At 34.1% G+C, this 56266-nt stretch carries 69 protein-coding genes, 1 tRNA gene and 1 pseudogene (1 of these 71 cut by a window edge); 37 read left to right on the forward strand and 34 right to left on the reverse strand.

The genetic code is table 11. From position 1 onward, the window contains the following. A partial coding sequence (locus BHU68_RS16270) for an AAA family ATPase (RefSeq protein ID WP_171900386.1) occupies positions 1-127 on the reverse strand: 127 nt, incomplete at its 3' end. Positions 128-457: 330 nt separating this feature from the next. Here BHU68_RS16270 and BHU68_RS04630 point away from each other — a divergent pair. The 3 genes from BHU68_RS04630 to ygfZ all read left to right on the forward strand — a co-directional run bounded on the left by BHU68_RS04630 (position 458) and on the right by ygfZ (position 1804). Further along, a complete protein-coding gene (locus BHU68_RS04630; RefSeq protein ID WP_069470215.1) occupies positions 458-742 on the forward strand; it encodes a nucleotidyltransferase domain-containing protein in 285 nt (94 codons plus the stop codon). A 61-nt stretch (positions 743-803) separates the two neighbouring features. Next, a complete protein-coding gene (locus BHU68_RS04635) occupies positions 804-1025 on the forward strand; it encodes a hypothetical protein (RefSeq protein WP_141698831.1) in 222 nt (73 codons plus the stop codon). Next, complete coding sequence (ygfZ, locus tag BHU68_RS04640) at positions 1022-1804, forward strand: CAF17-like 4Fe-4S cluster assembly/insertion protein YgfZ (protein WP_069470213.1); 783 nt, start codon at positions 1022-1024, stop codon at positions 1802-1804. Before BHU68_RS04635 ends, ygfZ begins: the two co-directional genes overlap by 4 nt. Here the strand turns inward: ygfZ and BHU68_RS04645 are convergent. After that, positions 1779-2705, reverse strand: coding sequence for a VWA domain-containing protein (locus BHU68_RS04645; RefSeq protein WP_069470212.1), 927 nt, complete (start codon positions 2703-2705; stop codon positions 1779-1781). The genes ygfZ and BHU68_RS04645 overlap by 26 nt on opposite strands. Then, on the reverse strand, positions 2702-3163 hold the full coding sequence (locus tag BHU68_RS04650; RefSeq protein WP_069470211.1) for a DUF4381 domain-containing protein: 462 nt from the start codon (positions 3161-3163) through the stop codon (positions 2702-2704). Before BHU68_RS04650 ends, BHU68_RS04645 begins: the two co-directional genes overlap by 4 nt. A gap of 279 nt (positions 3164-3442) precedes the next feature. On the opposite strand from BHU68_RS04650, the gene BHU68_RS04655 reads away from it, so the two are divergent. From BHU68_RS04655 to BHU68_RS04705, 12 genes are all read left to right on the forward strand, one after another. Continuing rightward, positions 3443-4534: a radical SAM/SPASM domain-containing protein gene (locus BHU68_RS04655; RefSeq protein WP_069470210.1), complete on the forward strand. Its 1092-nt coding sequence runs from the start codon at positions 3443-3445 to the stop codon at positions 4532-4534. A gap of 16 nt (positions 4535-4550) precedes the next feature. Continuing rightward, on the forward strand, positions 4551-5225 hold the full coding sequence (locus tag BHU68_RS04660) for a methyltransferase domain-containing protein (protein WP_069470209.1): 675 nt from the start codon (positions 4551-4553) through the stop codon (positions 5223-5225). 20 nt (positions 5226-5245) lie between these two features. Further along, on the forward strand, positions 5246-5455 hold the full coding sequence (locus tag BHU68_RS04665; protein ID WP_069470208.1) for a hypothetical protein: 210 nt from the start codon (positions 5246-5248) through the stop codon (positions 5453-5455). Continuing rightward, entirely contained in the window at positions 5397-5582 is a 186-nt protein-coding gene (locus BHU68_RS18260) for a DUF4143 domain-containing protein (RefSeq protein WP_445082165.1), read from the forward strand. The genes BHU68_RS04665 and BHU68_RS18260 overlap by 59 nt, the downstream gene beginning before the upstream one ends. Before the next feature lie 108 nt (positions 5583-5690). Further along, positions 5691-5765 (forward strand) — tRNA-Val (locus BHU68_RS04670). A 55-nt stretch (positions 5766-5820) separates the two neighbouring features. Continuing rightward, positions 5821-7722, forward strand: coding sequence for a threonine--tRNA ligase (gene thrS / locus BHU68_RS04675; RefSeq protein WP_069470207.1), 1902 nt, complete (start codon positions 5821-5823; stop codon positions 7720-7722). Between the two features lie 23 nt (positions 7723-7745). After that, on the forward strand, positions 7746-8273 hold the full coding sequence (gene infC / locus BHU68_RS04680; protein ID WP_069470206.1) for a translation initiation factor IF-3: 528 nt from the start codon (positions 7746-7748) through the stop codon (positions 8271-8273). Between the two features lie 48 nt (positions 8274-8321). Then, positions 8322-8516, forward strand: coding sequence for a 50S ribosomal protein L35 (gene rpmI / locus BHU68_RS04685; RefSeq protein ID WP_069470205.1), 195 nt, complete (start codon positions 8322-8324; stop codon positions 8514-8516). 17 nt (positions 8517-8533) lie between these two features. Next, entirely contained in the window at positions 8534-8890 is a 357-nt protein-coding gene (gene rplT, locus BHU68_RS04690) for a 50S ribosomal protein L20 (RefSeq protein ID WP_069470204.1), read from the forward strand. A 117-nt stretch (positions 8891-9007) separates the two neighbouring features. Next, positions 9008-10012: a phenylalanine--tRNA ligase subunit alpha gene (gene pheS, locus BHU68_RS04695; RefSeq protein WP_069470203.1), complete on the forward strand. Its 1005-nt coding sequence runs from the start codon at positions 9008-9010 to the stop codon at positions 10010-10012. 18 nt (positions 10013-10030) lie between these two features. Further along, a complete protein-coding gene (locus BHU68_RS04700) occupies positions 10031-11095 on the forward strand; it encodes an SEL1-like repeat protein (protein ID WP_069470202.1) in 1065 nt (354 codons plus the stop codon). Beyond that, positions 11085-11939 carry a prephenate dehydrogenase gene (locus BHU68_RS04705; protein WP_069470201.1) on the forward strand — a complete coding sequence of 285 codons (855 nt, stop codon included), beginning with the start codon at positions 11085-11087 and terminating at the stop codon, positions 11937-11939. The genes BHU68_RS04700 and BHU68_RS04705 overlap by 11 nt, the downstream gene beginning before the upstream one ends. Before the next feature lie 54 nt (positions 11940-11993). Here the strand turns inward: BHU68_RS04705 and BHU68_RS04710 are convergent, their stop codons facing one another. From BHU68_RS04710 to lptG, 3 genes are all read right to left on the reverse strand, one after another. Then, positions 11994-13205, reverse strand: a complete 1212-nt coding sequence (locus tag BHU68_RS04710) for a metallophosphoesterase family protein (RefSeq protein ID WP_069470200.1) — start codon at positions 13203-13205, stop codon at positions 11994-11996. Positions 13206-13272: 67 nt separating this feature from the next. Continuing rightward, complete coding sequence (locus BHU68_RS04715; RefSeq protein WP_069470199.1) at positions 13273-14469, reverse strand: type II secretion system F family protein; 1197 nt, start codon at positions 14467-14469, stop codon at positions 13273-13275. A gap of 6 nt (positions 14470-14475) precedes the next feature. Further along, entirely contained in the window at positions 14476-15552 is a 1077-nt protein-coding gene (gene lptG / locus BHU68_RS04720) for an LPS export ABC transporter permease LptG (protein ID WP_069470198.1), read from the reverse strand. A gap of 351 nt (positions 15553-15903) precedes the next feature. Between lptG and BHU68_RS18265 the strand changes: the two are divergent. After that, positions 15904-16239, forward strand: a pseudogene (locus BHU68_RS18265) (hypothetical protein); the annotation flags it as partial. Between the two features lie 78 nt (positions 16240-16317). Further along, on the forward strand, positions 16318-18240 hold the full coding sequence (locus BHU68_RS04725; protein ID WP_069470197.1) for a flavin monoamine oxidase family protein: 1923 nt from the start codon (positions 16318-16320) through the stop codon (positions 18238-18240). Between the two features lie 224 nt (positions 18241-18464). Here the strand turns inward: BHU68_RS04725 and BHU68_RS04730 are convergent, their stop codons facing one another. The 8 genes from BHU68_RS04730 to BHU68_RS04755 all read right to left on the reverse strand — a co-directional run bounded on the left by BHU68_RS04730 (position 18465) and on the right by BHU68_RS04755 (position 22208). Continuing rightward, positions 18465-18713 carry a hypothetical protein gene (locus tag BHU68_RS04730; protein ID WP_069470196.1) on the reverse strand — a complete coding sequence of 83 codons (249 nt, stop codon included), beginning with the start codon at positions 18711-18713 and terminating at the stop codon, positions 18465-18467. Beyond that, on the reverse strand, positions 18700-18864 hold the full coding sequence (locus tag BHU68_RS17130; RefSeq protein WP_171900387.1) for a hypothetical protein: 165 nt from the start codon (positions 18862-18864) through the stop codon (positions 18700-18702). Before BHU68_RS17130 ends, BHU68_RS04730 begins: the two co-directional genes overlap by 14 nt. Before the next feature lie 34 nt (positions 18865-18898). Then, positions 18899-20689 (reverse strand): LamG domain-containing protein, encoded by a 1791-nt coding sequence (locus BHU68_RS04735; RefSeq protein WP_069470195.1) that lies wholly within the window; start codon positions 20687-20689, stop codon positions 18899-18901. Beyond that, positions 20623-20982, reverse strand: a complete 360-nt coding sequence (locus BHU68_RS04740; protein ID WP_141699461.1) for a hypothetical protein — start codon at positions 20980-20982, stop codon at positions 20623-20625. Before BHU68_RS04740 ends, BHU68_RS04735 begins: the two co-directional genes overlap by 67 nt. Before the next feature lie 26 nt (positions 20983-21008). Further along, entirely contained in the window at positions 21009-21362 is a 354-nt protein-coding gene (locus BHU68_RS04745) for a type II toxin-antitoxin system HicB family antitoxin (RefSeq protein ID WP_069470193.1), read from the reverse strand. Continuing rightward, complete coding sequence (locus BHU68_RS04750; RefSeq protein WP_069470192.1) at positions 21359-21613, reverse strand: type II toxin-antitoxin system HicA family toxin; 255 nt, start codon at positions 21611-21613, stop codon at positions 21359-21361. The genes BHU68_RS04745 and BHU68_RS04750 overlap by 4 nt, the downstream gene beginning before the upstream one ends. A gap of 228 nt (positions 21614-21841) precedes the next feature. After that, positions 21842-21973, reverse strand: coding sequence for a hypothetical protein (locus tag BHU68_RS18000; protein WP_256359173.1), 132 nt, complete (start codon positions 21971-21973; stop codon positions 21842-21844). Then, entirely contained in the window at positions 21966-22208 is a 243-nt protein-coding gene (locus tag BHU68_RS04755; protein WP_069473002.1) for a hypothetical protein, read from the reverse strand. Before BHU68_RS04755 ends, BHU68_RS18000 begins: the two co-directional genes overlap by 8 nt. Positions 22209-22511: 303 nt before the next feature. Here BHU68_RS04755 and BHU68_RS04760 point away from each other — a divergent pair, with 303 nt between their 5' ends. Both BHU68_RS04760 and BHU68_RS04765 read left to right on the forward strand, forming a co-directional pair. After that, a complete protein-coding gene (locus BHU68_RS04760) occupies positions 22512-22850 on the forward strand; it encodes a hypothetical protein (RefSeq protein WP_069470190.1) in 339 nt (112 codons plus the stop codon). Beyond that, positions 22844-23026, forward strand: a complete 183-nt coding sequence (locus tag BHU68_RS04765; RefSeq protein ID WP_069470189.1) for a type II toxin-antitoxin system RelE family toxin — start codon at positions 22844-22846, stop codon at positions 23024-23026. Before BHU68_RS04760 ends, BHU68_RS04765 begins: the two co-directional genes overlap by 7 nt. Before the next feature lie 183 nt (positions 23027-23209). Here BHU68_RS04765 and BHU68_RS04770 read toward each other — a convergent pair whose 3' ends face one another. The 3 genes from BHU68_RS04770 to BHU68_RS04780 are packed head-to-tail and all read right to left on the reverse strand — an operon-like array spanning position 23210 to position 24766. Next, positions 23210-24202, reverse strand: a complete 993-nt coding sequence (locus BHU68_RS04770; protein ID WP_069470188.1) for a LamG domain-containing protein — start codon at positions 24200-24202, stop codon at positions 23210-23212. Beyond that, positions 24126-24599 carry a hypothetical protein gene (locus tag BHU68_RS04775; protein WP_141700046.1) on the reverse strand — a complete coding sequence of 158 codons (474 nt, stop codon included), beginning with the start codon at positions 24597-24599 and terminating at the stop codon, positions 24126-24128. The genes BHU68_RS04770 and BHU68_RS04775 overlap by 77 nt, the downstream gene beginning before the upstream one ends. Further along, positions 24542-24766 (reverse strand): hypothetical protein, encoded by a 225-nt coding sequence (locus BHU68_RS04780; protein ID WP_069470186.1) that lies wholly within the window; start codon positions 24764-24766, stop codon positions 24542-24544. Before BHU68_RS04780 ends, BHU68_RS04775 begins: the two co-directional genes overlap by 58 nt. Before the next feature lie 181 nt (positions 24767-24947). Between BHU68_RS04780 and BHU68_RS04790 the strand changes: the two genes are divergently transcribed. From BHU68_RS04790 to ubiM, 3 genes are all read left to right on the forward strand, one after another. Next, positions 24948-25469, forward strand: a complete 522-nt coding sequence (locus BHU68_RS04790) for an AAA family ATPase (protein WP_069470184.1) — start codon at positions 24948-24950, stop codon at positions 25467-25469. Beyond that, positions 25447-25740, forward strand: a complete 294-nt coding sequence (locus BHU68_RS04795) for an AAA family ATPase (protein ID WP_069470183.1) — start codon at positions 25447-25449, stop codon at positions 25738-25740. The genes BHU68_RS04790 and BHU68_RS04795 overlap by 23 nt, the downstream gene beginning before the upstream one ends. A 129-nt stretch (positions 25741-25869) precedes the next feature. Beyond that, a complete protein-coding gene (gene ubiM, locus BHU68_RS04800) occupies positions 25870-27060 on the forward strand; it encodes a 5-demethoxyubiquinol-8 5-hydroxylase UbiM (protein ID WP_069470182.1) in 1191 nt (396 codons plus the stop codon). Positions 27061-27147: 87 nt separating this feature from the next. On the opposite strand, the gene BHU68_RS04805 is transcribed toward ubiM, so the two are convergent. From BHU68_RS04805 to BHU68_RS04825, 5 genes are all read right to left on the reverse strand, one after another. Continuing rightward, positions 27148-29508: a nitric oxide reductase activation protein NorD gene (locus tag BHU68_RS04805; RefSeq protein WP_069470181.1), complete on the reverse strand. Its 2361-nt coding sequence runs from the start codon at positions 29506-29508 to the stop codon at positions 27148-27150. Between the two features lie 4 nt (positions 29509-29512). Continuing rightward, positions 29513-30319 (reverse strand): CbbQ/NirQ/NorQ/GpvN family protein, encoded by an 807-nt coding sequence (locus BHU68_RS04810; protein WP_069470180.1) that lies wholly within the window; start codon positions 30317-30319, stop codon positions 29513-29515. 18 nt (positions 30320-30337) lie between these two features. Further along, on the reverse strand, positions 30338-30649 hold the full coding sequence (locus BHU68_RS04815; RefSeq protein ID WP_069470179.1) for a hypothetical protein: 312 nt from the start codon (positions 30647-30649) through the stop codon (positions 30338-30340). 68 nt (positions 30650-30717) lie between these two features. Beyond that, positions 30718-31065, reverse strand: coding sequence for a ribulose bisphosphate carboxylase small subunit (locus tag BHU68_RS04820; RefSeq protein WP_216092687.1), 348 nt, complete (start codon positions 31063-31065; stop codon positions 30718-30720). Positions 31066-31076: 11 nt separating this feature from the next. Next, entirely contained in the window at positions 31077-32495 is a 1419-nt protein-coding gene (locus tag BHU68_RS04825) for a form I ribulose bisphosphate carboxylase large subunit (RefSeq protein ID WP_069470177.1), read from the reverse strand. 269 nt (positions 32496-32764) lie between these two features. Between BHU68_RS04825 and BHU68_RS04830 the strand changes: the two genes are divergently transcribed. After that, positions 32765-33484 carry a tRNA 2-thiocytidine biosynthesis TtcA family protein gene (locus BHU68_RS04830; protein WP_253180922.1) on the forward strand — a complete coding sequence of 240 codons (720 nt, stop codon included), beginning with the start codon at positions 32765-32767 and terminating at the stop codon, positions 33482-33484. Between the two features lie 52 nt (positions 33485-33536). Beyond that, the gene (locus BHU68_RS04835) at positions 33537-34523 is read left to right on the forward strand and encodes a PstS family phosphate ABC transporter substrate-binding protein (protein WP_275505128.1); all 987 of its coding nucleotides are present in this window, start codon (positions 33537-33539) and stop codon (positions 34521-34523) included. 49 nt (positions 34524-34572) lie between these two features. On the opposite strand, the gene gshA is transcribed toward BHU68_RS04835, so the two are convergent. Then, positions 34573-35817, reverse strand: coding sequence for a glutamate--cysteine ligase (gene gshA / locus BHU68_RS04840; RefSeq protein WP_069470175.1), 1245 nt, complete (start codon positions 35815-35817; stop codon positions 34573-34575). A gap of 101 nt (positions 35818-35918) precedes the next feature. Between gshA and BHU68_RS04845 the strand changes: the two genes are divergently transcribed. Genes BHU68_RS04845 through BHU68_RS04875 form a run of 7 tightly spaced genes read left to right on the forward strand, consistent with a single transcriptional unit; the run spans position 35919 to position 43757 of the window. Next, positions 35919-36314, forward strand: coding sequence for a response regulator (locus BHU68_RS04845; RefSeq protein ID WP_069470174.1), 396 nt, complete (start codon positions 35919-35921; stop codon positions 36312-36314). 2 nt (positions 36315-36316) lie between these two features. Beyond that, entirely contained in the window at positions 36317-36679 is a 363-nt protein-coding gene (locus BHU68_RS04850; RefSeq protein WP_069470173.1) for a response regulator, read from the forward strand. Further along, positions 36667-37209, forward strand: coding sequence for a chemotaxis protein CheW (locus BHU68_RS04855; protein WP_069470172.1), 543 nt, complete (start codon positions 36667-36669; stop codon positions 37207-37209). The genes BHU68_RS04850 and BHU68_RS04855 overlap by 13 nt, the downstream gene beginning before the upstream one ends. Before the next feature lie 18 nt (positions 37210-37227). Beyond that, positions 37228-38862 (forward strand): methyl-accepting chemotaxis protein, encoded by a 1635-nt coding sequence (locus tag BHU68_RS18130; RefSeq protein ID WP_083234166.1) that lies wholly within the window; start codon positions 37228-37230, stop codon positions 38860-38862. A 2-nt stretch (positions 38863-38864) separates the two neighbouring features. Continuing rightward, entirely contained in the window at positions 38865-40196 is a 1332-nt protein-coding gene (locus BHU68_RS04865; protein ID WP_069470170.1) for a hypothetical protein, read from the forward strand. Next, positions 40183-43329, forward strand: coding sequence for a hybrid sensor histidine kinase/response regulator (locus BHU68_RS04870; RefSeq protein ID WP_069470169.1), 3147 nt, complete (start codon positions 40183-40185; stop codon positions 43327-43329). The genes BHU68_RS04865 and BHU68_RS04870 overlap by 14 nt, the downstream gene beginning before the upstream one ends. Next, the gene (locus tag BHU68_RS04875) at positions 43326-43757 is read left to right on the forward strand and encodes a chemotaxis protein CheW (protein WP_069470168.1); all 432 of its coding nucleotides are present in this window, start codon (positions 43326-43328) and stop codon (positions 43755-43757) included. The genes BHU68_RS04870 and BHU68_RS04875 overlap by 4 nt, the downstream gene beginning before the upstream one ends. 33 nt (positions 43758-43790) lie before the next feature. Here BHU68_RS04875 and BHU68_RS04880 read toward each other — a convergent pair whose 3' ends face one another. Next, positions 43791-44708 (reverse strand): homoserine kinase, encoded by a 918-nt coding sequence (locus BHU68_RS04880; protein ID WP_069470167.1) that lies wholly within the window; start codon positions 44706-44708, stop codon positions 43791-43793. 82 nt (positions 44709-44790) lie between these two features. Between BHU68_RS04880 and BHU68_RS04885 the strand changes: the two genes are divergently transcribed. Next, positions 44791-45222 (forward strand): DUF29 domain-containing protein, encoded by a 432-nt coding sequence (locus BHU68_RS04885; RefSeq protein WP_069470166.1) that lies wholly within the window; start codon positions 44791-44793, stop codon positions 45220-45222. Here the strand turns inward: BHU68_RS04885 and BHU68_RS04890 are convergent. Genes BHU68_RS04890 through BHU68_RS04905 form a run of 4 tightly spaced genes read right to left on the reverse strand, consistent with a single transcriptional unit; the run spans position 45189 to position 47711 of the window. Then, positions 45189-45791, reverse strand: a complete 603-nt coding sequence (locus BHU68_RS04890) for a TIGR04282 family arsenosugar biosynthesis glycosyltransferase (RefSeq protein ID WP_171899489.1) — start codon at positions 45789-45791, stop codon at positions 45189-45191. The genes BHU68_RS04885 and BHU68_RS04890 overlap by 34 nt on opposite strands. Next, positions 45788-46465, reverse strand: coding sequence for a TIGR04283 family arsenosugar biosynthesis glycosyltransferase (locus tag BHU68_RS04895; RefSeq protein ID WP_216092587.1), 678 nt, complete (start codon positions 46463-46465; stop codon positions 45788-45790). The genes BHU68_RS04890 and BHU68_RS04895 overlap by 4 nt, the downstream gene beginning before the upstream one ends. Continuing rightward, complete coding sequence (gene arsS / locus BHU68_RS04900; protein WP_069470164.1) at positions 46462-47415, reverse strand: arsenosugar biosynthesis radical SAM (seleno)protein ArsS; 954 nt, start codon at positions 47413-47415, stop codon at positions 46462-46464. Before arsS ends, BHU68_RS04895 begins: the two co-directional genes overlap by 4 nt. 5 nt (positions 47416-47420) lie before the next feature. After that, positions 47421-47711, reverse strand: coding sequence for a hypothetical protein (locus BHU68_RS04905; protein WP_069470163.1), 291 nt, complete (start codon positions 47709-47711; stop codon positions 47421-47423). Positions 47712-47722: 11 nt separating this feature from the next. Between BHU68_RS04905 and BHU68_RS04910 the strand changes: the two genes are divergently transcribed. After that, positions 47723-48553 (forward strand): SDR family oxidoreductase, encoded by an 831-nt coding sequence (locus tag BHU68_RS04910; RefSeq protein WP_069470162.1) that lies wholly within the window; start codon positions 47723-47725, stop codon positions 48551-48553. On the opposite strand, the gene prmA is transcribed toward BHU68_RS04910, so the two are convergent. From prmA to BHU68_RS04935, 5 genes are all read right to left on the reverse strand, one after another. Next, positions 48536-49384 carry a 50S ribosomal protein L11 methyltransferase gene (prmA, locus tag BHU68_RS04915; RefSeq protein ID WP_069470161.1) on the reverse strand — a complete coding sequence of 283 codons (849 nt, stop codon included), beginning with the start codon at positions 49382-49384 and terminating at the stop codon, positions 48536-48538. The two genes, BHU68_RS04910 and prmA, sit on opposite strands and share 18 nt — an antisense overlap. A 2-nt stretch (positions 49385-49386) precedes the next feature. After that, on the reverse strand, positions 49387-49803 hold the full coding sequence (locus tag BHU68_RS04920) for an MbcA/ParS/Xre antitoxin family protein (RefSeq protein ID WP_069472762.1): 417 nt from the start codon (positions 49801-49803) through the stop codon (positions 49387-49389). Positions 49804-49879: 76 nt separating this feature from the next. Then, entirely contained in the window at positions 49880-50845 is a 966-nt protein-coding gene (gene epmB / locus BHU68_RS04925; protein WP_069470159.1) for an EF-P beta-lysylation protein EpmB, read from the reverse strand. Between the two features lie 22 nt (positions 50846-50867). Further along, positions 50868-52115 (reverse strand): PilN domain-containing protein, encoded by a 1248-nt coding sequence (locus BHU68_RS04930; protein ID WP_069470158.1) that lies wholly within the window; start codon positions 52113-52115, stop codon positions 50868-50870. Then, complete coding sequence (locus BHU68_RS04935; protein WP_069470157.1) at positions 52108-53358, reverse strand: dicarboxylate/amino acid:cation symporter; 1251 nt, start codon at positions 53356-53358, stop codon at positions 52108-52110. The genes BHU68_RS04930 and BHU68_RS04935 overlap by 8 nt, the downstream gene beginning before the upstream one ends. A 63-nt stretch (positions 53359-53421) precedes the next feature. On the opposite strand from BHU68_RS04935, the gene BHU68_RS04940 reads away from it, so the two are divergent. The 4 genes from BHU68_RS04940 to BHU68_RS04955 all read left to right on the forward strand — a co-directional run bounded on the left by BHU68_RS04940 (position 53422) and on the right by BHU68_RS04955 (position 56042). Further along, entirely contained in the window at positions 53422-53604 is a 183-nt protein-coding gene (locus tag BHU68_RS04940) for a sulfur relay protein DsrC (protein WP_069470156.1), read from the forward strand. Between the two features lie 12 nt (positions 53605-53616). After that, on the forward strand, positions 53617-54297 hold the full coding sequence (gene cas6, locus BHU68_RS04945) for a type I-MYXAN CRISPR-associated protein Cas6/Cmx6 (protein ID WP_069470155.1): 681 nt from the start codon (positions 53617-53619) through the stop codon (positions 54295-54297). Between the two features lie 66 nt (positions 54298-54363). Further along, complete coding sequence (locus BHU68_RS04950; RefSeq protein ID WP_069470154.1) at positions 54364-55404, forward strand: AAA family ATPase; 1041 nt, start codon at positions 54364-54366, stop codon at positions 55402-55404. Then, on the forward strand, positions 55401-56042 hold the full coding sequence (locus BHU68_RS04955; protein WP_069470153.1) for a retron system putative HNH endonuclease: 642 nt from the start codon (positions 55401-55403) through the stop codon (positions 56040-56042). Before BHU68_RS04950 ends, BHU68_RS04955 begins: the two co-directional genes overlap by 4 nt. Positions 56043-56052: 10 nt before the next feature. Here the strand turns inward: BHU68_RS04955 and rapZ are convergent, their stop codons facing one another. Next, positions 56053-56266: the 3' portion of an RNase adapter RapZ gene (gene rapZ / locus BHU68_RS04960; protein ID WP_069470152.1), read on the reverse strand. 659 nt of this gene lie beyond the right edge of the window; only the last 214 of its 873 coding nucleotides appear in the window; its start codon lies beyond the right edge, outside the window; its stop codon occupies positions 56053-56055.

Here is a 56266-nt window from a genome sequence, read left to right on the forward strand (position 1 = left end):
GGCGAGATAGAAATAAATATTTACCTCCTTGCAATAATTCAGTAATTTCTTTAGTCTTATCTACATATAAATAATCTTCTGTGATTATTTCTGAAAATGTTTGAATGCCTATGGGTAATTTTTTCATATTTTCAATTTGGTTTTCTCGAAAATATATATTTTACAGTTAATCTAACATTTTTACAATCAGTAATTGTTTCAACTTTTAGTGCCTTGTTTTACTAAATAATCTAATTTCATATGGTGCTGGATAAAAAATTTGTTCACGTATCTATTTAATTTTATTGTTCCATCTCCAGTGCCAGTATTAACTGTTATAATGTAAGTAGATTTGAATTTCAAAAAACCATGCTAGAAAAAGGTGCTGATGAATTGGTTTGTTTGGGAGCTATTGTTATTATTGAAATCAATAATGGTAATTTTATCAAACATTTTCACAATAAATTAGAGTATAATTATGCGATTAAGTAAATTTGAACAACAAACAATTAAGCAAAACATTTATGCACTGGATGCTAATGCCAAAGTTGTTCTATTTGGCTCACGCACCGATGATGCAGCACGAGGTGGAGATATTGATTTATTAATTATTTCTAATGATCTCAAACGCCATCAGCTTGGAAAAATACGATGGCAATTATGGGAACAGTTAGGAGAGCAGAAAATTGATCTTCTACTGTCAGATACACAATTATCAAATACTTTTGCAAGGGCAGTTTTTAATAAGGGAATTATATTGTGAAAGAAGTACTGAAAGAAAATCAAGTGGCTATGCCAGAGCTATTGATCTCATTGTACGCAAAGTGTTAAGAACAATTGATACTGTCAATCGTGCTGAAAAACGAGGTTTAATAGACAGTGTCGAATCATTACGGGAAATGACTGACTTACGAAATGAAATTTTTCATGATTATATTAAGGCTGAATTGATTGAAACTTTTGAAGAGACGCTAAAGCAAACTGTGAATGTCATTACACTTGCTAAAGGTATTGAAAAATATATTAAATATGTAATTAAATTATGAAAAATATAACGAAATTAGAATCTTTTGCTGTTATAAAAGTTAGTGGCAATGACGCTGAAACTTTTTTGCAGGGGCAATTTACTAATGATGTGCGTCAAGTTACTGCTGAGCAAAGTCAGTTAAGTGCTTGGTGTAGTTCTAAAGGGCGTATTATTGTTAATTTTCGCTTATTTATGCGCGATAATGCTTATTATATAATATTACCAGATGATAGTATAGCTTTTATGCTTAAACGTTTGCAAATGTATGTTTTGCGGGCTGATGTTAAGTTAGAGGATGTTAGCGATAAGTTAAGTTGTTTAGCTGTAGTTGGTGATGCTCCTGAAAATAATTTTGCAGTGTTGCAAGTGGAAACAGGGCGTTATTTGGTGGTAGTTGAAGCTGATGTAGATACTTATGATGTAGATACAGGCAAATGGGAATTATTAAATATTCTTGCTGGTTTGCCTCAAATTGTAGCAGCTACTGCTGAGGCTTTTGTACCGCAAATGGTGAATTTTAATGCCATTGGCGGTGTAAGTTTTAAAAAGGGTTGTTATACGGGGCAAGAGGTTGTGGCACGAATGCACTATCTTGGAACTGTAAAACGTCGTATGTTTTTAGTTAAGTTAGATACTGCAAAGCTGCCACAACCGGGAGATGAGTTAAATGGTATTGGTAAAATTGTTAATGCTCAAGCTCATCCGGATGGTGGAGTTGTAGTTTTAGCAGTTCTTAAAATTAAAGAAGCTGAGAATGATAAAGCTTTGCAACTTATGGAGTTGCCTTATAAACTTTGATTATAAGTACAAGTAAAGATAATAAAAAGGCTAAGCTTAATAGCCATATATAAAGTTCTTTTTTTGGACGAAAAGTTTTTGTTTCTACAATTTGTTGTTCTATTTTATCAAGTTGTTGATAAATTTTATTTAAGCTTAAACTATCTTGAGCTTTAAAATATTGTCCATTTGTGATTTTAGCAATGTTTTGTAAAGTTTTTTCATCTTTTTCTTTAATAGCAAAACCTATTGTATAGATACGAATTCCTGTTTCAGCAGCCCATTCTGCTGCTTGAATAGGATTTGCAACTCCTGCGTTATTACTACCATCTGTAATTAGAATTAGCACGCGATTTTTGGTCTGACGTTTGCGTAAACGTTTTATAGATAATCCTATAGCGTCACCAATAGCGGTAGAACGTCCAGCAAAACCTATTTTTGCTTGATCTAACATGATTTTGACGGTGCGACGATCAAAAGTTAAGGGTGTTTGTACATAGGCTTTTTCAGCAAATAAAATTAATCCAATCCGATCAGCTTTTCTAGCTCCAATAAAGTCACCTATAACTTGCTTTACAACTTTTAGGCGAGTTTGTCCATCTGGTAATTTTTCTTTCATGCTATCTGAGAGATCAACCGCAACTAATAAATCACGTCCAGTTACTGGTAATTCAATTGCTGTGCCTAATAGCTGGGGTCTGGCAGCGGCAGAGATTAATAATATCCAAGTAATCCATAGCAAAATATACAATAACAGATTATTTTTATTGACATTGACAGTATTTTCTTGAGTATGAATTCGTTCAAAAAAAGGAACTCTCAAGGCATTTTGAACTTGATGAGCCGCTGGGGGAAAAAAGCGGCGCACTAGCCAAGGTAGGGGTAAAAGTATAAATAGCCAAGACCATGCAAATTGTATCATTGTTGTTTAATCCATTTTTCTATTAAAAGCATTAATCTGTCAATTTCTATCTGTGGTGATTTTTGATAGGGTGCTACAGATAATGCTTGCCCTGAACCTTGAGTAAATTCCTTGGTATTACCAGTTTTATCTAAAAATTGTAGCCATGTATTGCCATTTAGTTTGGCTACTTGATGCTGTGGAAATTTTGCTAATGCTACGCGCCGTATTAAAATTGATAAATCAATAACTAATTGATTTTGATTCTGATAATGCAATTGTTGTAGTTGTTTAAATTTTTTTAAAGCTGCTCGTCTAATTTTATGCGTGATAAAATAATACTTATAATAGTAGCATGCAGTTGTAAGTATAATTAATAATGCTATTATCCACCATCCAATTGCTGGTGGCCATAATGGTATGGGTGGTGGACTGTGGATGTCGTTTAGTTTTTTTATTAGTTCTATTGATTGATTCATAAGTATATATTTATACCATAGGGTATTCGGAAAATTATATAAAAAATATGATGCCGTTTATAAGTAGTTTGTCAAGCAATTTAAACAGAATATGATAAATAATTTTATAGACCTGTCAGGTCTGAGAGTTTTTCTTTTTCTGAAAAGCTATAGGGTCGGTGATAACCGACCTTAGAAATAATGTGTAAATATATTTTTTGACCATGTAAAGAATTTTGGGTATTTTTTTGCATAAATACTAACTATTAATTATTATATATATCATAGGTTATTACTAAAATGCAATTAAAAAAACTTACAAATTTGGGAACACGCTACCTAATTCATCGCGCCAGTGAAGAACTTTATCTAAAAACTGGTATAGATACCACCAAACCATTCTCTATTAATATAGAAATCAGTAATCGCTGTAATTATAAATGTCAATATTGTGATCATTGGCGATCAAATCATTATCCTGATGAATTAACTATCCCAGAATGGAAACAAGCATTGTTAAGCTTAAAAAAGTTTGTGGGACCTTATACAGTACAATTTTCCGGCGGAGAAGTGTTTGTAAAAAAAGGCTTTATTGATTTATTGCAATTTTGTCATCAGGAAGGAATCGAATGGGGATTGATTACCAATGGTTCTGCTTTTATCAATCATGGGGTGGTAAAAAAAGTTGTAGCTGCTAAACCTATGAATATAGATATATCTATTGATGGTGCAAACCCTGAAGTTCATGATTTGGTACGGGGAGTACCAAATTCATTAAATAATATTATTAAAGGCATCGGTATTCTAAAACAAGAAATGCAGAAGCAGAAAGTAAAGTTTCCAATTAGAATTAAACCAACAGTTAATTTTTATAACTTTCATAGTTTGCCAAAAATAGTTGATTTATTTACTGATATGGGAGCAACTACTATTGATTTTAGCCCAGTTCGCCCTTTGACAAGTGAAGTCAAGGAGAATTTATGGCTATCAAAATCATCAGATATAGAAAAATTACAAGAAGTTGTAGAAACATTAATTACAATGAAAAAAAATGGATCACCTATAGAAACTAGTGAAGAAAAACTCCGTAGTTTTCCTGATCATTTTTTAGGTAAAGCTGTCAATCAAGGTATATCACCTTGTCACATTGGCTTGCGGGAATATTATATGAATCCAAATGGTGATGTGAATTTATGTTGGCTTCATCCAGTTATTGGTAATGTAAAAACGCAAACTGCTCGTGAAATATGGTATGGCGAATTAGCAAAGAAAAATAGAATTCAAACAGTTAAATGTCAAAAATTTGGTTCAGTCGATTGCGCGAACTCATGTATGACTAAAAGATCATTTAAACAAGAAATTAAAAGAGGTTTATTATTTTTTAATAAATAATAATAAATATATAAATATGAAAAATATAGCACAAATTATAGGTTCAAAATGTAGAGCTAAACGCATTGCCCCGCTAAGAGAAATGATTAAAAAAATATATAAAAAATATGGTAAAGTTTCAATAATTGATGTTGGAGGTACAAAAGTTTATTGGAATTTTATAGGCGAGCAATTTCTTAATGAAAAAAATGTTAAAATAACTTTAGTTAATTTACCGGGCACATTTATTAATCCTAAAGACGATAAAATATTTATTTATATTGAAGCAGATGCTTGTGATTTATCTCAATTTAATGATAATTCATTCAATATTGCTCATTCAAATTCAGTTATAGAACATGTGGGATCTTGGGAACAAATGCAACAATGTGCTAAAGAAATTCGTAGAGTTGGAGAAAATTACTTTGTGCAAGCCCCTTATTTTTGGTTCCCTATTGAACCTCATTATATGGTACCGTTTATTCATTGGTTTTCTGAACAAATACGAATTAGCTTAGTAATGAAATTTTCAATAGGGCATATTGAAAAAGCTAAAAATTTAAATGAAGCGGTAAATGAAGTAATTCACATGAATTTGCCAAATCAAACAATGTTTAATCAGCTGTTTCAAGATGCTAAAATCAGAAAAGAAAAAGTTTTTGGTTTAACAAAATCCTTAGTTGCTATCAAGAATGTGGCTTATAATGTTTAAATATTGTTGGTAATATTGATTTGCCATCTTGTCAATTTGAATTAGAACAAATATTAGCGTTTATCATTAGAGGAGGCTATCCTGAAATTTTACAAATAGATAATAAAACAGTAGCTGCTTATATAGAAATATTAGAAGCTATGTACATTATAAAAATCATACCTTCGTATTTTGTCAATCTATCACTTAGTAAGCAGCCTATTAAATTTAAACATAAAAAATCTATTTGAAAATAAAAATGGAATATATGGCAGCATCATTGAAAATTATGTATATACAGAATTATTAAAATTCAGCACATACTCAAAACAAAGCATAAATATCTATCATTTTAGAGATTTAAAAAAAATGAAGTAGATTTAGTCTTAGAAAACAGAGATGGGCGTTTCCAATTGGAAATTTATAATAAAAAGCACTTGCACAATTCAAAATTAAATGTTATATTATTCAGGATTGATTCAATATAGGCGCGTAGCTCAGTGGTAGAGCACTACCTTGACATGGTAGTGGTCGGTGGTTCGATCCCACTCGCGCCTACCAATTTGTTTTTTCCTTCCCCCTCCTTTATAAATCGTTTTATCCAATTTGTGATTTTATGCCTATTATAAGTTTACCTGATGGTAGCCATCGGGAATTTGAGCATCCTGTAACTGTTGCTGAAGTAGCCGCTAGTATTGGCGCTGGTTTAGCTAAAGCGGCTATAGCTGCTAAAATTGATGGTAATTTAATAGATACATCATCTATTATTGATCATGATGTTTCATTAGCTATTATTACTGATCGTGATCCAGAAGCCTTGGAAATTATACGTCATTCTTGCGCCCATTTAATGGCTCAAGCCGTTAAAGCCTTATTTCCAACTGCGCAAGTGACCATTGGTCCAGTTATAGATAATGGTTTCTATTATGATTTTGCCTACGAAAAAAGTTTTACACCTGAAGATTTAGCCAAAATTGAAGCCAAAATGGCTAAATTAGCTTCAGAGAATTTAACTGTTACACGTTCGCTGATGCCACGTGATGAGGCTACTGAATTTTTTAGAGCGCAAAATGAGGAATATAAAGCTCAAATTATTGAGTCTATTCCTAGTGATCAAGATTTGTCATTGTATAAACAAGGTGAATTTATTGATTTATGCAGAGGACCACATGTACCTAATACTGGCAAAATAAAAGCCTTTAAACTCATGAAGGTAGCTGGTGCATATTGGCGCGGTGATTCTAATAATGAAATGTTGCAGCGTATTTATGGCACCGCTTGGGCGAATAAAAAAGATTTAAAAACCTATTTGCACCGCCTTGAAGAGGCTGAAAAGCGCGATCATCGTAAATTAGCTAAGCGTCTAAACTTGTTTCATGTTCAAGATGAAGCACCGGGCATGGTGTTCTGGCATGATAAAGGTTGGACAATTTACTTACTAATACAAGAATATATTCGTAATTTATTACGTAAGAACGATTATCAAGAAATAAATACTCCACAACTAGTGGATCGTTCTTTATGGGAAAAATCTGGACATTGGGATAAATTTGGTAAGGAAATGTTCACCACCCATTCAGAAAATCGTGATTATGCAATTAAACCTATGAATTGCCCTTGTCACGTTCAAGTATTTAATCAAGGATTAAAAAGTTATCGCGACTTGCCGCTACGTTTAGCAGAATTTGGCTCATGCCATCGTAATGAACCATCTGGAACTTTGCATGGTTTAATGCGTATTCGTAATTTTGTTCAAGATGATGCTCATATTTTTTGTACTGAAGATCAAATACAAACTGAGGTTTCTGATTTCATTGATTTAGTCTTTAAAGTGTATAATGATTTCGGCTTTAAAGATATAATCATTAAATTATCTACTCGCCCCGAACAAAGAGTTGGTAGTGATGAAGAATGGGATAAAGCAGAACAAGCCTTAGAATTGTCATTAAATAATAAACAATTAGACTGGGATTTACAACCCGGCGAAGGGGCTTTTTATGGTCCGAAAATCGAATTTTCTCTTAAAGATAGCTTAGATCGTATTTGGCAATGTGGTACTATTCAAGTTGATTTTTCAATGCCCGGACGTTTAGGAGCAGAATATGTAACCGCCGATAGTAGTCGTAAAGTTCCAGTAATGTTACATCGAGCCATTTTAGGTTCCTTGGAACGTTTTATTGGCATATTAATTGAAGAATATGCAGGAGCTTTACCAGTATGGTTAGCTCCTGTACAAGCAGTAATACTTAATATTACCGATGATCAGGCTGAGTATGCTAAAATGATTGAAACTCATTTATTAAAGCATGGTTTTCGTGTCACAACAGACTTGAGAAATGAAAAGATAGGATTTAAAATTCGTGAACATACTTTACAGAAAGTACCTTATCTTTTAGTAGTCGGTGAACGAGAAGTTACAAATCAAGAAATTGCCGTGCGTCTGCGAACTGGTGAAAATAAAGGTAGTCTATCATTAGACGCTTTTATTGAACAATTAAACGCAGATGTTAGGATTTAAAGTTATTTTGGAGGATATTTAATATCGTTTTTGATAAACGCACACGTCTAAATAGTGCAATTACAGTACCTAATGTACGATTAATAGACGCTGAAGGTAATCAAGTTGGTATTGTTTCTAATACTGAAGCATTAGAACAAGCCAAAAAAGCAGAATTGGATTTAGTCGAGATTGTACCTAATGCTAAACCACCTGTATGCCGAATCATGGATTACGGTAAGTTTTTGTTTGAACAAAAACGTAAACAACGTGAATCTAAGAAAAAGCAAAAACAGGTGCAAATCAAAGAGGCAAAATTTCGACCAAATACCGATCAAGGGGATTATCAGGTCAAGCTACGCAACCTGATACGTTTCCTAGAGAGCGGAGATAAAGCTAAAGTCACACTACGGTTTCGCGGTAGAGAAATGGCTCACCAAAATTTGGGTCGTGATTTACTGAAACGTGTAGAAGTAGATTTGGCTGACTATGGAACAGTTGAACAACGTCCAAAAATGGAAGGGCGACAAATGGTGATGATACTGGCTCCAATCAAACAAATTAAAAAATAATATTCGCAACCCTCTATTTATAGAGGGTTATTTAACATAGGAATTATTATGCCTAAAATGAAAACAAATCGCGGAGCAGCAAAACGTTTTAAAGCTACAAGTAAGGGCTTTAAACGCGCTCAAAGCCACCGCAGACATATTCTCACGAAAAAAAGTACCAAACGTAAACGTCACTTACGTTCAACTTTAATGATAAATAAAGCTGATGTTGCCGCCGTTAAAAAATTATTACCTTATGCTTAAAGTGAGAATTATAAAAAATGCCTAGAGTCAAACGTGGTGTTACCGCACACGCCAAACATAAAAAGATTTTAAAAGCCGCGAAAGGTTATCGTGGTGCCCGTCGTAATGTATTACGTGTGGCTAAACAAGCAGTTACTAAAGCCGGACAATACGCTTATCGTGATCGCCGACAACGTAAACGTCAATTTAGAGCTTTATGGATTGCACGAATTAATGCCGCAGCACGTGAATGTGGTTTATCTTATAGCCGCTTAATTGACGGTTTAAAGAAAGCAGAGATTGAAGTAGATCGCAAGATCTTAGCCGATTTAGCAGTTTATAATAAAGATGCGTTTGCAGCTATAGCTGATAAAGCTAAAGCTAGTTTAGCTTAATTTATTCTCATTTTTATTTTGACTGGTTAAGTATTGATGTAGGGTGGGTAGAGCGATAGCGAAACCCACCACATAAGCCATGATAATAATAACAAAAAAAATTTCCCTTCAAAGAAAATGTCAGATCTTCCACAATTATTAATCCAAGTTGAAAAAGCCCCTGATTTAAGCATTCTTGATCAATTACGTGTCCAATTTCTCGGTAAAAAAGGTGTTCTAACTGAGCAACTTAAACAACTAGGTAGTTTACCGGTTGATGAACGTAAAAAAGTTGGTCAAGAAATTAATCGGACAAAAAAAACTTTACAAGCAGCTATTCAAGCGCGTCGTGAGTTTTTACAAGCTGCACAGTTAGAAGCGCAATTGGCGCAAGAACGTATTGATGTAACATTGCCCGGGCGTGGGCAAGCTAGCGGTGGTTTGCATCCAATTACTCAAATCTTACAAAAGATAGAAAATCTATTTACTCAAATTGGTTTTCAAGTCAAGGAAGGTCCTGAAATTGAAGATAATTATCACAATTTCGAGGCTTTAAATATTCCAGCTCATCATCCAGCGCGTGCTATGCACGATACTTTTTATTTTGATGCTAATACTTTATTAAGAACTCATACTTCACCAGTACAAGTTCGTGTCATGAAAAATGAGCAGCCGCCGCTCAAAATTATTGCACCCGGGCGGGTTTATCGTTGTGATTCTGATTTAACTCATACGCCAATGTTTCATCAAATCGAAGGTTTGATGGTTGATACTGATGTCAATTTTGCCGATTTGAAGGGTATTTTAGATGATTTTCTAAAAAACTTTTTTGGAGCAGATTTGCAGGTACGTTTTCGCCCTTCTTATTTTCCTTTTACTGAGCCTTCTGCGGAAGTAGATGTGCAATGCGTCAGTTGTGGTGGTAAGGGTTGTCGTGTTTGTAAACAAAGCGGTTGGTTAGAAGTTTTAGGTTGTGGCATGGTGCATCCTAATGTGTTTGCTTCGGTTGGAATTGACAATGAAAAATACACTGGTTTTGCTTTTGGTATGGGTGTTGAACGTTTAGCTATGTTATATTATGGTGTGAATGACTTACGGTTATTCTTTGACAATGATTTGCGTTTTTTACGTCAATTTAACTAATATTATAGGTACTCATTTATGTTTAAAATACACATATCCTTATTGCTTTTTGCATTTATTTTCTTATCAGGGTGTGGTAGCAGCCCTACAAAAACTACAGGTACATTTGAAGGTAAAGATACAAAACAAGTTCTGGTTGCTTCTAACGATTTACATAAGAAAGGTGATTATACAACTGCTGTTGAAGGTTATAAACAGGCTACTACTCAAGATCCATCTAAACAAAAAGAAACTGCGGTTGCAAATAATAATTTAGCCGTGATGTATTATGAAGGCAAAGGGGTTGCTCAAAATTTATCTAAAGCTTATCAACTATTTAGTAAAGCGGCAGCAACAGGTTTAGCAAATGCTCAATATAATCTTGGTCAAATGTATCATACTGGTAAAGGAGTGCCACGCAATTTAAATAAGGCAAAATCATGGTACAAAAAAGCCGCAGCACAAGGTGATAATCAGTCAATATATACATTAGGTTTAATGGCATATAAGAAACAAAATTTCATTAAAGCCAAAAAACTGTTTCAACAAGCGGCAGCAAAGGGCAATCCTAATGCAAAAATTCATATTGGTAAAATGTATTTTGCTGGTAAAGGATTTGGTAGAAATTATCAACAAGCAGCAAAATGGTTTTTAAAAGCGTCAAATGAGGATAAATCTGCTGAAGCACAATATTTATTAGGATTTATGCTGTATAAAAATCGTAAAAATTTTAAGGAAGCCAAAAAATGGTTTACTAAAGCGGCTAAGCAAAAATATGCTCCAGCAGAAGCGGGTTTAGGACAATTATATTATAGGGGTCAAGGAGTTAGAAGAAGTTTAGGCAAGGCTGTTAAATGGACAACTAAGGCAGCAGAGCAAGGTTTTGCTGATGCACAAAATAATCTTGGTATGATGTATTTTAAAGGTGAAGGTGTAAAAAAGGATTTGGTTACAGCTTATAAATGGGTATCTCTTGCTTCTAAAGGTGGTAATAAGCAAGCTCGTGATGGGCGTACTTTTTTAGTTAAACAATTATCAGTGAAAGATATTACTAAAGGTGAACGCTTAGCCAAAAAGTGGCAATTGCAACATAATGCTCGTTAAACGTCTTACAATTATTGGTGTTGGGTTGATAGGTGGTTCAATCGCTCGCGCCTTAAAAAGAATTAATGCTTGTGACGAGATTATAGGTTGTGGGCGTAATGTAGCTAATTTGGAAACTGCCATTGAATTGGGTGTAATTGATAAGTATGAAACTCAAATTGATCGCGCAGTTGCAAATTCTGATTTGATAATTGTTGCAGTACCTTTAAGATCAATTGCTGGTATTTTTAAGACTATCAGCAAGGAAATATCACCAGACACTATTATTACTGATGTTGGTAGTGCTAAAGCGAGTGTGATTGCTGATGCTAAACAATATTTAGGTCAACATTTTCCACAATTTGTACCGGGTCATCCGATTGCTGGCACTGAAAAAAGTGGAGTTGCAGCTTCATTTGCAGAATTATTTGAAGATCATAAAGTAATATTAACTCCAGTGGCTGAAACGAATCCAGCAGCAGTTGAAACTGTCACTTTAATGTGGCAAAAAATTGGTGCTACAGTTGTAAAAATGTCAGTGGCACAACATGATGAAATCTTAGCTGCAACTAGCCACTTACCCCATTTATTAGCTTATAGTTTAGTTAATACCTTAAATCAAATGAATCCAGAAATCTTTGAATTTGCCGCTGGCGGGTTTAGAGACTTTACTCGAATTGCTTCAAGTGATCCTACCATGTGGCATGACATTAGTCTTTCTAATCGAGATGCTATTCTGAAAATGTTAGGATTGTTTAGAAATCAATTGGATGATTTAACCAAGGCAATTCAACAAGGCGATAGTAGTGAGATTAAAGATATTTTTAGTCGTGCTAAAATCGCTCGCGATCAATCCCTGTGTTAATAAAATGCACAAAGCATAAAATCCCATAGATCTTCACTATTTGCCATTCATCTTCTACCCATGAACCAATAAACGTGCCATCAATAATTCTTCCACTCCATTTTCTAACAAGCGGCAAATTGTATCAGGATCATGTTTAGTTCGCGCTTCTAAGGGTAGGGCATTTTTTAAGCCTTTAAATTCAGTGCTTAAAGCTTCTAAAATTTCATTTTCTTTAGGTATATTCTGTAAAAAATTGCTAATTTCGCCTAATGTTGCTTCTGATTTTTTCGATAATTGTAAATTAATTTTTTCTATCCATACTTTACCTAAGCCAGCATCAGTGGCAACAGCACGGATTTCATTTAACCATCGTTCTGAATTACTATGTAATTCATTATTAATTGGAGATGTTCCTGTTATAACAAAACGTAAAGCTAATGGTCTGTCTTCTGCACTTTCTAAAGCTTTAGTTACTGTTGAATGTGCTTTATCTAATAAATCTTCTGCCACTTCAATTTCACTAGCATCCAGTTCACATATTTGCCATCGCAATACATCTACTGAAATATGGCTCACCTGAGTTTGTCCATCTTCTACTGTTACTAAAGAACAACCTTTAGCACCAGTTTCACGCACATGTCTGCCTTGTAAATTACCAGAAAAAACTATCCAAGGTTTTTCATGTATGATTTCGCGTTGATGCACATGTCCAAGTGCCCAATAATCATAACCATGCGATAATAAACTAGGAATTGTGCAAGGGGCGTAATTATCATGACCATTACGCCCATTTAAAGCAGTGTGAAGTACGCCAATATTAAAATAATCAGAAATAGCATCAGGATAATTTGCACTCAGATCATCAGTAATGGCTTTATTGGCAAAACTTTGCCCATGTATTGCCACTCCTAAATCTTCTAAATATTTAGTCTCAGCCTCTTGATCACTGAATTCAATAACATTATCTGGCAATCGCAATTGTCTAGTGATAGTATTGCTAGCGTCATGATTGCCTAATACCATAAAAACTTTAATATTAGCTTCACGTAAGCGGCTCATTTGCTGATTAAAAAATAAGCCAGTATTATAATCTTTCCAATCACCATCATACAAATCGCCAGCTAACACTATAAAATCAACAGCTTCCTGACATGCCAAATCAATCATATTGACAAAAGCACGTCGAGTAGCACTTTGCATCAGCTCAACTGGTGCCCCTTCATAACGGCTTAAACCACGTAAAGGGCTATCTAAATGAATATCCGCAGCGTGAATAAATTTCATGTTATTTTTTCCTATAAATATGGTCTTGCTGCCAAGCTTATCTTAATAATGAAATTTATTCAAGAACTTATTGAGAATTTATGCTGATCGTATCATAAATTGGTCCCAAAATTGAGAACATTACCCATGCCAATAATAAGCCTAACACTACCGTCATCACAGGCTCTATCAAAGCTTGAAGTTTGTCAATAGATTCAGTTATATCGCGATTATAAAAATAACTCAGATTGAGAAATGCACGATCTAATTCGCCTGTAGTTTCTCCAATTCTTAGCATTGCTAATGTTAATGGAGAAAATAATCCAGTAGTTTCAAAGCTCTCATACATATTTAAGCCTTCTGCAATATTAATTTTCACTTCATCTAAAGCATTCTCAATTACTAAATTGCCGGTAATCTTTTGACATAGTTCCAGACATTCTAATACAGATATACCGCTGCTATATAATAATGCAAAAAAAGTTGCAAAACGCGCTAAAATAATTTTTTTGAAAATTCCACCAAATATCCTTAATTTTAAATTATCAATCAGATAACTAAAGCGAAGACTAAATTTTATTGCAATTTTGAATACAAAAATGATTAGCAATGGCGTGATTAATATCAGATGCCAATATTGTTGAAAGATGTCGGAGATATAAATTAGAAGACGGGTTTGTAATGGTAATTCTGTATTTATGTCATTGATAAATACCACTAGCTGCGGAACTAGATATATCATCAGGAAAAATAATAACGCTATAATTGTTATTAACAGTATTGCTGGATATATCAGCAGCTTTTTAGTTTTTGCGAGGATTTCATCTTGCCATTTTAGTTTTTCTACTAAGTGTTTAAATATAGTATCTAATTTTCCACTTTGTTCACCAACAGTAACTAAATTTATAAAAATAGGGTCAAAAATATCGGGAAAGGCTTCTAAACTTTCAAAGAAACTCGCTCCTCCATAAAGTTCCTCAATTATATCTGCCAATACATCACGAAACCGTGATTGTGAGAGACTATCACGCAATTCAATTAAACCATCTAATAATGGAATACCTGCACGTAGCAAGGTTTCCATCTGAAAACAAAAACTAATTAAATCTCTGCGAGAAACTTGATGAAATAAGGATTTACGCGATTTTTTAGGGCTATAAGAAATGATGTCTAAACCCATGTGTTCTAAACGCGCTTCTAATTTTTCAATACTATTTGCGCCCAGATTGCCTTTAACAATTCGCCCAGCAGAATCCATTGCTTTATATGAGAAATATTGATACATCAGCCGCTAAATAACTCTACGCATCATTTTAATTGCAATTAGTAAAAATACTATTGGTGGTGAAAAGGCACTAATTGCTGGATTTATTCCATAAACTAAAGCCACATTTCCAGTTGCTTGATTCAACATATGAAAACCTACACCCAGTAAGGCTCCAACCAAAACCCGTTGTCCTACTGAAACAGTGCGTAATGATCCAAACACAAAAGGAATTGCTAAGAAAATCATAGTGGCACTGACAATTGGATAACTTAAACGTGTCCAAAATGCTAGTTCATATTGTCTGGTGCGTTGTCCATTGTCTTTTAAGTATTGTATATATTTATATAAGCCGAAACTTGATAGTTGATTTGGGCGTACAACTACAATATTTACTAATGCTGGTTTTAAAATCGCATTCCAAGTAACTTTTGGTAAAAATTCACGTGTAACTTGTTCTTCTCCAATATTTTGTCGTTCTACTTCATATAATTGCCACTGACCATGTTCATAATAAGCAGTTCTGGCATAAGTTAAAGCTTTTAAATTTTGCTTACCATCAACTTGATATAAACTGACACCACCAAAACCACCATCAGGAAAAATAGTACGAATATTAATAAAATCATTACCATCACGCGCCCAAAAACCATAACGCCGACTAAACACCATTTGTTGATTGGCATGTTCAGATTGAGCCATAGCTCGCATATTATGTGCATATTGCCCAGAACGTGGCACCACCAATTCACCGATTAACATCACAATCACAGTTAAAGCCAAACCCAATTTTAATACAGAAACAGCAATACTAAGAATAGAGACTCCAGCGGCACGCATAACAGTCAATTCACTATTATTAGCTAAAGCACCTAGTGCTAATAAACTACCTAATAAAGCCGCGCTTGGAAAGATGTCATAAATATGTTTAGGAACTTCTAATAAAACATATTGAACAGCGTGGGATAATTCATAACGCTGTTTGCCTATATCGTCAATTTCGTCAATAAAAGCAAAGAAGGTAAATAATCCGACTAATACTAATAATACTATTAGTATGCCTGAGAATACTGTACTGGCAATATATTTATCAATTTTTTTCATGGGTTTTTATTTGTTGTTTAAATTTTTTTAATTATACATCATACCAACTAAAACAGCTAAACTTTGTTATACTAACTGATCTTACGCACATTTCTTCTATCTGTGATATATCCTGTAGGTTGGGCTGACGAGAGGAAGCCCAACTTACAATGCGTAACATGAGATCAAAAATTACCAGAATCATTGAAGATCATGGTTTTAGAAGTCCGATATTATGTTCATCAGAAGAACTCTGAGGAAAGATAAAATGTACGAAGATCCAATTGTCGAAGAAATGGGTTTTAGACCTGACAGGTTTTAAAAACCTGTCAGGTCTGTGGCCAGAGTTATTGCAGGGTCAAATAATATTTTTTGTGGTATTATGTCAATAACAAAGATAATAAACAATGGGTATAGCTGGCTATAGATCGTAATACCCGTGAAATAGTTGGTTTTTATCTCGGCAACCGTGATGTTAATGGAGCCCGTGGTTTTTTATGGAATTGCCTTCCACCGGTTTATCGTCTAACGAAGTAACGAAGTAAAGATTAAATAATACCTTCCGCCAACGCATTAGCTTCGCTGACTTCGTATGCCCGTTTTGTAAGAAAGACATTTTCTTTTTCAAAAAAGCTAGAAAACCATACTGCTGCCATTTGGAATTTTATTCATATATTCAAGTTATTCAAATGTTCTGAATGGCTGTAGAATGATCATAATTTTCACGTTAATTAATATTAGTCTGTATAATTAGTAAATCTTCAAAAATTTGTTAGGTAAACCAAAATGTCAAAAAATAATCAGAGTCGAGCACAATTTTTTAAAAATAATCCTAAAGCACGTGCCTGGGCAGCCTTGGATACGGCGACTAATCAGCAAAAAAAGATTACGCCAGGTGCCATTAAAATTAAACCCAATCAGTTTGCTGGCAAGCGTGCCATTATTTTGGGTTCTGGCGTTGCTGGTTTAACCACCGCTTATGAGCTATTGACTCAAGAATCTGGGATGCAGGTTACGGTGTTGGAAGCAAGAAATCGAACAGGTGGTCGTTGTTTGACGCTACGCACTGGAGATACATTAACAGAGGATATCAATAATGAATTGTTTGATTCCTCACCTGGTGAAACACAAGTTGTTCGATTTAAACGACCTCTTGGGGATAGTGAACCCTATTTGAATGCAGGACCTGGTCGTATTCCATCCTCACATAAACGTGTGTTGCATTATTTGAAAAAATTTGCGGTGGACATCGAAGTTTATGTGATGAATAGTGAGTCAAATTTGGTGCAGATGGCAAATGGACCTATTAATTCAGAACCTGTGGCTTATCGCCGTTTGGATCATAACACCCGAGGCTGGTTGGCGCAGATAGTCTATGAAAATGCTGAATCATTGACCCAATCAACATGGCCTAATGAAGAATCCAGTTGGAAAATGCGTACAGAGCAAATTCAAAATTTAATGATTTCCTTTGGTGAATTAGCCCCTAGTGGTGAAAACATCGGGCAATATGCGCCGACTGCGGGCGAAGATGGCTTGGAGAACGGGATTTCACGTGCGGGGTATAAGGTATTACCAGGAGTGGATGCAGGTGAAATCGCTGAGGCTTTAAGTTTCGAGAGCCTGCTAGAATCTGAATTTTGGGATAAAACACGTTTTTACCAACCAGTTGATTTTCCTTGGCAACCAACCTCATTTCAACCAGTAGGCGGCATGGATCAGGTGCAACATGCTTTCGCCCAACAAGTTACAGCTTTGGGTGGGACGATTCATTTAAATAGTCCTGTCAGTTCCATTGATTGGGATAGTGACGCTAATGAATTTATTATTCAAGTCAAGCAGATTGGTACCAGTAAATGTATTGAATATCGAGCTGACTATTGTTTCAGTAATATCGCTATGCCATTCCTAAAAAATATTTTATCGAATAATCTGCAAAGTACAAATACAGATTGTGGATTGAATGATAATTTTAAAAATAGTCTTCAAGCGGTTTATGGTTCTCAGTTTGAACCAAAGGAAGAACCTGATCAAAACGGTTATGTAGCACGTTTTCTCGCGAATACCACCAAAGTGGGATGGCAAGCAGACCGCAACTTATGGCAAGGCAGTCCAATAACACCTTATCATGATAAAAGCTGTAATCAGGAAATACTGGCAGTGCCAAAATCAGAAGCAGGTGTGGTGCCTATTTTTGGTGGTATTTCTTGGACAGATCATGAGATTGTTCAAATATGGTATCCATCCACGGCTTACAACGATGAAAAAGGCGTGTTGACTGGCGCTTATAACTTTTCAGAAACAGCTTTCAAGTGGGGAAAACTTGATGTAAATTCCAGATTAGAAAATGCACAAGAGGGTGCTGGATTATTTGGACAAGCTTTTGCTGATGGATTAAAAGATGGTGTTGCGATTGCTTGGCAAAACATGCCATATATTAAAGGTGGTTGGGCACAATGGCATGTTGTTGAAAATTCAGTAGAACACTTTAACTGTCTAGCCCAAGGTAGCGCGGTCTCTGATGTAGAAGGCAACTTATCGAATCTTAATTTTTTTATTATTGGCGATCAATTATCTTCATTACCTGGTTGGCAGGAAGGCGCAATTGCCTCAGCCTTAAATTCCATTTCTCGCTTAACCCGACCAGATTTGGAAATTCCATATCTTTCAAGTTTACCAGACACTCGATTGATGGTGGAAGGTATTTAAAAAACAATTTTTGGCTACCAATTTCCAATTTAAGGCGGGAGATTTTCTTAGCCTGCCTTAAGTTGGTAGCCTACAAAATATATTAAATAATTCAGACAATGAGAATTTTATTCTCATTGTCAAGATTCAGCACAAGCTAAATTACTAGCTTGCTAATCATTTAGTATCTTCACCAGCAAACCAAGGAATAATAGCATGATTAGGTTAATATTTAATTATATCATCTACATAACTATTATTTTTTCTTCTTCAGAAAGATTGGCAAAATAACCACTATTATTTTTAAACCATTTTTTGGTTTCTTCATAAGAAGGTTTAGTCACTTTGTTAAAATAAAAGCTTAATATAAAACTAAACAATGTCCATAACATAAAAATAAATAAAAATGGAACTGAAAGGATTACTAAAAAGAGGAATAATGGAATGGGTATGGTTTTATCAAAAATTATTCTCGACTTTTCAGAACCAACCATTAGGTGGTTTCCTTGTATTTATAGAAACCCAATTTTTACGCCATGCGTTTAATATATTTGAATCAATCCGAGTCAAGATAATTTTTTTGCCAGTATATTGGTAAAAATTTTTAGAAACTTCATCAAATATAAGTTCAAGAATATTATTCATTATTACCGTTTGAGCAACTTGTTTTTAAGAAAACTTATTGACTATCAATCAAGTCAAATACCAATGTACCAGTTCTCTGCTGCATTTTCATAACATAATCCCTATCATTAGGCACATTTACACAAGGCAAATTTAAACTTCCAGTGTTGAAATTGTACTTTGCCAAACAAGAATCTTGAAATGTGTGTTTTTTTAGTGTCTTAAGATCAACATCAAAACGCTTGCTGAATGGTGTGTTTATCAAATCTACCGAATAAATATCTGCTCCACCAACAATAACATTTGGTACTCTGACGCAAGGAACTTCTAATTTTTGATCTAGTAATTTTGCTTTACAATTTTTGGTTTGATTGCTTGCATTATTGTAGAGTTGTTGAATTTCGCTATCGTTTAGGACGCGGTTGTAGATGCGGAATTCATCAATTGATCCCTTCAGCATCGTTGTACCATCTCTTCCTATACATGGGCTATTGCTAAAACCCAATGTGGCATTATTTGATATATCCATTACGCCTTTTATTGGCTGTTCATTAACCAAGTTACCATTGATATATAGACGGATATTAATTTCGTTTTTTATTGCAGTGTAAAAATACCATTTACGGACATTTATTTTATTAGAATGCAGAACAACGTAATTTGTTGATGAGTCATCTATTTCAAAATTAATTCTTTTGCTGCTACTCCTTATATCAAAAAACTTGCCATGTTGACATGATTTTCTTTTAGACAGTAAGGCAGAGGATGCAGTCGAATTCAGAGAAAAGTAAAAACTAATTGAAAAATCATTATTGCTAAAGTAACCATTAATAGTTCCATGATGATCATTTCCACTTTCATCTAACACATTAGTATTAAACGGATAATAAGCAACCAAACCATCAGTAAACGCATTAGGTTCTATAATTTTTCTATCATATGCAACATTAGCTAAAACCTGATTAGTATTACTAACACAAGCTTCTAAATCACTAAAACAAATCAATGCCGCTTTTTGCACATTTTCAGCATCAGTTTGCAATTGTGTAGCTAAACCTACTAATTCTTGTTGGCGATTAGTCGCTAAATCCAATTGTAAAGTTTTAGCTAGTGTTTTTTGATCAATTGTAATCTTTTCATAAGCTTCTGCTAATCTAAAACGCGCATTTTCTATCTCTGTTGAAACTTCTGAAGTTTTCAATTCTTCTGGCACATCAGGATCAACTTCCCAATAGGGGCGATAAGCATAATTTAAAATCGCAGGAGAAGTTTTAACACCTTCAGCAAATTCTTTGCTTGCAATATATTGGACAATTTTATCCAAAGCCGATGTACAAGCTTTTAAGTTATTCAAAGAACAAGAAAATGCTGGAACTGTTTGACTATTTTCGCCGCTGAAAATACGCGCTAATCCAGTAACATCGCCACCTTTCTGATAAGCCACGACTTCCAAGGAACCATTATCACGAGTAATTCTATTTAATTTAGTAACTGCTGTATCAATTTTAGCACCGACTTTGATACTAACACCATTAACATTAAATGTATGTTCTAAACCAGCTCCAACACTACGTTTAAAAGTTTGTTCATGTACCTGACTAGTAAAAGCAAACTGCATAGCCACATAAACACTAGCACCTTCTTCAGTTTGATAAACAAAATTATTGCCACATAATTCTTTGAATTTACAAGCATTAGTTTTAACTCTATCAGCAGTATCATTCAAAGGATCGCTAGAATCAATATCAAACCGCCCATTACCAAGTTTCAAATCATACTTCAGAGTAAAGCTTTGAGAAAAGCTTTTTTCAATAGTTTTATCAATAAAAGTCTTACTGCCACCCAAACTAAAAAACCTATTTTAATTTTACCGCCAACCTTACGCTCAAGCTCATTAAGCACTTGTTCCTGACTAGTCAAAAGTGTAGCATTTAAACTAACTTCACCACCGCCACTCATCACTTTTTGCCCATTTAGACAACTGATAACCTTAATCCGCTCACGATCAAAATCAAAGCCACCACCAAGCCAAGGGATAATTCCTTCATTAGGTGGCTTAGTATCAGCAGGAAAAGGGCAAATGGCGTATGTGTTTATTGATATTAATGATATTAACATCGTTTTTATGATGTTTTTCATAGGTTTTTATTCCTTGTATTTTAAGCTTAAGTACTTATAGTACGAGATGTTCCTTGAACTGCTTGAGTTAATATCTCAGTAATCCACTGATTTAGACTTTTTTTGTTTATTTCAGCGGCTGTTGCAACAGCGGCATGTACTTCGGGAGAAATAGTTACCATTAGATTCCCGGAATATGGCTGCTGGGGTTGTTGACCAGTTTTTTCGCAAATTTCTAAATAGTGATCAACGGCTTCTTCAAATGCCGATTCCAATTCATCAACGCTGGTGCCGTGAAATCCAACTATGTCACGGATGCCAGCAAGATGACCTACAAAAATACGATCTTCATTATCATACTCTACACTGGCAATATAGCCATTATAAGTCATTGTATTCATGGTGTTATACCTGCTATGTTTAAAAAAGCTCTAGCATCAAGCACCCGATACCGCAGTGCCTCCTTGTTTGGATGCGGACGGTGGAAATCTGCACGCACTCCATTCAATAAAAAAGTTACACGAGAGCCGCTTCCTTCTATGATTTCACAACCTAAAGCCATAAATAGTGCCTCAATCTTCCGCCATTCTAGGTTTCCATTGACGGGATCGGAAAATATAGCAACAAGGGTTTTATGATGCTTATTATTCATAATTTATTTAAATAGTTGATTAAAATATCATTTAGTATCAATCAAGTCAAATATCAGCGTACCAGCTCTCTGCTGCATTTTCATCACATAATCCCTATCATTAGGCACATTTACACAAGATAAATTTAAATTTCCGGTTTGTAAAAGATAATGACATAAAAACTACAGGGATTGCATTTTAACAGGGATAACTGCGGTGCAATCCCTGTAGTTTTTTAACGGCTTTTCTTAACAATCCAACTGTAAAGTTTTAGCTAATCTAAAACGCGCATTTTCGATCTCTTTTGAGACTTCTGAAGTTTTCAAATCTTCTGGCACATCAGGATCAACTTCCCAATAGGGGCGATAAATTTTATCCAAAGCCTGAGTACAAGAAAATACGCGCTAATCCAGTAACATCGCCACCTTTCTGATAAGTCACTACTTCCAAGGAACCATTATCACGAGTAATTCTATTTAATTTAGTAACTGCTGTATCAATTTTCAAACCTACTTTGACACTAACGCCATTAACTTTAAATGTATGTTCTAAATCGGCTCCAATAGTACGTTTAAAAGTTTGTTCATGTACCTGACTAGTAAAAGCAAACTGCATAGCCACATAAACACTAGCACCTTCTTCAGTTTGATAAACAAAATTATTGCCACATAATGTTTTGAATTTACAAGCATTAATAGCATCATTAAGTGGCTTAAGATCAGGCGGAAAAGGGCAAATGGCGTATGTGTTTATTGATATTAATGATTTGTTTCATGGGTTTTATTCCTTGCTTCAAATTTTTTATTATACTTAAGGTTTGCTTAGATAAGCATATTAATGTTAATATAAATATTAATTTATGGTGGCTATTTTAACACACACAGCAATCTAAACAGACTGAAATACGGATTATGGGATATGTACAAATTAAATAAACCTTATTTAACCAATAGTCAAGGTGGAGTATTTTTGGATAAACTAGCTTACCAAAAAGTACTAGACGCATTAGAAATATTGAAATATATTGGTGCTACACAACAGACTTTAACTGAATTATTTGATCATGTTGCAATTGAAAAAGAACGTCAAACTTTGACATATAAAAATAAGGTATTTTTGGCGATTGTGCCAATAGAAGATGTTAGAGTTATTGAACAACTTGAAAATTGTATTGACAATGCTGATGTAGATGATGCACTGCAAGAAGAAGGTGAGTCACTTAATTCAACGCAAGCTGATAAAATCTTAGGATGGTAATATCATGGCTTATCTTCTTAAATACCGTCCAGCGGCTTTACGTCAATTTAAAACTCCAAGGTTTTGAAAATCGTTATCGTATTCGAGTGGGAGATTATCGTGTTATTTATGAAATATATGATGATGTATTACAAGTTTTGATTGTCAAAGTTGGACCTAGACGAGATATTTATTAAATTTCACCACTGGTACATCGTTAACTTTCAACACGGGGTTTTAGACCTGACAGGTTTTAAAAACCTGTCAGGTCTGTGGCCAGAGTTATTGACTATCAATCAAGTCAAATACCAATGTACCCGATCTTTGCTGCATTTTCATAAGATAATCCCTATCATTAGGCACATTTACACAAAGCAAATTTAAACTTCCGGTGTTGAAATTGTACTTTGCCAGACAAGAATCTTGAAATGTGTGTTTATCATTTCTAATGAGTAAATATCTGCTGCTGTACCAACCACATTTGGCACACTGACGCAAGGAATTTCTAATTTTCTATCTAATAACTTTGCTTTACAATTTTTGGTTTGATTGCTTGCATTATTGTAGAGTTGTTGAATTTCGCTATCGCTTAGGGCGCGGTTGTAGATGCGGATATCATCCATAAGACCATTGAAAGTTCCACCATATGATTCTGTTGCCCAAATACCTATTTCCAATGGCGTATTCATACCACTATTCAAATTTCTTCCTTCATCAACCATTGTAGATTCGATATTTCCATCAATATACATAGAAAAGTTAAATAAATTTCTAGTAATAAATAGCAAATGCCAATGACCATCATTGACATTACTAATAGAGCCTAAGTTTCCTCCTGCATAAATTTCAAAGTTTGCTTTGCCATTCAAAACAGCTAAGGAATACCAATTTCCAGTGTTGATATGTGCTCTTTTTGTAACTATTCTTTTCCAAATTCCTGTTTGAGTAGTTTTTATCCAAACTCCGATGGAAAATTCTGTTTTTCCGAAATTTAGTAAGGGTGCATCTCGAACTACTATCTTGTTACTTACTCCATCAAAACTATAAGCACTATTTTTCTTTCCAAATCTATCCTCAGCCAAACTAGCACCATGAATTTTACCATTATTATCATTTCCACTTTCATCTAAAGCATTGGTATTAAATGGATAATAAACTAATAATCCATCAGTAAACGGATTAGGTTCTATAATTTTTCTATCATATGCAACATTAGCTAAAACCTGATTAGTATTACTAACACAAGCTTCTAAATCACTAAAGCAAATCAATGCCGCTTTTTGTACATTTTCAGCGTCAGTTTGCAATTGTGTAGCTAAACCTACTAATTCTTGTTGACGATTTGTAGCTAAATCCAATTGTAATATTTTCATAAGTTTCTGCTAATCTAATACGCGCATTTTCAATATCTGTTGAAACTTCTGAAGTTTTCAATTCTTCTGGCACATCAGGATCAACTTCCCAATAGGGGCGATAAGCATAATTTAAAATAGCAGGATAAGCTTTGACACCTTCTGCAAATTCTTTGCTTGCAATATATTGGACAATTTTATCCAAAGCCGATGTACAAGCTTTCAAATTATTCAAAGAACAAGAAAATGCTGGAACTGTTTGACTATTTTCGCCGCTGAAAATACGCGCTAATCCAGTAACATCGCCACCTTTCTGATAAGCCACCACTTCCAAATAACCATTATCACGAGTAACTTTATTTAACTTAGTAACTTCATTCTTAATTTCAACACCGATTTGCAAACTGCATAGCCACATAATGTTTTGAATTTACAAGCATTAGTTTTTACACGATCAGCAGTATCATTCAAAGGATCGCTAGAATCAATATCAAACCGCCCATTACCAAGTTTCAAATCATACTTCAGAGTAAAGCTTTGAGAAAAGCTTTTTTCAACAGTTTTATCATGAAGCTCATTCAGCACCTACTCCTGACTAGTCAAAAGCTTAGCATTTAAACTAACTTCACCGCCACCACCAAGCCAAGGGATAATTCCTTCATTAGGTGGCTTAAGATCAGGCGGAAAAGGGCAAATGGCGTATGTATTTATTGATATTAATATCGTTTTTATTTCTCGCCTTAAATTTTTAATGATACAATATATCATGAATACAAACAAGAATGATATATTTCAACCTGAAGTTAAAATAAAACAAGTCTCCATAGAAAATTTTCGATGTTTTGAAAATTTTAAACTAGAATTTCAACCATATTTAACTGTTTTAATAGGAGAAAATGGTGTTGGAAAAACAGCTTTTTTAGATTGCTTAGCTTCTTTATTGACGCTTTTTCAAGAATATATAAAATATGGAAGAGTATTAAATTTTTCTAACACACATAATAGTATTTCAATACTTTTAGATGGTGAAGAAATAGATTTTAATCTTAGTTTTAGCAAAGATCAGCAATTTGATGATATTCCATTAGCGGTTTATTATCCTGCCAACAATGCGCCAGTAAATGCCATTGATTTCAAAAATACCAATGACAACTTTGCAACCGATATTTTCAATGCCTACGAAGGTGCCTTAGATAAAAAATCCTTTGATTTTGTCAACTTTTTTAATTGGTATAAATGGCAAGAAAACATTGAAAGGCAAATCGGTGAAAATAAAACAATTCGATAAATTATCTATTAATTGGCTCAATAATCCTAATGGTGACATGATAATTAATAAAGATAACATTCCTTTAAATATTAATCAACTTTCATCAGGAGAAAAAACACTATTAGCCTTAATAGCAGATTTAGCACGTCGTTTAGCAATTGCCAATCCTCATAGAGACAACCCATTAATGGGTAATGGAGTAGTATTAATTGATGAAGTTGATTTGCACGTCGTTTATAACATTAGGGTATCAAGGTGTTTAGGACGCTCAGAAAAACTGGCAAAATAAATATTTTTACCTGATAATGTGCTTGGGTGAGGGCCCAGCTTAATTATATCAGAATTTTGTGTTATAGTTTTTCAGCTAAAGACCTGTCAGGTCTGAGAGTTTTTGTTTTTCACATTTGAGATAAATAACATGAATTACGATATAATAATTATTGGTGCTGGACCGGCTGGACTTAGTTTTGCTCGTTCTCTTGCAAAAACTGATCTAAATATATTAATGATTGAAAAGTCATCAATAGATCAACTAAGTCAACCAGCACCTGATGGACGTGAAATTGCACTTACCCATCTATCAGTAAAATTAATGAAAGAGCTTGGAGCGTGGTCTCATATTCCTCCAGAAGTGATTTCTCCAATCAAAAAAGCTAAAGTATTAAATGGTAATTCGTCATATTTTTTAAATTTTGGTAATGATAATTCTTCTCTGGAAGCTTTAGGTTATTTGGTTCCTAATTATCATATTCGTCAAGCTTTATATGATGTGGTTAAAATTATAGACAATGTTGAGATAATGACAGATGTGTCTGTAACAGATGTGCAGCCGGGATGTATTAGTTTGTCTAATGGTAATAATTTGCAAGCTTCGTTAATTGTTGCCGCTGATAGTAGATTTTCAAATAGCCGTCGTAAAATGGGAATTCCTGCTAGTATGCATGATTTTTCTAGGGTTGCAATTGTATCTAGGATGGAGCATGAAAAGTCTCATAATCAGACTGCTTTTGAGTGTTTTCATTATGGTAGAACTTTGGCAATTTTGCCAATGACAGGTAAGATGTCTTCAGTGGTAATTACTGTATCTGCTGATGTTGCAGATTCAATATTAAATATGACTGAAGAACAGTTTAATATTGATGTTGAACAGCAATTTAAGAGTAGATTAGGTTCAATGAAATTAATTGGCAAACGATATTCATATCCATTAGTTGCAGTTCATGCGAATAGATTTGTAGCGGAGCGTTTTGCTTTAATTGGAGATGCTGCTGTAGGTATGCATCCAGTAACAGCTCATGGGTTTAATTTAGGTTTAAGGGGGCAAAATACCCTTGCTAAGGAGATTAAAGATGCTATTTCTAAAAACAAGGATATTGGTTCAATGCAACTGTTAAGTAAATATGACAGAAAACATCAATCAATTACCAAGCCTTTATATTTTGGAACTAATAAAATTGTAGAATTGTTTACTAATGATACCTTGCCAGCTAAGGTTGTGAGAAGCGTGACTTTAAGATTTGCTAATCATTTTGCTCCAATTAAGCGTATGATTACTAATAAATTAACCGAAAAAGATGAAAAGGGGTATTTGCCTTTTATTAAGTTGTAGCTGTTCAATATAAAGACCTGTCAGGTTTACTTCGCTCCGTGACTGCGTATTAAAAACCTGACAAGTCTGATAGTTGGTCCACTCAAGCTATCCAGTTAAACTAGCAAAAAGTAGTGGCAATTGTTCTGGCAGTCTTTCAACATTATCAACAATAGTGTAATTATTTTCACCAAAAATGCGTTTTACATAATTATCAGCATTTGGATCAAGGGTAAGACAATAAGTTAGCACTCCAGTAGAATATAATTCTTCTACTGCCTTTTTGGTATCAAAACGCAAATGTTGCGGATCTCTCTCATCAATATCTGCTGGTTCACCATCTGTTACTAGCAAAATTAGTTTGCGTTTTTCTTGTTGTTTGTGTAGATGAGAACCTGCATGTCTTAGAGCTGCTCCCATTCTAGTGGAAAGTCCACCTTTCATACCTGCTAGGCGTGCTTTGGCATCATCACTAAAATGTTCATTAAAATCTTTAAAACGGAAGTATTGCACATCGTGTCTGCCATCTGAGGCAAAACCGTGCAAAGCAAATGGATCACCAATACCTTCCATAGCCACAGATACAAGAGTTGCTGCTTCACGTGTCAGCTCTAGCACAGTTTTTTCACTATCACCAATAGTTTCATTGGTTGATTCTGATAAATCAAGTAAAACCACGATTGATAAATCACGTGTTTTCAAGACATTACGCATAGTAATACGCGGGCTTGGTTGCTCACCCATACGAATAGCAATCATTGCATCAACGGCGGCGTTAAGATCAATTTCATCGCCATCTTCTAAGCCTCTTTGACGCTGCACTCCTGCTGGTGCAAGCAAATCAATAATTTGACGAATCCGATGTGCAATTGGTTTGTGCAAAGTTAAGATGTTATCAATTATTTCAGGATCAGCTTTGTGGGGGCGACGTTCATAAATTGTTGCCCAATCTGGACGATGCAACTGAATTTGATAATCCCATTCTTGATAATGGAAAGGATCAGAAATTGGTTCACTGCCCATGATGTCATTAAAACTGGTAGCATTATCAGTTAAATCATCTTCATAGACACGCATAACATCCTTGCAAGTCCAAATAACTTGAGCATCATCTCCTGCAAGCTCACAATCTACCTCATGTGCCATCATCAGTGGGCTAACTATATAACGCTCTTGGGCTTTGCTAGCAGCAATATATTCCACGCCCTTATCCCAATTGATATCCTCATATTGCCAAATAATACGATTATCATCACGATAACTCAGACGATAGCGTTCTAAAATCCGCAAACTAGGCATTGTTTTTCTGCTAGCAAAAATATTATATAATTCAACGCCCATCAACCATGAAAAATGATTATCATCTTGTTTTGCTTCAATTTCACTATGAAATTTGGCTGCAAATTGATTAAGAGTTTCATCATCACCTTGAACGCTACTATCAAGTAATTGCAAGGTAAATTTTTCTAACACTTCCATAGTTGGATGTTCAGATTTTTCCTTATACTCAACTAGCATTAAATTACGCAGCAAAGTTTTAAGCCCGGGAAAATCTTGCACAGCCTTATATTCTACCCGCGCATCTTCCAACAAACCAATAAAAAATAATTGCGCAGGGCTAAGTTGTTCCGCAGACATTGGTCCAGCGGCATACATCATATGAGCAGCCATATGAGCAACAGTAGCCCGGTATAACTCTAAACCTGTAATAGTTATATCATTAACTTTTATATCATCAACAGCATCAGGCACATATAAAATTCTATCCTCAATATATGGACGAAAATCAGTATAATCAGCACCAGTTGGGCGAATAAAGAAATCACGCCCCCATAAAGCACGCAGATAAAAATTTAGCTTGCGTTGCACTTTGACAAATAAAATACCACGGCGTTCGCGTTCCAGCATAGCGCGGCTATCAGCAGATTCTAAATTAAAATAAGCTGTAAGATTCTTATAATCACGACGATAAGCTTTAGCACCAAAATTAGCCCATCTTCTAAGCCCACTAAGCGTAAGTTTAGATAGTAGCTGATCAATATGGCTAAGCATTGGGCGCAAGCCTCTTGCAGCAGTTGAGGCTAATTGATGAATAAATGTTAGATAGCCCTGTACAAGCCGCGCATCACCACCAAAGTGGCGTGCTACATTTGGCAAATTAGATAAAAGCAGAGCAATTACTTCGCCAGAAACCATTGATGAAGCTTTCATTGCTGCTGTTATACAGTCATCAATAATATCTTCACCACACTCTTTAACAATTTGTGGCATTACTTCAAGATAAGTAATTACCAAATCATTACCTCTCCCCAAGCGACATAATGCCTTTGCTCCGTCTAAATATTTTTTCAGACCAGCAGGTGATATCACTCTAGCTGCATCAGCAAAAGTGTTCTCAATAACATGTCGCACTTCTGGAGCGGTTTTTTCTAAGAATTCTGAATATTCTTCGAGAATTATGGTTGACATCAAATCACCCTAAAAATGTTTGCACCGCAGCATTTAGCGTATCACGCATATCAACATCATCAGTAAGTGGTGTAATCATAGTCATTGAACAAGCTGCATTTGGATCAATACCTTTAGCGATAAGTTGACCTGCATATACTAAAAGGCGGGTTGAAATACCTTCATCAAGTCCGTGTCCTTTTAAGTTTCTAGCACGGTGAGCAATTTGCACTAGTTTTGCTGCTATCGCTTTATCAACACCTGATTCCTTAGCAACAATTGATACTTCTAAATCTGTTTCTGGATAATCAAAATCAAGTCCACCAAAACGCTGTTTAGTAGATTGTTTTAAATCCTTCATCAGCGACTGATAACCGGGATTATAAGAAATAACTAATTGAAAATCAGGATGTGCTTCAACTAATTCGCCTTTTTTATCTAGTGGCAAACTTCTACGGTGATCAGTTAGCGGATGAATAACTACTGTGGTATCTTGTCTAGCTTCTACTACCTCATCAAGATAACAAAGAGCTCCCATTCTTGCTGCTGTTGTAAGTGGTCCGTCTTGCCATTTAGTCCCATCTTTATCAAGTAAAAAACGTCCAACTAAATCAGAAGCAGTCATATCTTCATTACAGGCAACAGTAATTAAAGGTTTGCCTAATTTCCACGCCATATATTCTACAAAACGCGATTTACCACAACCAGTTGGACCTTTTAACATCATTGGCATACGCACACTATAAGCGGCTTCATAAAGATCTATTTCATTGCCAACTGCTTCATAATAAGGTTCTTTTTTAACTAAATATTGCTCTAAATCTATTGACATTGTGCTTCCTGTTGATTGTTATTCTTCATCTTCGGTCTCCATCTCGCCAGACCAGCCTGATTGTTTGGCGTTTTGGATAGCCTTCTCGTGAATTGTGCGATGACGTATTGCCAAATCTGGTGGTAAACGACTTGGCATACAACCATATTTGTCCCACTCGGAATTAACCTTATCAAGTAAAGAGTCAATCCCGGCTAGGTTCCAGTTTTCACAAGTTTCACTTTCATCAAGCACACCAAATACCCAAGCATCACGAATAATTTTACCAATAGTGGTCATACCACCATTTATATCCTTATCAATACCTACATATCTTTTTGGTTTTTTCATTAATAAATACTCTTGTGAAAAAAAAACCTCATTAATTAATGAGGTTTTTACTTACTATTTAATGGAAATTAAACAGTTTTTCCATGATAAATAACCATTGATGTTCCCGCACATTGAGCGAAATTATCAAGACCTAAAAGACGCACATGATTATTTGGATGTGCAGCATGACACGCTTCTAATTCTTTAATAATCGCATCCACACTGGTTTCACCAAACATTGGCAATTTCCACATATACCAATATGAATCACTAGCATGTTCAGGTTCAGTGTGCTCAATGCTTGGATTCCAACCTTTATCAATAATGTATTGAATTTGGGTGCGGGTTTGCTCAGCGTCAAGCGGGGGTAAATATGAAAAAGTTTCAAATTTACGGCTTGCGGTATTACTAAGACTTGAAATATAATCTTGCATAATCTCTCCTATTATTTATGAGCAGCGTCAATTTTATCAACGGTATCGAATTCAAACTTGATTTCTTTCCAAGTATCCATCGCAGCAGATAGTTCTGGAGAATGTTTTGCAGCAGAAGTAAGAATATCTTTACCTTCTTTTTCAAGTTCACGACCCTGATTGCGAGCTTCAACACAAGCTTCAACTGCAACACGGTTAGCAGCCGCACCAGCAGCATTACCCCACGGATGACCTAGTGTGCCGCCACCAAATTGTAGACAAGAATCATCACCAAAGATATTAACCAACGCAGGCATATGCCATACATGAATACCACCTGATGCAACAGGGATAACACCGGGCATAGAACCCCAATCTTGGTCAAAGAAGATACCACGAGAACGATCTTCTTTAATGAAAGAATCACGCATAATATCAATCCAGCCAAGAGTAGCTTCTCTATCGCCTTCTAATTTACCTACAACTGTGCCAGAATGTAAGTGATCACCACCTGATAAACGCAAGATTTTAGCCAATACGCGGAAGTGAATACCATGGTGCGGATTACGATCAATTACCGCATGCATAGCACGGTGAATGTGTAATAACATACCGTTATCTTGACACCATTGTGCTAACTGGGTGTTTGCAGACCAGCCACCAGTGATGTAATCGTGCATAATAATCGGTGCGCCAATTTCTTTAGCGTATTCCGCACGTTTCATCATTTCATCAGAAGTTGGAGCTGTAACATTAAGATAATGTCCTTTACGCTCACCAGTTTCTGCTTCAGCTTTGTGAATGGCTTCCATTACAAAGTCAAAACGACCTCTCCAACGCATGAAAGGTTGTGAATTTATATTTTCGTCATCTTTGGTAAAGTCCAAACCACCACGAAGACCTTCATAACATGCACGACCATAGTTCTTAGCGGACAAACCTAATTTAGGTTTAATGGTACAACCTAAGAATGGACGACCATATTTGTTTAAAATATCGCGTTCCATCTGAATACCTTGTGGTGGTCCATTACAAGTCATTACATAAGCAATTGGAAAACGAACATCTTCTAAACGAAGAGCGCGTAATGCTTTAAAACCAAATACATTACCTACCAAAGAGGTCATTACGTTAACAACTGACCCTTCTTCAAATAAGTCAATTGGATAAGCAACAAATGCATAAAAACAAGTATCATCACCGGGAACATCTTCAATCGCATAAGAACGACCTTTGTAGTGGTCAAGATCAGTTAAAAGATCTGTCCATACTGTAGTCCATGTTCCAGTTGAAGATTCAGCAGCTACCGCAGCAGCAACTTCTTCTCTTGGCACACCTTCTTGTGGTGTGATTTTAAAACATGCCAAGATATCTGTATCTTTTGGTGTATAATCCGGCATCCAATAAGTTTCGCGGTATTGTTTAACACCGGCATCATAAGTTTTAGCCATTTAGCTTTCCTTGTTGTTGAAAACAACTGATATTATAAAATAATATTTAAATCATGTCAAATAATATTTTTCATGATCAAATCATAAATTTATATTATTATTAGATATATAATTATCCCTATTTTCTAAATAAATAGGGATAATTATTCTAACAGATAGTATAATCTGTTTTTTTTATAAAAAACAATAATAGTTTTTGATTATTAAGATAAGTTAATATGAATAAATATATTATATTGTTGTTATTGTAAATGGAGTTTTTATTAATATTGTTTAAAAAACCACCAAAATCCATACTACGCAAAGTTGGTCGTGCCATTGTTGATTATGAAATGATCAAGGATGGTGATAGAGTTTTATTGGGTTTATCAGGTGGTAAGGATTCTTTATCTCTCTTACATATTTTAGGACATTTAAAATCTTATGCTCCCATAAAATTTGAATTGGCAACTATTACTGTTGATCCTCTGATTCCCGGATTTGATCCTTCACCGCTAAAAGCATATTTGGCTGAACTTGGTATTAATTATTTTTATTGTCAGCAGCCTATCATGGATGAGGCGCAACAAAATTTAAAAGGTAAATCTTTTTGTGCTTATTGCGCTAGGATGAAACGCGGTATTATGTATTCCACTGCTCGTAAGCAAAATTATAATGTTTTAGCTTTAGCACAACATTTAGATGATTTAGCTGAAAGTTTTTTAATGTCAGCTTTATATAATGGGCGTTTGCATACTATGAAAGCTAATTATGTTAATGATGCTGGGGATATTAGAATTATACGCCCCTTAGTATATACACGTGAACGCCAAACAGCGGCATTTTCTGTAGCGGCAGAATTACCTGTTATTCAAGATAGTTGTCCAGCCTGTTTTAGTAAACCTACCCAACGTGAACATGTTAAAACCTTGTTAGCAAATCAAGAAAATGACCATCAGCATGTATTTCAATCTTTATTAAAAGCAATGCGCCCTTTGATGAGTAATTAAATTGTCATATTTATAATATAAAGTGAATTTTTTTAATAAAAGGAGATGTTAAGTGAATAAATTTCTTATAGCAGTTATTGTTATGGCAGGTTTAGTTTCCTGTAATTCAGATGAAGAAGATTATCAGATTGATGGTATGGGTGATGGTGCCATCTCTCATCAAGATGGTGATTATAAAGTTGTCAGTGGTATTTCTGGTAAAATTTCTAGTGTAGGTTCTGACACTTTAGCTAATTTAATGACTTTTTGGAGTGAAGCCTTTAAGCGTTATTATTCTAATGTTGATATTCAAATACAAGCCGCTGGTTCTTCTACTGCACCGCCCGCTTTGATTGAAGGAACTAGTAATTTAGGACCCATGAGCAGAAAAATGAAGGATGGTGAAATTGAGGCTTTTGAGAAAAAATATGGTTATACCCCTACTGCTATTAGGGTTGCTATTGATGCTTTAGCTGTATATGTACATCATGATAATCCTATTGAAGCTTTAAAAATTTCACAGATTGATGCCATTTTTTCTTCTACTAGAAAATGTGGTAATAAGGATGATATTAGTAATTGGGGGCAACTAGGATTAGCAGGCGATTGGGCAAATCGTGAAATTCAAGTATATGGGCGTAATTCCGTTTCTGGTACTTATGGCTATTTTAAAAAGAAGGCTTTATGTAAAGGCGATTATAAAAATAGTGTAAATGAACAACCCGGTTCTGCTTCAGTAGTTCAATCTGTCAGCACTTCACTTAATGGTATTGGTTATTCTGGTATTGGTTATAAAACTGCTGGTGTTAAGGCTTTAGCTATTGCTAAATCTGATAATTATATTGCACCAACTGAAGATAAAGTTGTTAATGGCGAATATCCTTTAGCTAGATTTTTATATGTTTATGTAAATAAAGCACCAAATAAGGAATTGCCACCTTTAGAAAAAGAATTTATTAAAATGATTTTATCTAAAGCTGGGCAAGAACATGTGGTTAAAGATGGTTATGTTGCTTTACCAGAAGTTGTAATCAAACAAGAATTACAAAAATTAGATTAAATTAAGCCAAACCTGACAGGTTTTTAAAACCTGTCAGGTTTAAATCATATCAATATTCACGAGCGGCTGCTAATAAGGCTAATCTAGCAATCACACCATAAGCATAACAACGATTTGGATTTGCGTCTGGTGCCATATCTTTATCAGGGGTAATACAAGAATTGATAAAAGCTGAAGCTTCAAAACTCATACCGGGAGCATTGAGATTTTCATTAATTCCACGGTTGGTATGAACGCGATAAAAACCACCAACAACAAAATGGTCAATCATATAAACCACTGGTTCAGCAACAGCTTGTTGTTCACCCCAAGTTTCAAAAGTATATACTCCTTCTTGCAAAATTACTTGGCTCACCTTTCTACCTTCTTTGGTAGATGACATTTTAGTGCGTTGTTTGCGATTTAATAATAGTACTTCATTTGCACTATGTATAGTCATTATACCCATACCATAACTGCCAGAATCAGCCTTCATAATAACAAATGGCTTATGTGGTATCTCATATTCAGTATATTTAGCTTGTATATCTTTTAATAAAACCTCGACATTATCAGCCACACATTCATAACCTTCTTTAGTTATAAAATCAATTTCTCCACAATTTCTAAATAAAGGATCTATTAGCCAAGGATCAATTTTTATTTGCTTAGAAAATTCATGGGCAATTTGCTTGTAATAACTAAAATGGCTGGATTTGAGTCGATTTGACCATCCTAATTGTAAGGGTGGTATTACTTTTTGATTCAGTTCTGCTAAAATAGAAGGAATTCCTACAGATAAATCATTGTTTAATAAAACAATACATGGTGTAAAACCTTTTACGCTTATGCAATTACCCTCTCGAATTAAGGGTTCAAGCCGTAAATTACGCCCTGAAGGAAGTGTCATAGTGTGTACAGATTTTAAATCTGCTAACATTGAGCCGATATGTACTTCATATCCAGCAGTTTGTAAAATATCACGTAAAGTTGCAACATTTTCTAAATAAAATTGATTGCGAGTATGATTTTCAGGAATTAATAAGATTCCACGCGCTGCTATATGTAAACGTTCAATAGCTGATTGAACTGCTTGTACACAAAGCGGTAATGTTTCTGAATTGAGGTTATTAAAACCTGCTGGAAATAAATTAGTATCAACTGGTGCTAGTTTAAAACCAGCATTACGTAAATCCACTGATGCATAAAATGGAGCTGGCGTTTTTTGCCATTCTAAACGTAACCATCGTTCAATATCAGCTTGATGTGCAAGTAAATGCGCCTCTAAATGTTCTAATAATCCTTGAGAATTCATGTTTTTAAATTTGATATTTTTTATGAAATATGATTTGGCACATTACTCGCTATATAATATATATTATTCTGTTTTTCTAGTCTTGAACATAAAAATTTACTGTGAGTAACGAAATAAATTTTAAAGGAATTAAAGTCGTTGTGATAGATGATAGCAAAACTATCCGACGCACAGCCGAAATGTTTTTAACAAAAGCCGGCTGTGAAGTTATAACCGCTGAAGATGGATTTGATGCTTTGTCTAAAGTGGTTGAATTTAAACCAGATATTATTTTTATTGATCTGATGATGCCTCGTCTTGACGGTTATCAAACAACCGCTTTAATTAAAAATAATCCCGATTATAAACACATCCCTATCATAATGTTATCTGGTAAAGAAGGCTTATTTGAACGTGTTCATAGCCGCATTATTGGTGCTGATGATTATATGACAAAGCCGTTTTCGCGTGAACAATTAATGAATACCATTACAAATTTTGTAATAAAGAGAAATTAGATATGGCTCATATTTTAATAGTAGAAGATTCTCAAACTGATGCTTATATTATTAGACGCATTTTAGAGGATATAGGTTATAAAGTATCAGTTGCTAATAATGGAGAACAAGGGGTTGAAAAGGCAAAAGAACTTTTGCCTGATCTAATTTTAATGGATGTTGTTATGCCCGGTTTGAATGGTTTTCAGGCAACACGACGAATTACTAAAGCACCTGAAACTAGTAATATTCCAGTGATGATTCTGTCTTCTAAACATATGGAAAGTGATAGAGAATGGGGTAAAATGCAGGGTGCTAAGGAGTTTTTAATTAAACCTATTAAGCCTGATGAATTAATTAAGGCAGTTAAAAGATGGCTGAATTAGATTCGGCTTTTAATTGTTTACAATCTATTGAACAGCGCGTTAAACAAAAAGAACTTAGTCTGCCACCGCGTGAATTAGATGGTGTAGCTTGGCGAGCTGTGGTTTTTCGACTTGGGGAGATTTATGTAGTTACTCCTCTTAAAGAAATACGTGAAATTTTATTTTATCCTGAACAATTATCAAAAATACCCGGAGTTAAACCTTGGATTAAGGGTTTGACAAATATTCGTGGAATATTGTTACCTGTAATTGATTTAAAAGCCTGTTTAGGTGGTAAATCAATTAAAATTGATAAGAATACACGAATGCTTATGATACATCAAAATGATATTTTTGCAGGTTTACTGGTTGATGAAGTATTGGGAATTAGAAGTTTTACGGAAAATATTCAAGAAGGCATGGTTTGTGAGATAGATTGGCTTACACCTTTTATTCAAGGTATTTTCATAGAAAAAGATATAACTTGGATGATTTTCAATATCGAAAAATTCGCTAAAAGCGATTTATTTCTTAATATTCTTAACTCCTAAAGATTGATAAAAAATAATATGAAATTGTCTTTTCAAAGACTGGGGATGATAAAGATACGGTTAATTAGCCTGATTAGCATACTATTATTATTGTTTGTGTTGATGATCGTAACTTTTGGTTTAGTAAATCGTAATCATAATAATGATTATGAGTATTTGAGTAATGTTACTCAAATACGTTTATTATGGCATCAAATTTTAGCAGCTGTAAATAATAATAATAATGATAAATTAGTTCATTATCAGCATGAATCTAAAGAATTATTAGATAGTTTAGCTAAGGGTAATCCAGATTCTGGTTTGCCTGCGACTCCATTATCAGCACGTATCATTTTAACTGATTTAAAAAATCAATGGAGTGCTACAGAACATAGTGTCAATGTTGTTATAACAAAATTACTGGCTAAAAAATTAGATAATACATTAGCTTCAAAGCAGTTAATGAAATTAAATCCATTAATGGTAAATCGTATAGAAAAATTGCAAACTGCTTATATTGAGGCTGCGAAACAACGTTTTATTTCACCGCTTGTTGCTAATAGTTTGGCGATTTTAGTATTAATATTATTAATAGTATTAGTTTATTTATTTATAGAAACTAATAATGATCGTGATCGTGAAATTCAGAGACGTTTAAAAGATAGTGAATCTGCTTATAAACAGAATCAAGAAGCTATTTTACGGTTATTAAGTGAAATTTCTGAAATAGCAGATGGTGATTTAACTACAAGTGCAACTGTAACAGAAGATTTTACTGGGGCTATTGCAGACGCTATTAATTTTTCAATTGAGGCATTAAGAGATTTAGTTATTAGTGTTAATAATACTGTATTGCAAGTTACATCAGCAGTAGAAAGTACAAGAGGCACTGCTAAACAGTTAATTACTGCACGTGAGCGACAAGAACAAGAAATTACTAAGGCTGGGCAAGCTATTACTGGTATGGCTAATTCAGTGAGAAAGGTTTCTGTTAGCGCGGTTAATTCAGCGGATGTTGCGAAAAAATCAGTTGATATTGCTAGTAAGGGTGCAAAAGCAGTGCAAGATATTATTTCTGGTATGGATGTTATCCGTGAGCAAGTTCAAGAAACTTCTAAGCGAATTAAGCGTTTAGGTGAAAGCGCACAAGAAATTGGTGAAATTGTCAGTTTAATTGATGATATTTCTAATCAAACTAATATCTTAGCATTAAATGCTGCTATTCAATCAGCTATGGCTGGTGATGCTGGGCGTGGTTTTGCGGTAATTGCTGATGAAATTCAACGTTTAGCAGAACGTTCTGGTAATGCAACTAAGCAAATTGAGGCTATTGTAAAAACCATTCAAGGCGATACTAATGAAGCCGTTTCTTCTATGGAAGAAAGTACTAGTGGTGTAGTTTCAGGTGCGAAAATTGCGAAGAAAGCAGGTGAAGCATTAACTGAAATTGAACAAGTATCAGTACAATTGGCAGGGCAAATTGAAAATATTTCACAAACTTCACGTAGTCAAACAGCAGTAGCTGGTAATATTTCTAATACTATGAGAACAATTCAGGAAATTACCAAACAAACTTCTAAGAATACTGAAGAAACAAGCTCTTCAATTGAAGTATTAAGCGAATTAGCAAACGATTTAAAAAATTCAGTGGCAGGTTTCAAATTACCTGAATAATTATGACATATGTAAGCCTTACTTGGGTTAAAGCTAGTATTAATGATGATTTAAAAAAAACACGCAATGCTTTACAGCAATTTTTTGAAGATCAAAAAGATGAATCTTTGCAACAGTGTCTTGTTTATTTATCTGAAATAGAAGGAGCTTTTAAGATAACTCAATTACAAGCAGCTGCCACTTTAGTTGAAATAATGAAGCAGACTATTAAATCTTTTGATGCTCAAAAATCAACTTATGAAGCATTAATCAAAGCTTTAATTCAATTATCTACTTATTTGGATTATCTGTGTATTAATAAACATGATAAGCCTTTGGCATTATTGCCTTTAATAAATGATTTACGTGCTTGTAATTCACAGCCTGCTTTAGCAGCAAATAGTTTTTTTTATCCTAATTTATCTGTGATAATTCCTGAGCCTGAAAAAGTGGTGAATTTATCAGATGAATATCTGCAAAAATTACGAGTTGCTTATAAAAAAGGTTTAGCGGCTGTAGTTAAAAACTCTCAACAGACGGGTTTAGAATTTATAGCAACAGTAATGCAGCGTTTACAAGCTATTAATTCTCCAATGAATAAATTATGGTGGGTAACTGAGGGAATTGTAGAGGCATTATTAGAAAATGGTTTGAAATTAAATAAGACCATTTTTAATTTATTGAAACAATTAGATGCTGTTATCACATCAGTAAATGAACCGCCTAAGAAGTTATTAACCCATTTATTGTATTTTGTGGCTCATGCTGCTTCTGAAGGTAATAAGATTACTGCTATTAAAAGCGCGTTTCAATTAAACGATTATGTAGAACAGCCAGATGATAATTTTCTGACAGTGCCATCACTTGAAGTTATTCAAACTGCTGTGGCTGAAATCGATATAGAAGCCGATTCAAATCAAATAGAAAATATTTTGAGCTTATTAAAAGTATCTCCAGATTATATTTCAAAATCGCAATTTGTAATAGAAATTTTAGCTAAACAAGGTATTTATGCTGATTGGAATAACAATCCTCAATTGAAATCTGCTGCTAATAACGAAATTGTTGAAGTACAAAAATCTTGGAATCAGATACTTGAACAGTTAGATGCAAATGATGATGAAAATATAGCTGATCAAATTCAAGCAGTAATTAATACTTTAACTAAATTATCTCATAATCGTGTTGCTGAGTTATTAACCATTTGCAAGGAACATATTAAAGAAGAAAAACAAGAAATTCTTTTTGCATTAGCGGCAATGAAAGTTTATTTAGATATTCTCCTTGGTAAATCTGATAAGAAACCTGAAGAGATAATTTCCCTTATTGGTGATCAGTTATATGCAATTACCTAATTCTGATATTGATCCAGAAATTCTTGAAATATTTATTGAAGAGGTTCAAGAGGTATTGGAAGAAGTTATCACTGAATTCAATATCTGGAAAAATAATGAGGCTGAACTGAATTCTCTTAATAATTTAGTACGTGGTTTTCATACTTTAAAAGGCAGTGGGCGTTTAGTTGGTGCGACAGTCATTGGTGAATTAGGCTGGCATTTTGAGAATGCGCTTCGTCATATTGTTGATGGTAAATTTTCTCCAACTAAAGAACTTTTCTCTTTGTTAGAACAAGTTCCAGCAATATTACCAAATATACTTGAACAGTTCAAAAATGATCAGCAACCATCTGATGATATTCTAGCTTATATTAGTAAAGTTGAAAATTTACTAAATAAAAAAACTGAAAATGAGTTAAATCTGGATGATTTAGAAATAGATGATTTGGATTTTCCTGATGATTTAGATTTACCTGATGATGATATTGAAGATATTGCGCCTCTTATTGATGAGATTCCAACAGTAAATGATGATCCAATTTTATTTGAAATTTTTCAAAAGGAAACTCGTGAACATCTAAATAATTTAAAAACTCTATTAAATAATCTGCAAGAAAATTTACCTGAAGTTATACGTGAATTTCATACTATTAAGGGTAGTTCAAGAAATGTTGATTTTTTAACTATTTCTGAAATAGCAGCTCCAATGGAGGAGTATGCTAATGATTTATTAACTAATAAAGTTAGTTTATCTAATGAAGTTCTACTTTTATTTGATCAGGCTGTTACTTTCATTGAAGATTTATTTAATGGTAAAACTGTTGATACAACAGAACAAAAAGTTTTATTAGATAAAGTTCGTGAGTTATCAGAAGAATTACAAAATGAAGCTAATAAACCTGAAGATGATTTACCAGATGCTGATGATGAATTTATTACGCTATTTTTGGAGGAAGCAGATGAAATTTTAGAAAATACACAATCTCTATTAGAACGCTGGCAAGATTCACCTGATGATATGCAGTTAATGAAGGAGTTGCAACGTGAGCTGCATACTCTGAAGGGTGGTGCTAGGATGGTTGGTATTGTTCAAATGGGTGATCTTAGTCATCATTTAGAATCTGTATTAACACGAATTGTAGAAGGTGGTGGTGAGACTAATAGTTTATTACAAAATCTGATTCAAGATAGTGTGGATGCACTTGCGGCAATGCTGGAAAATTTGCGTGCCCATATTCCTTTGCAAATACCAGAAGGATTAATTAAGCAAATAAATGCAGCTGTAAACGGTGAACAGATTGAAGAGACTGTAACTAAGACTAAAGAAAACAAGCCTAAAAAATCTCCAGAAACAGTAGAGCAAGCTGAAGAAAATATAAGAGTACAGGCTAGTTTAATTAATAAATTAGCTAATATGGCTGGTGAATTATCTATTTCACGCGCTCATATGGAGCAATATCAGCAAGTGGTTAAAAGCAATTTGACAGAAATGGATCAAACGGTGATACGCTTGCGTGATCAATTGCGACGTTTAGAAATAGAGACAGAAGTGCAAATTTTTTCTAACTTTGCCGATTCTGATGAAGAATTTGATCCTTTAGAATTAGATCGTTTTTCATTAATGCAACAATTATCGCGTAGTCTCATGGAAAGTGTGAGCGATGTAATTAGTATTCAAGAAATATTAAAGCGTGAAACTAGGCATAGCGATAATCTATTAATCCAACAAGCGCGTTTAAGTTCAGATTTACAAGAGGGTATTATGCAAACTCGTATGATACCTTTTGGTAAAATTTCATCACGTTTGCAAAGAATTGCACGAGTAACGGCTGGTGAATTACAGAAACAAGTAAATTTTGTCATTCATGGGGAAACTATTGAATTTGAAAGAACTATTTTAAATAGCTTAGTTGCACCACTTGAACATATGCTTAGAAATGCAATTGGGCATGGAATTGAAGACGCTGAAACTCGTAAACAAGCTGGTAAATCTGAAGTTGCTAATATCAATGTATATTTATCTAGGGAAGGATCAGAATTAGTAGTAAAATTAAGTGATGATGGAGCTGGTTTAAATATAGCGGCAATATATGAAAAGGCGCAAGAACGTGGTTTAATTAAACCTAATGCTGTAGTTAGTAAACAAGAATTAATAAATTTAATATTACAACCTTCATTTAGCACTGCAAAAAAAGTTACTCAAGTATCAGGACGAGGAGTAGGTATGGATGTAGTTACTGCTGAAATTAAACATTTAGGTGGTAATTTATTAATTAATTCTAACACTGGCGAAGGTACTACATTTGAAATTCGTGTACCACTTTCTTTAAGTGTTGTTCAAACTTTAATTGTTAATATTGGTGACGAAGCTGTTGCAATACCGATTAATTATTTAGAAGCTTTAAGAAATATTCCAAGCAGTGATATTTTCTGCGAATCAGATGATAATTATTATTTTAATTATATGAATGAGAAATATCATGTGTTTCATTTAGGAGAATTATTAGGTTTTCATAAGTCTAATAGAATTGATCGCCCTTCAATTCCTGCTCTATTAATTAATACTTCTAAATCTCGTACCGTTTTATTAGTTGATGCAATTGAGGGTATGCAAGAAATTATTAATAAATCTGTTGGTAAACAGTTAGGTACTATTCCTTGGATATCAGGTGCTTCTATTTTAGGTGATGGTAGGGTTGTATTAATTGTAGATGTATCTGCATTAAATCATCAAGATCATTGTTTAAAATTAGAAGAATTGACTAATGAAATTGAAACAGATGAGAATCTGACAAAGATTATGGTAGTCGATGATTCTATTACGGTGCGTAAAATTACTGCTAGGTTATTAGAACGACAGGGAATGGAGGTATTAACAGCGAAAGATGGTTTTGATGCGATTGCAAAGTTGCAAACTTATACACCAGATTTAATGTTATTAGATGTAGAAATGCCGCGTATGGATGGATATGAATTAGCAACTCAAATACGTAATAATCCTGATTTAAAACATCTACCTATTATTATGATCACATCACGCACAGGTATGAAACACCGTGAAAAAGCACAAAAACTTGGTATTAATCGTTATTTAGGTAAGCCATTTAATGATACTGAATTAATGGAAAATATAAGGGATTTACTTTCATGATATTGCGTTGTATTTTAATACCGATTGGAAGTGGGCAATTATTATTACCTAGTGCTGTGATTGCTGAAATTTGCCATTATGATGAACCTAAAGAACTAATAAATAACAATGGTGTATTAGGTTTTATAGATTGGCGTGATAAAGAGTTGCCATTATTATCAGTTGAAGATGCATTATCATTACCTACTCCTTATTGTGTGAAAAAATATCACAAGCTTATATTATATGGTTTAGATACTATAGAGTTTTATGCTATTAGAGCGACTGATATGCCACGTAGTTTAATAGTGCAGTCAGAAAATTTAATTGAATTAGAAAAGATTGAATCTCATAATGGTTTGATATATAAAGTTCAATATGAATCAGAAGAGGCTTGGTTGCCAGATTTGAGTTATTTGGAAGGAATTGTAAGTCAAATTAATAAATAAACCTGACAGGTTTTACAAACCTGTCAGGTTTTTTTATATATGCTCCTGCAATATATTACGAAACACGTCAGGATTTTTAATATGTGTAATTTCTCCCGGGCGGGGAAAATGTAAGTCTTGTAAGCGCGATAACCAAAATCTCAGTGCCGCTGCTCGTAACATGGTTGACCATGTTTCTAGTTCTAAATCTGAAAGTGGTCGTTGTTTTATATAGCTTTCAACTAGGGCATCGACTCGTTTAGTATCTAAGCTTCCATCAGCTTGAACACACCAATCATTTACTGTTACTGCTAAATCATATATTAATATATCATTACAGGCATAATAAAAGTCAATTATACCTGATAATTTATTTCCTTCAAATAAGGCATTATCACGAAATAAATCTGCGTGAATTACTCCTGTAGGTAAATCAACTAATTGATAATTACCTTGAAATTCTAATTCTGCTTTTAACAGTTTGGCATCAGCAGTTGTCATTAGTGGCAAAACTCGTTCAGCAGTAATTTTCCACCAATCTGATCCTCGTTTGTTAGAACGATAATCTGGAAAATTTGGACTTATAAGGTGTAAATTACCTAATGCTTTACCAATTTGTTGGCATTGTATTATGTTAGGTTCTTTAACATCTGTACCAGATAAACGTTCAACCAAAGCCGCTGGTTTGCCTTTTAGTTGACGTAAATATTCTCCATTTTTATCAGCTATTGGATGGGCACTAGGAATATTATGTTCAGCTAGATACGCCATTAATTTTAGAAAATACGGTAATTCTTCTGCGGTTAATCCTTCAAATAAGGTTAATACAAATTCGCCACTGGAAGTGCTAACAAAATAATTAGTATTTTCTATTCCAGCATTAATTCCATTATATTCTATTAAATGGTCTAAATTATAATGGTTTAAAAAATTTTTAAGTTCTTGGGGTTCAATTTTGGTATAAACAGACATTTTAATTTAAAATAGTTTTGATTATTTGTTAGTATATAATACTAAAAAACTACAATTTTTTGGTCTAAAATTAGGAGATACAATGAATTGGAAAGAATTAGCAATGACATCATATTATCAAACAGCCATTGCTATTAAAGATCAATTAAAGCATGGATATGTTGAAGAAACAAGAGCAGGTATTGAAGAGTTAATAGACGCTTTGTCTCGTTCAGATAAAAGGGCTTTAAGAAGCCAATTAACCAGATTAATGATGCACATCATCAAATGGCAAATTCAACCTGAATTCCGTTCACGGAGTTGGCAATCAAGCATTTCAAATGCGAGAATTGAAATTGAAGAATTATTGGAAGATGAACCGCATTTAAAACCAAAAGTATCTCAATTATGGGATAAATGTTTTAAATCTGCTTGTAAAATTGCCAAAGATGAAACCGGCATCAAAGCCACTTTAAGTGAATTGACTGAGAAAGACGTATTTCAAACTAAATATTCGTTAGATAACTTTAGTTGATACCAACGCTCTAAATCTTCTGGGCGATCAACATCCCATAGGGTGGGCAATTGATGCCATTTTATTCCTAAAGCATTTAAACGTTGTTTGGTAATAGAAAATACTTCAGATGTACCCCAAGGTATATTGGTGAATATTTCAGGTATCAATTGTCGCATCCCTATTAATACATAACCACCATCTTCAGCAGGTGATAATACGACGCTATAATCTGTTTCTAAAGCGGCAAAAGCATCGGAAATAATTTTCGGGCTTAAAATTGGGCAATCGCTGCCTATTAATACAGTTGGCTGATCACTGTTTAAAGCATTAGCCATTCGTTCTCCTAAACCAATTCCTTGTTGACGATGTAGGCTTATAGCAAATTGTTGTTGGCAAGTTTGAAAAAATGGGTGTGATTCATCAGGCGCACACCATAATTGCACATTAAATAATCGACTAAATTTTTGCAAATTTAGTCGAACAAATTGTTTATGTAAATTAGTTGCGCTAGCGGCACCAATTTTTGGAATTAAACGTGTTTTTACTTGTCCATATATTGGTGCTTTTGCGAATATTTGTAAGTTCAATAATATTTACTTAAAGTTTCGGGGCTTACCCCTAAACTATAAGCTAAGCGTAAGCTCCACATTAATAATATAGTACGTATAATTCCATTTTCTTCCCACCGACGACTAGAGGTAATCACCGGTGTTTTTATACATACTGGGCGTTCGATACGTTTTAGACGACGACTTAAATCTAAATCTTCCATTAAAGGAATATCAGCAAATCCATCTATTTGTTTAAATGTACTAGTTTTTACAAATATAGCTTGATCACCAGTGGCAATTCCTGTAAAACAGGAACGCCAATTAATCATACGTTCTACTACACGTAATAATTTTGCTTTACCTGATAAGCGTACATCAAATCGCCCCCAAGATTTGCCATCTTCTTGTAATGCTTGATTAATTAATTTATCAACATTATCAGGTAATCTGGTATCAGCATGTAAAAATAATAAAATCTCATTGTTAGCATATTCTGCGCCAGCATTCATTTGCCAACCACGCCCTTCTTCTGCTAATAATACGCTATCAGCGTATTGGGCAGCTACACTATAAGTTTTATCACAACTTCCACCATCAACCACAATTACTTCATGCCCAGCTGCACGTAATACTTCTAATTTTTCTAAAGTATTGGTGATTATATTTTCTTCATTTAAGGTTGGAATTATAATTGATAATAATCCATTCAAGATAATGCTCCTCCACAACTACTGCCTTGCCCTGCCGTACAACCATAACAATGCCCAGCAACAACAATCGGATTACCATTTAGATCGACATTAGTTAATTCTGAAATATGTTGCTGCGTATTGCTATTTATTTGTAAGGGCAAATTTAGCATTTGGTTAAAATCACAGTCATATACATAACCTTGCCAATCAATGCTAATGAGATTCCGACACATTACTGTTTCTATGTTAGCGTCAGAATGAGCATCAAGTAACAATTGCATATAACCATCAAATAGTTTTTTTGAAACTAACAAACTACCATACCGTTGTATGGGCATATTACAAATCGTAAATATTTTATTAAACACAATCTTATAGTTGTTCCATAAAAATTTTGTATAATCTTTATTTAAACTGTCTTGCGGCGGAGGTAATTCTGCACCTTGTGGATTAAATACTAAATTTAGTATCAAATCCGATTTACCATAACCTAAAGCATTCAGTATTTGCAATCCTTTAATACTGTCTTGAAATACTCCTTTACCTCGTTGTTTATCAACATTTTCTTCTAAATAACAGGGTAATGAGGCTATAATCTCAACTTGTTGTGCTGCTAAAAATTCTGCTAAATCAGGTTGCTCTAATAATATTGTTAAATTGCAACGATCAATAACATGTATTCCAATTTTAGCTGCCGCTGTAACTAAATAGCGAAAGTTAGGATTTAGTTCAGGCGCACCACCGGTTAAATCTAAATTTTTTATAGATGGATTAGCCGCTAAATATGCTAAAATTTGATCACAAGTCTCGCGTGTCATAATTTCCGTGCGATTTGGACTGGCATTTACATGGCAATGGATACATTGTTGATTACACATGTAGCCAAGATTGACTTGTAAAGTTTCTAAGTGATCGCGTTTTATATGTGGAAACTTAATTTGTTGTAATAAAGGTAAAGTATCTAACATAGTTGTTATCGAGTATTAAAGTTTGAAAACTTTACTTTACCATCAACAAAAATTATATTCGCGTTTACATATAAGGAATTCCACTGCATACGTGTGCCAGATAAACCAATTCCTCCAATACTAGCTAAATTAGCGGCATTGACTTGATCTGGTTCACCTAAAATAGCAATGACTTCTGCTTGAGTCATGCCTGCTTCAATTTGAGTAAAATTACGTGCATTTAATTTTCCTAAAGAGCAAGCATGTAATATCACTATTATTAATCCAATTATAATAATTGATTTATAAACTTTCATAATTTTCTCCTATGACAAAAAAATTTGTATTAATTACTGGCTGTTCTAGCGGTATAGGCTATGAAGTAGCACATGGTTTAAAAAAACGAGGTTATTCTGTTTTTGCTACAGCACGTAAAGCAGATGATGTAGCTCGTTTACAACAAGAAGGCTTAGAAAGCCTTATCTTAGACTTAAATGATTCAAAATCCATTCACACAGCGGTAGAAAGCGTATTAGATAAAACTAATGGACGATTATATGGCTTATTTAATAATGCTGCTTATGGTTTACCCGGAGCGGTTGAGGATATAAGTCGAGCGGCTTTACGCGAACAATTTGAAACCAATTTATTTGGTACGCATGAATTAACATGCAAGATATTACCCATAATGCGCGAACAAGGAGAAGGGCGAATTATTCAGAATAGTTCGGTGTTAGGTTTTGTCGCTTTGTCTTATCGTGGAGCTTATAATGCTAGTAAATTTGCTTTGGAAGGTTTGACAGACACTTTAACTTTAGAATTGGCGAATACTAATATAAAAATTAGTTTAATAGAACCCGGACCAATTAGAAGTAAATTTCGTGCTAATGGATATCTTATGTATAAAAAACATATTAATGCTGAGCAGAGTGTTCATAAAGATAGGTATTTGAAAATGGAGCAACGTTTATTAACAGAAGGTGATGCTGCTCCATTTACTTTACCACCTGAAGCGGTATTAAAAAAAGTCATTCATGCTTTAGAATCTAAGAATCCTAAAACACGTTATTATGTCACTTTTCCTACCTATTTATTTGGATATTTAAAACGAATATTGTCAGATAAGATGATGAATCGAATTTTAAAGCGTGTTACTTAATTCTATCATTACCCAATCTTCACGTTCTACGATTTGTATCGTATTCATATAAGCTTGATATGCCGCGATTACTTCATCTTGTTGTTCTTTTAGAATTCCTGATAATATCAAAGTTGATTGGGGTTTTAAATGTTTAGTTAGTATTGGAGCTAATTCTATTAAAGGCATGGCTAAAATATTAGCTAACATAATATCTACTTCTGGTAATGGCTCTTCTGGTAACTGGCAGCTAATAACTTGATTAACTTCATTTTTTTTAGCATTATCTGCTGTGGCAATTAGAGCTTGTGGATCATTATCAACTGCCCAAATATGTTTAGCTCCTAATTTAGCAGCAGTAATCGCTAAGACACCAGAACCACTCCCATAATCAATGATTGTTTTACCAGATAAATCATGGTGTTTATCTAAGCATTCTAAGCATAAAGCAGTAGTAGCATGGGTGCCGGTTCCAAAAGCTAAGCCGGGATCCAGTAAAATATTCACTGCTGATGGGTTAGGAGGTTCTGACCAACTTGGGCAAATCCATACCCTTTCCCCAAATTGCATTGGATGAAAATCATCCATCCAGACACGAGTCCATTCTTGATCTTCTAAAATTTGTATTTCATACTTTTGATCTGAAAACTGTTTTAGATCAGGAGTTTCTTCAAATAAAGCAATTACTTGTGTATTTCCCCATAAAGGGGTAGTATTTAAAGCTGGTTCATATACAGGCTCATCAGCGGCATCTTTAAAAGATACAGAAACCGCACCTATGCTGAATAATTCTTCAGAAATTGCTTCTGCTTGCTCTTGATCTGTGGTTAAAATAACTTGTACCCAAGACATAATTAATTCTTCTGAGGTTCAGTTAGAGACCATGCGTAAGCGCAATCTAAATCAGCGCGTACCGCAATAAGACCACCTAAACCTTCATCTAACATCATGTCTATAGGTGTACGTTTATTAAAACGGCGATGAGGAGTTTGTAACCATTTTTTAGCCATGCCATAATTGCAAGGATAAGTAGTTCGCAATGCTTCAGCAATTTCAAAAATATGCGTCATTCTTTCTATGGTTTCTTCATGATCTGGTAAAGGCGTATCATGTTGATAACGTTTTAAAATTCTTGGTTTAGTGTCTTTTGGAAAACCTAGTAAATTAATTTGATTGATTTCATCAATATTCCATCCGCGTAATATCTCAAATATTATTTGAGAAACTGCCAAACGTTTTTCGGTTGGCATGGTTTTATATTCATTTAACAATGGAATTGTTCCTTGTTGGATATTTTATTATTTTAAATAATATGATTATACATAAATAATAGCCCCTTCAGGGCTATCAAATTGGCAACTTAAATTCCCCACCAGCCACTTCTCTAACCAATCTAGGAACCAAATACCCCGGCAAAGCCTTCCGCATTTGTTCCAACAACTCCGTCGCTGTCTCAGCAGCCACTTCAAAATGAGCCGCTCCTTGCACTTTATCTAATACATGTAAATAATAAGGCAATACTCGACAACTAAACAAGGTTTCACTGAGTTCAATTAAATCTACCGCTTTATCATTTATTCCACGCAACAATACCGATTGATTTAATACAGTTATACCAGCATCAACTAACTTTGCTAATGCCAAAGCAACTTGCTCATCAATTTCATTAGCATGATTAGCATGTATTACAATTACTGGCTGCAAATTTGTTGCTGTTAGCCAATTCAATAATTCATCAGTTACTCGTTCAGGCAATACAACTGGCAAGCGCGTATGCAATCGCAAACGTTTTATATGTGGAATTTCTGATACAGAATATGCCAATTCAGATAAGCGGCTATCTATTATATTTAATGGATCACCTCCACTTAAAATCACTTCCTTTATAGAATTATCTGAGGCAATTTCAGTCAAAACTCTTTTAATATCTAAAGCTTTATAATCAAAATGTTGACGAAAACAATATCGACAATGAATTGCACAAGCCGCTGTAGTAACTAATAACACTCGCCCTTGATATTTTTGTAATAATCCCGGTACTTTTTCAGCGGCGAAATCACCTACAGGATCAATATTAAAACCTGCTATATCTTCAGTTTCAGCTATTAAAGGTAATACTTGTCTTAATAATGGATCATTAATATCACCATAACGCATACGAGCTACATAGCCTCTTGGCACCTTCAACTTAAATTGAGTTTGTGTTGCGAGCTTTAAATTGCTATTTGATAATCCTACTAATGTTAGTAATTTTAATGGATCATTAATGGCATGACGCAATTCATACTGCCAAGTTCTGATTTCAGGTATCATATATAATTTTGGTAACAGCTTATTACCGCTTCTTAGGAAAATATTCCAGCCAATACTTAGCTAAATTATAACCTTTCAGTTTGAAGCTAATACCAAATCTTAATTCTTTTCTACCAATTTCAGTAGTAGTACCACGATTTTGTTCAATGTGATGAATTTGAGGTATTTTAGTTAAAATTTCAATTAGAGCGGTTGGATTACGGCTATAACCTTCAAATTTAATTTTACCCCCCTCAATTCTAAAACCCACTAACCAGCTATCTTGTGGAATCATTTGATTTAAACTATTTAAGATAGTAATTAGAGGTTGATCTGGAAAATTTATAATTGCTCCAATAGTTTCATTTATTTGACCAACTTCTGCTCGTAATCTACTAATATTTAATGTACGTTTTTTTAACTTAACTAATTGTTGTTCTAACTTGCTTTGATAATCTATAGCATAACTAACACCTCCGCCTAGACTTGTCAATACTAATAAAATTAGTAAACTAACCCTAGTAGTGTTCTTTTTCTTAACTTTTTGGCTTAAAAAAGCTGAAGCACTAGGTGGTGTAAAGGCATAATCATAAGCTTTTGCTGGTAATTTTACTTTTTTCCAATCATTTAGATTAGTTTTCCAATTTTGTGGTATCTCACTAAATGTTGATAGAGCTTCCTCAAACTGTTCTTCAAAATTCGGATTTTCTCTATCTATTTTAGCTACATGTAACCAATTTTTAATTACGCCAGATGACCATTCTACACCCGTTATATTAGTATCATCTTCATCATAGACAAAATAGGGTGTTGATTTGTTATTAGGTAAGGCAGTTAAAGGGCGGGGTATTATACAACGAACAAAGAAACCCACCTGCTTAAAAGCTTGCCATAACTCTTCCGCGCGTTTTACTGGCAACCATAAAGCAGTAGTTCGTTCCCCCTCTAAAGGGGCTTGTACTGCTAACAATAGTGGCTCTGTTACTCCGGGTAATAAACTTTCCTTTTGTAAACTAACTACACTCTCAAGGTTTTGAGCTGCAATCGCAGGTAAATTCAAGCTAGTTGCTACAAATTCTGAACTAGGTAATATTAAGGCTATGTTTTGCCTTTTTGCTCTTGAAGGTAATAAGCGTTTTGCAGCATTTGCAATTTCTATTGGTGTTAATTGAGTTACGGAATTCTTACGTTTACCAACCAATAATTTATGATCATGTATAATTAAATGGAATTTACAATTATCAGATTTCTTCCATTGTTTTTTTAATGGTTTTTTTTTCTTTTTAAACATTATAAATCTTGTTATCTAAAGCCCCTTCACTTTTAGCAATTATCACTGTTGCAGTTGCATCACCTGTGACATTTACTGCTGTACGCATCATGTCTAATAAGCGATCAACTCCAATAATTAAAGCAATTCCTTCAACTGGTAATCCTACTTGATTTAGTACCATTGCTAACATGATTAATCCAACACCCGGCACTCCTGCGGTTCCTATTGAAGCTAAAGTGGCTGTTAAAATTACTAGTAAATAATCGCTCATTGCTAAATCTATACCATAAACATTAGCAATAAATACTGTAGCAACTCCTTGCATAATCGCTGTACCATCCATATTTATAGTTGCTCCAAGCGGAATGGTAAATGATGCTACTGAATTATCTACTCCTAATTTTTTTTCAGAGTTTTCAATATTAAATGGAATTGTAGCATTACTGCTAGCTGTACTAAAGGCAAAGATTTGTACGCTGCGCATTTTTCTTAAGAAAGTACTAATACTTAAACCTGATAATAATTTTAGTAATAGCGGATAAATAATGAAAGCATGTATCATTAATGCTGAAACTACAACCATAAAATATCCTAATAATGGTTTAATTACGTCAAATCCCTGTAAAGCAAAGGTTTTTGCAATTAAGCTAAACACTCCTATTGGGGCTAAAGTCATTAAAATCATTACCAGTTGCATGATAATCGCGTTATAATCATTGAAATGTTGTTCAATACGTTTACCTGCTTTGCCTGCCATGACAATTGCAATCCCAAACAACAAAGAAAATAGGATCAAAGGTAACATTTCGCCTTTTGCCATTGCATCAATAGGATTGGTTGGTATTAAATTAATGATAGTCTCTGCAAGAGATGGGCTTTCTTTTGGAGTAAAGCTTTGAGCATTAGCTGAAGAAATTTCAAATCCTTGACCCGGAGCTACTATTGTAGCTATACTTAGTGCAATAGTAATTGCAATAGCTGTGGTAGCCAAATAGAATAATAAAGCTTTACCACCTAAACGACCTAATTTATTAATATCACCTAAAGCGGCAACACCACATACTAATGAGACAAATACCAATGGTACAACCAACATTTTCAGTGAACTGACAAAAATTGCACCAATAACATGGAACACATTGCCAACTAAAAATTCACTGACAAATAAATAATCCATAAAAAAATGATTCAAAATACCACCTAAAATGGCACCCAAAATCATTGCAAATAAAATAGCAGTAGTTAAATTTTTTGTATTCATAGTTGTGTTTAAAGTAAAATATATAAAATTGTAACAAATTTTCAATCATAAGGAATTATTAATATGTTAAATCTTAGTGAAGTTATGATGGAACATCATGATCTAAATAATTTTGAAGACTTAGTGGAAGTAATTAAACATAAAGCTCAAACCAGTGGCGAACGTTTTTTTCGTATGGATGTACGCCCAAGTTATCCAGACACACCTGAAAATTGGGAAGATCGTTTAGAAGCTGCTTTTTATTAATGGTAATTAGATATGTTGTGGCAAGAAGAAAATTCTGAACAAGAAAGAATCATACCAACAAATATTATAGATTTAGTATTTGATATTAACTGTAGCTGTCTGCCATTAGATCATGCTTATGCTTTATCAGAAGCAATTGATCAAGCATTACCGTGGTTTGAGGATCAAACAGATGCGGGTTTACATTTAATTCATGGAGCCATATCTGGTAATGGTTGGTATCGCACAGATGGTGAAATTTTTTATTTATCGCGTCGTACCAAATTGACTCTACGTGTTCCTGAACATCGCATTGCTGATGCGCAAGTATTAACTGGCATGACATTAGATATTAGTGGCTATTCTTTAATAATTGGTGCCGCTAAACAAAAAGCTTTAATACAAATGCCAGTATTATTTGCACGACATATAATTGCCAATCCTGAGCAAGATGAAGATGCTTTTATAGAATCTGTGGTTGCACAGTTAAAAGATATGGGTATTGAATGTCGTAAAGCATTATGTGGCAAAACTAATATTGTTAAATTAGCAGAAACAGAATTATTTACTCGTAGCTTAATGATTGCAGATATGGAAGCGAATGATTCAATTCGTTTGCAACAACAAGGAATAGGTGAAGGTAGAAAAATGGGTTGCGGTTTGTTTGTTCCTCATAAGGATATTAAGGCTGTAAATCCTGATCAGACTAATTGATCAAACCTGACAGGTTTTTAAAAAAAACCTGTCAGTTGTCATAAAAAATGAAAGAGATAATGGCTCATGTATATTGAAAACATCCAGATTAAAGAATTTCGTATTTTCAAAGATTTACAAATTAAGTTACAGCCGCCTGAAAATGGTGAAAATGTGATTAATGTCATCGCTGGAGTAAATGGTTGCGGGAAAACCACTTTATTAGAAATATTTTTTCAGTATTTTAAGGGTAATTTAAGCGATTCAATACAGATACAAACAGATATAAATAAAAAAAATGAAAATCCCAGACTTATTTTCATTCCTGCTAATTTAAATTTTAAATACAAACCAACTTCACAACTTAATACCAATTATCAATTCTTAAACATAATTGACGAAAACATTTTAGGAAAAACAGAAGCTTATATCCGAGAATACATACTTTCAATAGAACGCGAAAGTCACATTGCCAATCCAGAAGAACGCACTAGTTTAGCCATTTCTCAGTTCAATGAACCCTTTATAAACACCAAATTATTAACAACATTGCATGATCTGGATAAAAACCGTTTTAATCGTCCAGTATTTAAAAATATTAAAGGCGATTTAGTTACCATTGACCAACTCAGCGATGGTGAAAAACAATTATATGGTCGTGTTGTTGCCCTCATGATGCTAGAACCTCGCAATTCAATGATTTTAATTGATGAACCCGAAATTTCATTACATCCAGCGTGGCAACAAATAATAATGAAAATATACGCAAATATTGGCAAAAACAACCAATTCATTATCGCCACACATTCACCACAGATCATTGCCAATACACCTTATAAAAATCTGATTTTACTAACACAACAAAATAATCGTATCATTCCCGTATATCCACAACATCCACCTTCTAGTGTAGATGTTAATTCGATTCTTACAGAAATTATGGGGGCAGATAATCGTCCAAAAAAATTGGATGAACTGTATCAACAGTACCGAAAATTTGTAGAAAATGTAGAAGAAACAACTCAAGAAGCTCAAAAAATCAAAGACCAAATTCTAAAAGTGGAAAGCGCTAATTCAATATTTATGCAAGAAATGGATTTTCTGATTGCATTAAGAACTGAATCATGAAATACATACAAAAAATGGATGCACCTGATTATTTCATCACAGAAACTGCTGACTTTAATGCGGATACAAATTGGAACGAATTGCATTGCAAACCAGATTTGCGCCAACATTTAAGGCAGGAACAACAACAACTCTGTGCTTATTGTGAAGGTAAGTTAGAAGATAATAATTCCCATATTGAACACATAGAACCACAAGAAAAAAACCCACAACGTCGTTTTGATTATAATAATCTCATTGCATCCTGTAATGGTGGTGAGGCTTGTTGCTCGGATAACCAAAAAAATAGTTATGACCAACTAGATATTAATTCCTGCGGACACCGTAAAAGCAATGAATTTGATAGCAAGTTATTTCTCAATCCCATAGCACAAACTGACATAAACGACTATTTCGATTACAATCACCACACTGCCGCTATTATGCCCAGCACTGTTATGCCAAAGAAAGCGCAATATATGATTGATTTGCTAAATTTGGATAACCAATATTTGTGTAATTCAAGACATAATGCAAGAATTGTTTTAATTAAAATGGCAAAAAAATATAATAAAAACCCACAACAAATCCTCAATAGCGGTTTAGGAACTTCAACACCATTCATTAGCTTTTTGCAAGCCTGCTTTGCCTCAAAATAGAAGGATTGACTTAATTCCGAATTTCTTGAATTCCAAGTTCTCGATGTCGCACTAAAACACCATATTTCTGTTGTTCACTAAAATGTTGTGCCAATTGTTCTGCTAAATATACTGAGCGATGTTGCCCACCTGTACAACCTATTGCTATTGTTAAATAACTTCTATTATCAGAAACAAATTCGGGAATCCATGTTTCTAAAAAATTTAAAATATGTTGATACATT

The sequence above is a fragment of the Candidatus Marithrix sp. Canyon 246 genome (genome assembly GCF_001723685.1).
GTDB lineage: Bacteria > Pseudomonadota > Gammaproteobacteria > Beggiatoales > Beggiatoaceae > Marithrix.

What these genes read in the sequence shown, in the direction of transcription:
- BHU68_RS04630 (WP_069470215.1), top strand. Translation starts at nt 458, where the DNA reads ATGCGATTAAGTAAATTTGAACAACAAACAATTAAGCAAAACATTTAT.
- ygfZ (WP_069470213.1), top strand. Translation starts at nt 1,022, where the DNA reads ATGAAAAATATAACGAAATTAGAATCTTTTGCTGTTATAAAAGTTAGT.
- BHU68_RS04645 (WP_069470212.1), bottom strand. Translation starts at nt 2,705, where the DNA reads ATGATACAATTTGCATGGTCTTGGCTATTTATACTTTTACCCCTACCT.
- BHU68_RS04650 (WP_069470211.1), bottom strand. Translation starts at nt 3,163, where the DNA reads ATGAATCAATCAATAGAACTAATAAAAAAACTAAACGACATCCACAGT.
- BHU68_RS04655 (WP_069470210.1), top strand. Translation starts at nt 3,443, where the DNA reads ATGCAATTAAAAAAACTTACAAATTTGGGAACACGCTACCTAATTCAT.
- BHU68_RS04660 (WP_069470209.1), top strand. Translation starts at nt 4,551, where the DNA reads ATGAAAAATATAGCACAAATTATAGGTTCAAAATGTAGAGCTAAACGC.
- thrS (WP_069470207.1), top strand. Translation starts at nt 5,821, where the DNA reads ATGCCTATTATAAGTTTACCTGATGGTAGCCATCGGGAATTTGAGCAT.
- rpmI (WP_069470205.1), top strand. Translation starts at nt 8,322, where the DNA reads ATGCCTAAAATGAAAACAAATCGCGGAGCAGCAAAACGTTTTAAAGCT.
- rplT (WP_069470204.1), top strand. Translation starts at nt 8,534, where the DNA reads ATGCCTAGAGTCAAACGTGGTGTTACCGCACACGCCAAACATAAAAAG.
- pheS (WP_069470203.1), top strand. Translation starts at nt 9,008, where the DNA reads ATGTCAGATCTTCCACAATTATTAATCCAAGTTGAAAAAGCCCCTGAT.
- BHU68_RS04700 (WP_069470202.1), top strand. Translation starts at nt 10,031, where the DNA reads ATGTTTAAAATACACATATCCTTATTGCTTTTTGCATTTATTTTCTTA.
- BHU68_RS04705 (WP_069470201.1), top strand. Translation starts at nt 11,085, where the DNA reads ATGCTCGTTAAACGTCTTACAATTATTGGTGTTGGGTTGATAGGTGGT.
- BHU68_RS04710 (WP_069470200.1), bottom strand. Translation starts at nt 13,205, where the DNA reads ATGAAATTTATTCACGCTGCGGATATTCATTTAGATAGCCCTTTACGT.
- BHU68_RS04715 (WP_069470199.1), bottom strand. Translation starts at nt 14,469, where the DNA reads ATGTATCAATATTTCTCATATAAAGCAATGGATTCTGCTGGGCGAATT.
- lptG (WP_069470198.1), bottom strand. Translation starts at nt 15,552, where the DNA reads ATGAAAAAAATTGATAAATATATTGCCAGTACAGTATTCTCAGGCATA.
- BHU68_RS04725 (WP_069470197.1), top strand. Translation starts at nt 16,318, where the DNA reads ATGTCAAAAAATAATCAGAGTCGAGCACAATTTTTTAAAAATAATCCT.
- BHU68_RS04730 (WP_069470196.1), bottom strand. Translation starts at nt 18,713, where the DNA reads ATGGTTGGTTCTGAAAAGTCGAGAATAATTTTTGATAAAACCATACCC.
- BHU68_RS17130 (WP_171900387.1), bottom strand. Translation starts at nt 18,864, where the DNA reads ATGAATAATATTCTTGAACTTATATTTGATGAAGTTTCTAAAAATTTT.
- BHU68_RS04740 (WP_141699461.1), bottom strand. Translation starts at nt 20,982, where the DNA reads ATGAAAAACATCATAAAAACGATGTTAATATCATTAATATCAATAAAC.
- BHU68_RS04745 (WP_069470193.1), bottom strand. Translation starts at nt 21,362, where the DNA reads ATGAATACAATGACTTATAATGGCTATATTGCCAGTGTAGAGTATGAT.
- BHU68_RS04750 (WP_069470192.1), bottom strand. Translation starts at nt 21,613, where the DNA reads ATGAATAATAAGCATCATAAAACCCTTGTTGCTATATTTTCCGATCCC.
- BHU68_RS04755 (WP_069473002.1), bottom strand. Translation starts at nt 22,208, where the DNA reads ATGCAGTTTGCTTTTACTAGTCAGGTACATGAACAAACTTTTAAACGT.
- BHU68_RS04760 (WP_069470190.1), top strand. Translation starts at nt 22,512, where the DNA reads ATGTACAAATTAAATAAACCTTATTTAACCAATAGTCAAGGTGGAGTA.
- BHU68_RS04765 (WP_069470189.1), top strand. Translation starts at nt 22,844, where the DNA reads ATGGTAATATCATGGCTTATCTTCTTAAATACCGTCCAGCGGCTTTAC.
- BHU68_RS04770 (WP_069470188.1), bottom strand. Translation starts at nt 24,202, where the DNA reads ATGAAAATATTACAATTGGATTTAGCTACAAATCGTCAACAAGAATTA.
- BHU68_RS04775 (WP_141700046.1), bottom strand. Translation starts at nt 24,599, where the DNA reads ATGTGGCTATGCAGTTTGCAAATCGGTGTTGAAATTAAGAATGAAGTT.
- BHU68_RS04790 (WP_069470184.1), top strand. Translation starts at nt 24,948, where the DNA reads ATGAATACAAACAAGAATGATATATTTCAACCTGAAGTTAAAATAAAA.
- ubiM (WP_069470182.1), top strand. Translation starts at nt 25,870, where the DNA reads ATGAATTACGATATAATAATTATTGGTGCTGGACCGGCTGGACTTAGT.
- BHU68_RS04805 (WP_069470181.1), bottom strand. Translation starts at nt 29,508, where the DNA reads ATGTCAACCATAATTCTCGAAGAATATTCAGAATTCTTAGAAAAAACC.
- BHU68_RS04810 (WP_069470180.1), bottom strand. Translation starts at nt 30,319, where the DNA reads ATGTCAATAGATTTAGAGCAATATTTAGTTAAAAAAGAACCTTATTAT.
- BHU68_RS04815 (WP_069470179.1), bottom strand. Translation starts at nt 30,649, where the DNA reads ATGAAAAAACCAAAAAGATATGTAGGTATTGATAAGGATATAAATGGT.
- BHU68_RS04820 (WP_216092687.1), bottom strand. Translation starts at nt 31,065, where the DNA reads ATGCAAGATTATATTTCAAGTCTTAGTAATACCGCAAGCCGTAAATTT.
- BHU68_RS04825 (WP_069470177.1), bottom strand. Translation starts at nt 32,495, where the DNA reads ATGGCTAAAACTTATGATGCCGGTGTTAAACAATACCGCGAAACTTAT.
- gshA (WP_069470175.1), bottom strand. Translation starts at nt 35,817, where the DNA reads ATGAATTCTCAAGGATTATTAGAACATTTAGAGGCGCATTTACTTGCA.
- BHU68_RS04850 (WP_069470173.1), top strand. Translation starts at nt 36,317, where the DNA reads ATGGCTCATATTTTAATAGTAGAAGATTCTCAAACTGATGCTTATATT.
- BHU68_RS04855 (WP_069470172.1), top strand. Translation starts at nt 36,667, where the DNA reads ATGGCTGAATTAGATTCGGCTTTTAATTGTTTACAATCTATTGAACAG.
- BHU68_RS18130 (WP_083234166.1), top strand. Translation starts at nt 37,228, where the DNA reads ATGAAATTGTCTTTTCAAAGACTGGGGATGATAAAGATACGGTTAATT.
- BHU68_RS04865 (WP_069470170.1), top strand. Translation starts at nt 38,865, where the DNA reads ATGACATATGTAAGCCTTACTTGGGTTAAAGCTAGTATTAATGATGAT.
- BHU68_RS04870 (WP_069470169.1), top strand. Translation starts at nt 40,183, where the DNA reads ATGCAATTACCTAATTCTGATATTGATCCAGAAATTCTTGAAATATTT.
- BHU68_RS04875 (WP_069470168.1), top strand. Translation starts at nt 43,326, where the DNA reads ATGATATTGCGTTGTATTTTAATACCGATTGGAAGTGGGCAATTATTA.
- BHU68_RS04880 (WP_069470167.1), bottom strand. Translation starts at nt 44,708, where the DNA reads ATGTCTGTTTATACCAAAATTGAACCCCAAGAACTTAAAAATTTTTTA.
- BHU68_RS04885 (WP_069470166.1), top strand. Translation starts at nt 44,791, where the DNA reads ATGAATTGGAAAGAATTAGCAATGACATCATATTATCAAACAGCCATT.
- arsS (WP_069470164.1), bottom strand. Translation starts at nt 47,415, where the DNA reads ATGTTAGATACTTTACCTTTATTACAACAAATTAAGTTTCCACATATA.
- BHU68_RS04905 (WP_069470163.1), bottom strand. Translation starts at nt 47,711, where the DNA reads ATGAAAGTTTATAAATCAATTATTATAATTGGATTAATAATAGTGATA.
- BHU68_RS04910 (WP_069470162.1), top strand. Translation starts at nt 47,723, where the DNA reads ATGACAAAAAAATTTGTATTAATTACTGGCTGTTCTAGCGGTATAGGC.
- prmA (WP_069470161.1), bottom strand. Translation starts at nt 49,384, where the DNA reads ATGTCTTGGGTACAAGTTATTTTAACCACAGATCAAGAGCAAGCAGAA.
- epmB (WP_069470159.1), bottom strand. Translation starts at nt 50,845, where the DNA reads ATGATACCTGAAATCAGAACTTGGCAGTATGAATTGCGTCATGCCATT.
- BHU68_RS04930 (WP_069470158.1), bottom strand. Translation starts at nt 52,115, where the DNA reads ATGTTTAAAAAGAAAAAAAAACCATTAAAAAAACAATGGAAGAAATCT.
- BHU68_RS04935 (WP_069470157.1), bottom strand. Translation starts at nt 53,358, where the DNA reads ATGAATACAAAAAATTTAACTACTGCTATTTTATTTGCAATGATTTTG.
- BHU68_RS04940 (WP_069470156.1), top strand. Translation starts at nt 53,422, where the DNA reads ATGTTAAATCTTAGTGAAGTTATGATGGAACATCATGATCTAAATAAT.
- cas6 (WP_069470155.1), top strand. Translation starts at nt 53,617, where the DNA reads ATGTTGTGGCAAGAAGAAAATTCTGAACAAGAAAGAATCATACCAACA.
- BHU68_RS04950 (WP_069470154.1), top strand. Translation starts at nt 54,364, where the DNA reads ATGTATATTGAAAACATCCAGATTAAAGAATTTCGTATTTTCAAAGAT.
- BHU68_RS04955 (WP_069470153.1), top strand. Translation starts at nt 55,401, where the DNA reads ATGAAATACATACAAAAAATGGATGCACCTGATTATTTCATCACAGAA.